Source organism: Streptomyces sp. NPDC054757 (assembly GCF_053612185.1).
Genome location: NZ_JBSHBW010000028.1, coordinates 50,185 through 98,157 on the forward strand (window position 1 = coordinate 50,185; position 47,973 = coordinate 98,157).

At 70.4% G+C, this 47,973-nt stretch carries 33 protein-coding genes and 1 other RNA gene; 12 read left to right on the forward strand and 22 right to left on the reverse strand.

What is annotated here, in order from left to right; translation table 11 throughout:
• Window positions 1-101: 101 nt before the first annotated feature.
• The 5 genes from ssrA to ftsE form a co-directional block, all read right to left on the reverse strand.
• Window positions 102-490, reverse strand: a transfer-messenger RNA (tmRNA) gene (gene ssrA, locus ACWGKJ_RS27680).
• A gap of 130 nt (window positions 491-620) precedes the next feature.
• Window positions 621-1,100 carry an SsrA-binding protein SmpB gene (gene smpB, locus ACWGKJ_RS27685; RefSeq protein ID WP_385031680.1) on the reverse strand — a complete coding sequence of 160 codons (480 nt, stop codon included), beginning with the start codon at window positions 1,098-1,100 and terminating at the stop codon, window positions 621-623.
• Window positions 1,101-1,118: 18 nt separating this feature from the next.
• A complete protein-coding gene (locus ACWGKJ_RS27690) occupies window positions 1,119-2,288 on the reverse strand; it encodes a S41 family peptidase (protein WP_385031677.1) in 1,170 nt (389 codons plus the stop codon).
• A gap of 68 nt (window positions 2,289-2,356) precedes the next feature.
• On the reverse strand, window positions 2,357-3,277 hold the full coding sequence (gene ftsX, locus ACWGKJ_RS27695; RefSeq protein WP_327297304.1) for a permease-like cell division protein FtsX: 921 nt from the start codon (window positions 3,275-3,277) through the stop codon (window positions 2,357-2,359).
• Window positions 3,278-3,286: 9 nt separating this feature from the next.
• Window positions 3,287-3,976, reverse strand: coding sequence for a cell division ATP-binding protein FtsE (ftsE, locus tag ACWGKJ_RS27700; RefSeq protein ID WP_164266073.1), 690 nt, complete (start codon window positions 3,974-3,976; stop codon window positions 3,287-3,289).
• A 246-nt stretch (window positions 3,977-4,222) separates the two neighbouring features.
• Between ftsE and ACWGKJ_RS27705 the strand changes: the two genes are divergently transcribed.
• Window positions 4,223-4,417 carry a hypothetical protein gene (locus ACWGKJ_RS27705; RefSeq protein WP_385031673.1) on the forward strand — a complete coding sequence of 65 codons (195 nt, stop codon included), beginning with the start codon at window positions 4,223-4,225 and terminating at the stop codon, window positions 4,415-4,417.
• Between the two features lie 113 nt (window positions 4,418-4,530).
• Here ACWGKJ_RS27705 and ACWGKJ_RS27710 read toward each other — a convergent pair whose 3' ends face one another.
• The 4 genes from ACWGKJ_RS27710 to ACWGKJ_RS27725 form a co-directional block, all read right to left on the reverse strand.
• A complete protein-coding gene (locus tag ACWGKJ_RS27710) occupies window positions 4,531-5,421 on the reverse strand; it encodes a hypothetical protein (RefSeq protein ID WP_385031670.1) in 891 nt (296 codons plus the stop codon).
• Window positions 5,422-5,725: 304 nt separating this feature from the next.
• The gene (gene prfB / locus ACWGKJ_RS27715; protein ID WP_385031667.1) at window positions 5,726-6,832 is read right to left on the reverse strand and encodes a peptide chain release factor 2; all 1,107 of its coding nucleotides are present in this window, start codon (window positions 6,830-6,832) and stop codon (window positions 5,726-5,728) included.
• A gap of 68 nt (window positions 6,833-6,900) precedes the next feature.
• Window positions 6,901-8,181, reverse strand: coding sequence for a serine/threonine-protein kinase (locus ACWGKJ_RS27720; protein WP_453315844.1), 1,281 nt, complete (start codon window positions 8,179-8,181; stop codon window positions 6,901-6,903).
• A gap of 338 nt (window positions 8,182-8,519) precedes the next feature.
• Entirely contained in the window at window positions 8,520-10,187 is a 1,668-nt protein-coding gene (locus ACWGKJ_RS27725) for a serine/threonine-protein kinase (RefSeq protein WP_385031661.1), read from the reverse strand.
• Window positions 10,188-10,753: 566 nt separating this feature from the next.
• Between ACWGKJ_RS27725 and ACWGKJ_RS27730 the strand changes: the two genes are divergently transcribed.
• The 5 genes from ACWGKJ_RS27730 (at window position 10,754) to ACWGKJ_RS27750 (ending at window position 19,264) form a co-directional block, all read left to right on the forward strand.
• Window positions 10,754-14,437, forward strand: a complete 3,684-nt coding sequence (locus ACWGKJ_RS27730; protein ID WP_385031658.1) for an FtsK/SpoIIIE domain-containing protein — start codon at window positions 10,754-10,756, stop codon at window positions 14,435-14,437.
• A 154-nt stretch (window positions 14,438-14,591) separates the two neighbouring features.
• Window positions 14,592-16,022 (forward strand): ABC transporter substrate-binding protein, encoded by a 1,431-nt coding sequence (locus ACWGKJ_RS27735; protein ID WP_385031656.1) that lies wholly within the window; start codon window positions 14,592-14,594, stop codon window positions 16,020-16,022.
• Window positions 16,023-16,029: 7 nt separating this feature from the next.
• Window positions 16,030-17,379, forward strand: a complete 1,350-nt coding sequence (locus ACWGKJ_RS27740) for a carbohydrate ABC transporter permease (RefSeq protein ID WP_385031653.1) — start codon at window positions 16,030-16,032, stop codon at window positions 17,377-17,379.
• 14 nt (window positions 17,380-17,393) lie between these two features.
• Window positions 17,394-18,302 (forward strand): carbohydrate ABC transporter permease, encoded by a 909-nt coding sequence (locus ACWGKJ_RS27745; protein WP_385031687.1) that lies wholly within the window; start codon window positions 17,394-17,396, stop codon window positions 18,300-18,302.
• 164 nt (window positions 18,303-18,466) lie between these two features.
• Window positions 18,467-19,264 carry a class I SAM-dependent methyltransferase gene (locus ACWGKJ_RS27750; RefSeq protein WP_385031651.1) on the forward strand — a complete coding sequence of 266 codons (798 nt, stop codon included), beginning with the start codon at window positions 18,467-18,469 and terminating at the stop codon, window positions 19,262-19,264.
• 96 nt (window positions 19,265-19,360) lie between these two features.
• Here the strand turns inward: ACWGKJ_RS27750 and ACWGKJ_RS27755 are convergent, their stop codons facing one another.
• A complete protein-coding gene (locus ACWGKJ_RS27755; RefSeq protein WP_453315845.1) occupies window positions 19,361-21,364 on the reverse strand; it encodes a glycosyltransferase family 2 protein in 2,004 nt (667 codons plus the stop codon).
• Between the two features lie 377 nt (window positions 21,365-21,741).
• Window positions 21,742-22,350, reverse strand: a complete 609-nt coding sequence (locus ACWGKJ_RS27760) for a TetR/AcrR family transcriptional regulator (protein ID WP_385031645.1) — start codon at window positions 22,348-22,350, stop codon at window positions 21,742-21,744.
• 322 nt (window positions 22,351-22,672) lie between these two features.
• Here ACWGKJ_RS27760 and ACWGKJ_RS27765 point away from each other — a divergent pair, with 322 nt between their 5' ends.
• A complete protein-coding gene (locus ACWGKJ_RS27765) occupies window positions 22,673-23,611 on the forward strand; it encodes an ABC transporter permease (protein ID WP_385031642.1) in 939 nt (312 codons plus the stop codon).
• Between the two features lie 28 nt (window positions 23,612-23,639).
• Window positions 23,640-24,467: an ABC transporter ATP-binding protein gene (locus ACWGKJ_RS27770; RefSeq protein WP_385031684.1), complete on the forward strand. Its 828-nt coding sequence runs from the start codon at window positions 23,640-23,642 to the stop codon at window positions 24,465-24,467.
• A gap of 376 nt (window positions 24,468-24,843) precedes the next feature.
• On the opposite strand, the gene ACWGKJ_RS27775 is transcribed toward ACWGKJ_RS27770, so the two are convergent.
• The 3 genes from ACWGKJ_RS27775 to ACWGKJ_RS27785 form a co-directional block, all read right to left on the reverse strand.
• Complete coding sequence (locus ACWGKJ_RS27775; protein ID WP_385033760.1) at window positions 24,844-29,826, reverse strand: NAD-glutamate dehydrogenase; 4,983 nt, start codon at window positions 29,824-29,826, stop codon at window positions 24,844-24,846.
• A 343-nt stretch (window positions 29,827-30,169) separates the two neighbouring features.
• Window positions 30,170-30,907 (reverse strand): HAD family hydrolase, encoded by a 738-nt coding sequence (locus ACWGKJ_RS27780; RefSeq protein WP_385033757.1) that lies wholly within the window; start codon window positions 30,905-30,907, stop codon window positions 30,170-30,172.
• 164 nt (window positions 30,908-31,071) lie between these two features.
• Window positions 31,072-31,578, reverse strand: a complete 507-nt coding sequence (locus ACWGKJ_RS27785) for a DUF6912 family protein (RefSeq protein WP_385033754.1) — start codon at window positions 31,576-31,578, stop codon at window positions 31,072-31,074.
• 349 nt (window positions 31,579-31,927) lie between these two features.
• Between ACWGKJ_RS27785 and ACWGKJ_RS27790 the strand changes: the two genes are divergently transcribed.
• Complete coding sequence (locus ACWGKJ_RS27790; RefSeq protein WP_385033751.1) at window positions 31,928-32,326, forward strand: Rv3235 family protein; 399 nt, start codon at window positions 31,928-31,930, stop codon at window positions 32,324-32,326.
• A gap of 183 nt (window positions 32,327-32,509) precedes the next feature.
• Here ACWGKJ_RS27790 and secA read toward each other — a convergent pair whose 3' ends face one another.
• Entirely contained in the window at window positions 32,510-35,329 is a 2,820-nt protein-coding gene (gene secA, locus ACWGKJ_RS27795) for a preprotein translocase subunit SecA (protein WP_385033173.1), read from the reverse strand.
• A 279-nt stretch (window positions 35,330-35,608) separates the two neighbouring features.
• On the opposite strand from secA, the gene ACWGKJ_RS27800 reads away from it, so the two are divergent.
• The gene (locus tag ACWGKJ_RS27800) at window positions 35,609-36,184 is read left to right on the forward strand and encodes a GNAT family N-acetyltransferase (protein WP_385033170.1); all 576 of its coding nucleotides are present in this window, start codon (window positions 35,609-35,611) and stop codon (window positions 36,182-36,184) included.
• Window positions 36,185-36,317: 133 nt separating this feature from the next.
• Window positions 36,318-37,502, forward strand: a complete 1,185-nt coding sequence (locus ACWGKJ_RS27805; protein WP_385033167.1) for a winged helix-turn-helix domain-containing protein — start codon at window positions 36,318-36,320, stop codon at window positions 37,500-37,502.
• A 37-nt stretch (window positions 37,503-37,539) separates the two neighbouring features.
• Here the strand turns inward: ACWGKJ_RS27805 and ACWGKJ_RS27810 are convergent, their stop codons facing one another.
• The 7 genes from ACWGKJ_RS27810 to mtnA form a co-directional block, all read right to left on the reverse strand.
• Window positions 37,540-38,301: a response regulator gene (locus ACWGKJ_RS27810; protein WP_385033164.1), complete on the reverse strand. Its 762-nt coding sequence runs from the start codon at window positions 38,299-38,301 to the stop codon at window positions 37,540-37,542.
• A 192-nt stretch (window positions 38,302-38,493) separates the two neighbouring features.
• Window positions 38,494-39,183, reverse strand: coding sequence for a ribosome hibernation-promoting factor, HPF/YfiA family (hpf, locus tag ACWGKJ_RS27815; protein WP_385033161.1), 690 nt, complete (start codon window positions 39,181-39,183; stop codon window positions 38,494-38,496).
• A gap of 322 nt (window positions 39,184-39,505) precedes the next feature.
• A complete protein-coding gene (locus tag ACWGKJ_RS27820; protein WP_453315846.1) occupies window positions 39,506-40,255 on the reverse strand; it encodes a ComF family protein in 750 nt (249 codons plus the stop codon).
• A gap of 191 nt (window positions 40,256-40,446) precedes the next feature.
• Window positions 40,447-42,312, reverse strand: a complete 1,866-nt coding sequence (locus ACWGKJ_RS27825) for an LpqB family beta-propeller domain-containing protein (RefSeq protein ID WP_385033179.1) — start codon at window positions 42,310-42,312, stop codon at window positions 40,447-40,449.
• Window positions 42,313-42,373: 61 nt separating this feature from the next.
• The gene (gene mtrB, locus ACWGKJ_RS27830) at window positions 42,374-44,431 is read right to left on the reverse strand and encodes an MtrAB system histidine kinase MtrB (RefSeq protein ID WP_453315847.1); all 2,058 of its coding nucleotides are present in this window, start codon (window positions 44,429-44,431) and stop codon (window positions 42,374-42,376) included.
• A 1-nt stretch (window position 44,432) separates the two neighbouring features.
• Window positions 44,433-45,110, reverse strand: a complete 678-nt coding sequence (gene mtrA / locus ACWGKJ_RS27835) for a two-component system response regulator MtrA (RefSeq protein ID WP_005486885.1) — start codon at window positions 45,108-45,110, stop codon at window positions 44,433-44,435.
• Window positions 45,111-45,125: 15 nt separating this feature from the next.
• Window positions 45,126-46,244, reverse strand: coding sequence for an S-methyl-5-thioribose-1-phosphate isomerase (gene mtnA / locus ACWGKJ_RS27840; RefSeq protein WP_385033155.1), 1,119 nt, complete (start codon window positions 46,242-46,244; stop codon window positions 45,126-45,128).
• Window positions 46,245-46,398: 154 nt separating this feature from the next.
• Between mtnA and ACWGKJ_RS27845 the strand changes: the two genes are divergently transcribed.
• The gene (locus ACWGKJ_RS27845) at window positions 46,399-47,673 is read left to right on the forward strand and encodes a hypothetical protein (RefSeq protein ID WP_385033152.1); all 1,275 of its coding nucleotides are present in this window, start codon (window positions 46,399-46,401) and stop codon (window positions 47,671-47,673) included.
• Window positions 47,674-47,973 lie beyond the last annotated feature (300 nt).

Genomic DNA, 47,973 nt, shown 5'->3' on the forward strand with positions numbered 1-47,973 from the left:
CCGCCGGGACGTCCCGGCGGCCACTGCCCGGCCACACGACACACAGAAAAAGGCTCATGCCCCACCGGAACAATCCGGCAGGGCATGAGCCACACATGGGGTGGTGGAGATGGCGGGAATCGAACCCGCGTCCAACGGTGCCGGACCAGGGCTTCTCCGAGCGCAGTTCGCTGCGATTTTCTCGGCCCCGGAGATCTCGCGAACAAGTCTCCGACAGGCCCAGTCACTGTTTGGTTTCCCACTGATCCCCGTGACCGGGACCAGTGGTTTAGTTCCCTAGCTTATGCCAGGATCCGGGTCGGGAACTTCCCCGGGCTGACACCCATTTAGGGTCCTTCAGTCACTGCTTATTAGGCAGCGAGGGCGAAGGACTGGGAATCGCGCTTAGAATTGGCGATTATTTTTTGCGACATATGGTTTACGAGATCATTGCCGCTTCCTCGGCTCGCTTCCCCTGCTTCAACAGCCGCTGTCGAAACCGATCATCCCCATGTTGATTTTTCAAGGTGGTACCGCGCCCCGTGGGGTGCAGTGCCATCGTACGTGACCAACGTACGGCGGTGCCACTGTATTCCCCGCAGGTCGGCGTCCCCGCCAGGTCCACGTCCCCGCGGGGCCGGTCAGGCGCGCTGCTTCCTGCGGGCCGCCGAGATCGCCCGGTCCGTCTCGCGGCGGTCCTGCTTCTCGCGGAGAGTCTGCCGCTTGTCGTACTCCTTCTTGCCCTTCGCCAGCGCGATCTCGACCTTGGCCCGGCCGTCCTTGAAGTACAGCGCCAGGGGCACGATCGTGTGGCCCGACTCCTGGGACTTCGACTCCAGCTTGTCGATCTCCATGCGGTGCATCAGCAGCTTCCGCTTCCGGCGCGCGCTGTGGTTGGTCCAGGTGCCCTGCGTGTACTCCGGTACATGCACGTTGTGCAGCCAGGCCTCGTGGTTGTCGATCTGGACGAAGCCGTCGACCAGCGACGCCCGGCCCATCCGCAGCGACTTCACCTCGGTACCGGTCAGGACCAGCCCGCACTCGTATGTGTCGAGGATCAGGTAGTCGTGCCGTGCCTTCTTGTGCTGGGCGATCATCTTCCGCCCGGTTTCCTTAGCCATAGTGCGTCCATTTTCGCACTACGCCCCTCCCCCGAGGCCACTCAATACTGTCTCCGCCCGCGCCTCGGCCCGGTCGCCCGCTGTCACGTCCGGGGTGATGCCCCGGCCGTCCACGCTGCGGCCCGCCGGTGTGCGGTAGTGGCCGACGGTGAGCTCCGCCACTGAGCCGCCGGGCAGCGCGCTCGGCATCTGGACCGAGCCCTTGCCGAAGGTGCGGGAACCGACCGTGACCGCCCGGCCACGGTCCTGGAGGGCCCCGGTGAGCAGCTCGGCCGCGCTCATCGTGCCGCCGTCGATCAGGACGACCAGCGGCCGGCCCGTGTCGCCGCCCCGCTGTGCGTAGAGGGCGCGCTGTGCGCCGTGCACGTCGTACGTGGCGACCAGACCGCCGTCCAGGAGCGCGGAGGCGGCCGTGGTGGCCTCGGCGACCAGGCCGCCGCTGTTCCCCCGCAGGTCCAGCAGGATGCCGCCACCCGCCGGAGCCGCCCGTACGGCCTCCCGCACCCGGGCTCCGGAGCCCCTGGTGAAGGCGGTGACCTTGATCCGGGTCGCCCGGCCCGGCAGCCGTGTCACGGTGACCGGGTCGGTGGTGAGCCTGGCCCGGTGCAGGGTCCTCGTCACGGTGTCGTCTCCGCGCCGTACGCCGACGACCACCGGCGTACCGGGGACGGACGCGCGGTCGCCGCCGCGCAGCTGCGAGAGCACATCGGTGACCGGCCGGGTGCCGACCTGGCGGCCGTCGATCGTACGGAGCAGGTCGCCGGCGCGCAGTCCGGCCCGCGCGGCCGGGCCGCCGGGCTGGACCCTGGCCACCTCGATGCGGCCGTCCCGGCCGCGCCTGGCCCACAGGCCGACGCCGGTGTACTCGCCGTCGAGGGCGTCCTCGAACTGCTCGTAGCCGCTCCGGTCGTACACGGCGCCCCAGCGGTCGCCGCTGCGGCTGACTATCCCCTCGGCGGCCTTCGTACCGGACTTGCCGTCGGCGACCGCATCCGAAGCGGCCCTGGCGAGTTCGGCGCCGTCGACGGTGGACGCGGCGCTGCCGGTACGGGCCGGGCGCGGCGTATGCCCGTCGCCGGGCAGGGAGTTGGTGGCCGCAGCCGTGGCGAGAACGCTCACGAAGACCAACGTCAGAGCCGCCCCGCGGCGAAGGCTGCGGGGCGGCTCGACGAATTCCGGGCCTGACATGGCGACCACTGTAGACCGACGCCCGTGTGCCGTATGGGGCGTTCACCCCGCGGCACACAGGGCGTGTCTCACACCTTCAGGTACTTGCGCAACGCGAAGAGAGCGGCGAGTGCGGGCATCAGCAGCCCGATCGCGAGCACCAGCGGCAGTTTCGACAGCACGGCGTCCCAGCCGATGAAGTCGATCAGGTTCAGCTTCTCGTGCAGGGCGAGGCCGTGGTCGATCAGGAAGTAGCGGCCGACGAGCAGCATTCCGCAGGCCACGAGTCCGCCCAGCAGACCGGCGAACGCGGCCTCCATGATGAACGGCATCTGGATGTAGAAGCTGGACGCGCCCACCAGGCGCATGATCCCGGTCTCGCGTCTGCGGCTGAACGCCGACACCCGCACGGTGTTGACGATCAGCATCAGCGCGATCACGAGCATCAGGGCCATCACACAGAGCGCGGCCACATTCATGCCGTTGAGGAGCGCGAAGAGGTTCTCCAGGATGCCGCGCTGGTCCTGGACGGTCATGACACCGTCCCGGCCGGCGAACGCGGTGGCGATCACCTTGTACTTGGTGGGGTCCTTGAGCTTGACGCGGAACGACGACTGGAGCTGGTCCGGCGTGATGGAGCCCGTCATCGGGGCGCCCTTGAACTCCTGCTGGTAGTGCTTGTACGCCTCGTCTGTGCTCTCGTAACTGACCTTCTGGACCAGGTCGGTCATCTTGTTGAGATCGGTCTCTATCGACTTCTTCTGCTCCTCGGTCACCGGACCCTTGGCGCACTTCGGGGTGGATTCCACATCACCCTTGGAGCAGAGGAAGATCGAGACGTTGACCTTGTCGTACCAGTAGCCCTTCATCGTGTTCACCTGGTCGCGCATGAGCAGCGAGCCACCGAACAGGGCGAGGGACAGGGCGACGGAGACGATGACCGCGAAGGTCATCGTGAGATTGCGGCGGAGACCCACGCCGATCTCCGACAGGACGAACTGGGCGCGCATGGCGTCCTTTCAGTGCTGGTAGCCGTAGACGCCGCGCGACTGGTCGCGTACGAGACGGCCCTTCTCAAGTTCAATGACGCGCTTGCGCATCTGGTCGACGATCTGCTGGTCGTGAGTGGCCATCACCACGGTGGTACCGGTGCGGTTGATCCGGTCCAGCAGCTTCATGATGCCGACGGAGGTCTGCGGGTCGAGGTTGCCGGTCGGCTCGTCCGCGATCAGCAGCATGGGGCGGTTGACGAAGGCGCGCGCGATGGCCACGCGCTGCTGTTCACCACCGGAGAGTTCACCGGGCATCCGGTCCTCCTTGCCGCCGAGGCCGACGAGGTCGAGGACCTGGGGGACGGCCTTGCGGATCTCTCCGCGCGGCTTGCCGATGACCTCCTGCGCGAACGCGACGTTCTCCGCGACGGTCTTGTTCGGCAGCAGCCGGAAGTCCTGGAAGACCGTGCCGAGCTGGCGGCGCATCTGCGGCACCTTCCAGTTCGACAGGCGCGCGAGGTCCTTGCCGAGGACGTGCACCATGCCGTGGCTGGTGCGCTCCTCGCGCAGGACGAGCCTCAGAAAAGTCGACTTGCCCGAGCCGGATGAACCCACCAGGAAGACGAACTCTCCCTTCTCGATCTCAAGGGAGACATCCCGCAGGGCGGGGCGGTTCTGCTTGGGGTAGGTCTTGGAGACGTTGTCGAATCGGATCACGAGTGCACCACGTCGGCCGGGAATAGGTGAGCGTGACATTACGCGAAGCCGGAGTGCGCCCGCATGCAGCATCCGCCGATGCGTGGTATGTCCGCGTTGGCCCCGGGTACGGACCGGGCGGAATCAGGCGGGGCGCGCCGAAACGCGCGGAAGCTGGCACAGTGGTAAGGGGAACAGTTGCGGTTCGCCGGGCGTTGTCGGGAGTGACAGCGCGTGGAACGGCTCCGCCGCATGGGAGGAGTGCGCATGACCTACGACCGATTGGTGTGCGCCCATTGCGCGTCCCCTGTCAGTGAGGGCCGCTGCCAGGTCTGCCGGGCCAGCAGGGAGCGCCTCCAGCAGCAGGAAGGCCCCTTCGGCGGAGTGCACCCGCTGGTGCTGATCGGTGCGCTGATCGTGCTGATGGCCGCGGTGGCCCTGCTGGCGCATCAGGCCGTCTGAGAGCCGCCGGATCGTCCGAGAGCTTCACCGGGCATCCGAGAGCTTCACCGAGCATGGGGAAGGGCCCCGGGTTCCGTTCGGAATCCGGGGCCCTTCCTCGTACGCGCTGGACGTCAGGCGAGGTTTCCGCCACGGCCGGCGAGACGCGGCAGCATACGGAAGCCGATGCCGCCGGCGATCATCGTGGCCGCACCGATGATCAGGAACGTGGTCTCACCCGCACCGGTCTCGGCGAGTTCCTGCTTGGGCTTGCCCTGCTCGACCGGCTGGGAGCCGATGTTGTCGGGCTGGGTGCCGGTGACGGAACCGCCGGTCGTGGAACCGCCCGTGGAGGAACCGCCGGTCGACGAGGAGCCGTTGCTGGCGGAGCCGGAGGTGCCGCCGTGGTGGCCGCCGCCGGTGGAGCCGGAGTTACCGCCGTTGTCGCCGCCGCCCGTGGTCGAGCCGCTGGTGGACGAGCCACCGGACTGGTCGCCGCCGCTCGTGTCACCGCCCGTGGCGTTGCCACCGGACTGGTCGCCACCGGCAGCGTTGCCACCGGACTCGTCACCACCCGCAGCGTTACCGCCCGACTGGTCACCACCGGCAGCGTTACCGCCGGACTCGTCACCACCGGCAGCGTTACCGCCGGACTCGTCACCACCCGCGGCGTTACCGCCCGACTGGTCACCACCGGCAGCGTTGCCACCGGACTCGTCACCACCCGCAGCGTTACCGCCCGACTGGTCACCACCCGCAGCGTTGCCACCGGACTCGTCACCACCCGCGGCATTACCGCCGGACTGGTCACCGCTGGTGCCACCGGGCGTGCAGGTCGGGTCGAGCGGCGAGCAGTCGCCGCCACCGCCGTTGTCGCCGTCGTCGTCGCCACCGGTGTGGATCGAAAGGCCGGGAAGGTTGATATCCGCGGCCTGTGCCGCGCCCGCGGCGGTCAGCGAAGCGCCTGCGGCGATCACTGCGCCTGCAGCTATGCGCGCTACGCGAATCCGCGTCTTCTTGGTCATCTGGCTGCTACCCCCAGTAGCTTCATTGTCAATGGTGCAGCGCACGGGGCAGGCAGGCCGTAGGGGTCATGTGGTCCGTCCCCCCGATCACACGCGCCCCAGAATTACGCATGCCGCGTGTCACTTTTCCGAGTTTTAAGAAGCGCGTCAAGGCCGTTGCGGGCGCGATGCCTGAAATGCAGTGACTTGCCCGGCGTACGGGAATACGACTGTGACGCAGTAGGGGAACTACCGTCTCCAGGACGGCAGTTCCCCTACTCACCATGTCGATAAAGCGCTGGTTCGACGGCGCCGGAGAGGCGGTCTACTTCTCCTGCTGCTTGCGCCAGCGAATTCCGGCTTCGAGGAAGCCGTCGATCTCACCGTCGAGCACCGACTGCGGGTTGCCGACCTCGTACTCCGTACGCAGGTCCTTGACCATCTGGTACGGGTGCAGGACGTACGAACGCATCTGGTTGCCCCAGGAGTTGCCGCCGTCGCCCTTGAGCGAGTCCATCAGCGCCTGCTCCTCCTGGCGGCGGCGCTCCAGGAGCTTGGCCTGCAGCACGTTCATCGCGCTGGCCTTGTTCTGGATCTGCGAGCGCTCGTTCTGGCAGGAGACGACGATGCCGGTGGGGATGTGGGTCAGCCGGACCGCGGAGTCCGTGGTGTTGACGCCCTGGCCGCCGGGGCCCGAGGCGCGGTAGACGTCCACGCGCAGCTCGGTCTCGTCGATCTCGACGTGGTCGGTCTTCTCCACCACCGGGAGCACCTCGACACCCGCGAAGGACGTCTGGCGGCGCCCCTGGTTGTCGAAGGGCGAGATACGGACCAGCCGGTGGGTGCCCTGCTCGACCGAGAGCGTGCCGTACGCGTACGGCGCCTTCACGACGAAGGTGGTCGACTTGATGCCGGCCTCCTCCGCGTACGACGTCTCGTAGACCTCGGTGCCGTAGCCGTGCCGCTCGGACCAGCGGAGGTACATGCGCTGGAGCTGTTCGGCGAAGTCCGCCGCGTCGACGCCGCCGGCCTCCGCGCGGATGTTGACGAGCGCCTCACGGGCGTCGTACTCGCCGGAGAGGAGGGTGCGGACCTCCATCTCGTCGAGCGCCTTGCGCACGGCCTCCAGCTCCGACTCGGCCTCGGCGAAGGTGTCGGCGTCGTCCTCGGCCTCGGCGAGCTCGAAGAGCACACCCAGGTCGTCGATCCGCCCGCGCAGCGTCGCCGTCTTGCGGACCTCGGCCTGCAGGTGGGAAAGCTTGCTGGTGATCTTCTGGGCCTCTTCCGGGTCGTCCCACAGGGACGGCGCCGCGGCCTGCTCCTCCAGCACGGCGATATCGGCCCTCAGCTTGTCGAGGTCCAGGACGGCCTCGATCGACCCCATGGTCGAGGAGAGGGACTTCAGCTCTTCGGATACATCGACGACTGCCACGCCACCAGCGTAACGGCTTGGAGCGGGGGCGGTCCCCGGCCCTTGCGATCGGGCTGCCTCCCGCGCCGCTACGGGCCGGACGGCGCCGACTGGTGGCTGTCCTGCGGGGCCCGTCCGCCGTCGTCGCCCGACGATGTGGCCAGCCAGCCGCCGACGCCCACCGCGGCGGCGACGACCAGGGCGGCGGCGCCCAGCTTGATACGGCGCTTGCGCACCGCCTCGGCGGTGGAGCGGTGGCGGGCCGAGCCGGGCCTGCTCGGGGAGCGGGGCGCGCGGGCCGTGCCCAGGGGGCCGCCCGCCAGTTCGTCGGGGGCCGGGACACGCATGCTCGTATGGGTGTCCCGGTTGGAGTCGGCCGATGAGCCGGGGACGAGCGGGACCGCGCCGCGGCGGCGGCCCTCGGTGGGCGGGGACGGTTCGTACGCCGTCCCCTCCTGAGGCTGCTCCCCCGGCTCCGCTTCATCGGGCTCGTCCACATCGAGCGGCGGGATGCCCGCGAGGTGCGGGAGCTGCGCGCGCAGCCGCTCGCCCAGCTCGGACGCGCGCAGCCGGGACGCCGGGGCCTTCGCGAGGCACTGGACCAGCAGCTGCCAGAGGTCGTCGGGGATGCCGGGCAGCGGTACGACGGTCTCGGTGACATGGCGGCGCAGGACCGCGCCGGGGTGTCCGCCGCCGAAGGGGGTGAAGCCCGCGAGGAGTTCGTAGAGGACCGTCGCCAGGGCGTAGATGTCGACGGAGGCGCGCGGCGGCAGGCCCTCGATGATCTCGGGGGCGAGGTAGTCGGGGGTACCGATGATCTTCGAAGCCTGGGGGCGGCCCGGTCCGGCCGGGCTCGCGGGCAGCGCCCGGCGCGGGGCGTCGATGAGCTTGGCGACACCGAAGTCGGTGAGCAGGGCCGGGTGCGAACCGCCGGGGCCGAGCGGGCCCTGCATGTCCAGGAGGATGTTCTCCGGCTTGACGTCGCGGTGCACGACGCCCGCGGAGTGCGCGGCGGCGAGACCGTCCGCGATGTCCGCGACGATGGCCACGGCGGCCTCGGGGCTGAGGCGGCGCTCGCGGTCGAGGCGGGTGCGCAGGTCGGTGCCCCGGACCAGGTCCATGACGAGGGCGAGGTCGTTGCCGTCCACGACGAGGTCGCGTACGGAGACGACGTGCGGGTGGTCGAGGCCGAGCAGCGCGGTGCGCTCCTGTACGAAGCGGCCGACCAGCTCCTGGTCGGCCGCGAGGTCCTCACGCAGCAGCTTGACGGCGACCGGGCCCGACGGCCCCTCGCCCAGCCACACCGTGCCCGCGCTCCCGCGCCCCAGGATCTGGTGCGCGGTGTACCGGCTGCCGATCTTCCGTGCCAAGACTGCTCCCTCAGCGGCTGGCGCTGTACCGGGCCCGGGGCTGCGTCCCTGGACGGAAGCAGGGTCTCCGGGCGGTCTCCGGCTCCCAAAATACGCGGGTGCCGGGGTGTTCCGTGCCCCGGATGACAGGAACCCTCACTTCTGCGGGGGTAATTCATTTCGCGGAAGTCGACATGTATACAGACCGGGCCCCGGGGCGGTAATCCGGACCGGGTCCGGTACACGGACCGGGCCGGGCCGGGCCGGGCCGGTAATACCGACCCGGGGCCGGGTACGGCGTGCTGTCCGACCCGGCCGTCCCGTGCGTACTGTCCGACCCGGCCGTCCCGCGCGTGCTGTCAGTTTCCGCCGGAGCTGCCGAGCCCCTGTACGAAGTCCTTGACCGAGTGGTACCCGTCGGAGATCTCCGAGAGGAAGCTCTTGGAGGTGCCGATCCAGTGCTGCAGCGGGGTCAGTTCCCAGATCAGCCAGGAGCCGACGAAGAGGATCACGACCATGAAGAGGCAGCCCTTGAGGCAGCCGAGGCCGGGGATCTTCATCGGGTTGGCGCTGCGCTGCCGCGGCGGCCGGGGCTCGCGCGGGGCACGTGCCTGGGGCTGCTGCGGGGGTTCGTACGGCTGCTGAGGGCGCTGCTGCGGCCGGCGCTGCGGTGCGTACTGCTGTTGCTGGGGCTGCTGTTGCTGCTGCTGCTGCTGCTGGGGTGCGTACCGCTGCTGCTGGGGCGGGTACTGCTGCTGGGGCTGCCGGTACTGCGGCGGCTGCTGGGGCCGCTGCGGCCGGTGGCGCAGCGGGTCCTGCTCCGGCGCCAGATACTGCACCTGGGTCTGCTCGTTGCGGTCGCGGGCCGCGCTGAGCTGGCTCTGCCAGGGGTGCGGCTGCTCGGAGTCCTGGGCCCCGCCGGGCACGGGCGGCAGCACGGCGGTCGGATCCGCGGCGCCGGGCCCCGGGCGTCCGTCCGGGCCGGGCGCGCCGGTGCTGGGCAGCACGCTGGTGCGCGCGTTGGGGTCGTACGCCCCGGCGTTCGCCCCGGCGTTGTTCGGCAGGACCTGGGTGGGGTCGGCGGCGCCGGGCGTCTCGGGCACCTCCGCGGGCGCGGGGTCCGGTGCCAGCAGCGCGCCCACCCCGAGTGCGGCGGCGACCTGCGCGGGCGTGGCGCGGACGCCGATGCCGTCGGCGACCGTACGCAGCCCGCGGGCCAGGTTCTCCGCGCTGGGGCGGCGGTCCGGGTCCTTGCTGAGGCAGCGCTCTATGACCGTCCAGAGCGCCTCGGGGACGGTGGTGGGCCTGCGCGGGTCCTCGTTGAGGTGGCGCTGGAGGACTTCGAGGGCCGTGCCGCCCGCGAACGGGGGCCGTCCGGTGACCAGTTCGTACAGCAGGATGCCCGCGCCGTAGATGTCGACAGCGGAGGTCTGCGGGCGGCCCTCGGCGGACTCCGGTGCGACATAGGCGGGCGTGCCGACGAACTCGTGGGTACGGGTCAGGCCGGGCGAGTCCGCGAGGCGGGCGATGCCGAAGTCGGTGAGCATCGGGTGCATCTGGCCGTCGGCGTCCTGCTTGACCAGGACGTTCGCGGGCTTCAGGTCGCGGTGGACGACACCGTCCGCGTGGCTGGCGGCCAGTGCGTCGGCGATCTGGGCGGTGAGCAGTGCGGCGGCGACCGGGCTGAACGGGCCGTTCTCCCGAAGATAGCGGTGCAGGTCCGGGCCGTCGATCAGGTCCATGACGAGCGCCAGGAGATCGCCCTCGACGACGAGGTCCCTGGTCCGCACGATGTTGGGGTGGGTCAGCCGCAGCAGGACGGAGCGCTCCCGCAGGAAGCGCATCACCACGTCCGGGTCGCTCGCCAGCTCCTCCTTGAGGACCTTGATCGCCACGGTCTCGCCGGGCTGACCGGCGACGGCCGCCTCGGCCCCTGCGGTCTCCCGCTGGCTGGCACGCCAGACGGTGCCCGTGGCGCCGCGTCCCAGCGGCTCCTCGAGCAGGTACTTGCTGCCTACGGGCCGCACGTCATGCGCTCCCTGTGATCGTCGTCCCTTGCCTGGTCCACCGGCCCCCCGCCCGGATGTCCGCCCCACTCTAGTGCCGCTCATGGGGGTACCGGCCGATGATCTTCCGGAGCTGCTTCCGCTCCGTCCGGTGGTTGTGACGGCCGGTGGCCGGGATCGGGTTCCGGGGCCGGTTCCAGCCGGTCGACGGCCGGTTTCCAGCCGTCTTCCAGCCCTTTTCCAGCCGTGTTTCCGCTGGAGTCCAACGCCTCCAGCCGGTTCCCACTGGTTCCAGTTGTGTTCGAAGGCAAGACGCCAGGAGCGTCCCGATGGTTGCCGCGGTGCGCCCGCCTGCGCCTCCTGGCAGGTCAGCCGCGATCCCAACCAGGCACTTTTACGTCCAGAGCCGACCATTCAAGATCACTTGGCCGTGACCGCCGGGCGTGTTGTCAGTGGCAGATGCGAGGATGCCTTCAGCACGGAGTTGTGGGGCCGGGGGCCCGGGAATCCGTGCCGACCTGCCGGGTGGGGGAGATCACAGGGCGGCTCCTGCCAGGCACCCTCCGCAGAAGGGACCGCTGACGGCTATGCAGATCCGGCTGACCGTCCTCGCGCCGCGCAGCGGCCGCTCCGTGTCCGAGGCGCGCTCCTGCGACGTGCTCGTCACCGCCCCGGCCGGGGCGGCGCTGGCCACCGTCGCGTCCGGCCTCGCCACGGCGGCCGCGGGCCCGGAGGGCACGGGTTCGGGAAGCGTCGTGCTGTACGCGGGCGGGCACCGCCTCGACCTGCAGCGCTCCGCCCTCGGTGAGCCCCCGCTCGTGGACGGAGCGGTGCTCTCGCTCCAGGTCCCGGCCGATGGGGACGACCGGGGCGACGGATCGGCCACCCAGCTCCATGTGGTCGCCGGGCCGGACGCGGGCGGTGTCCATCTGCTGCACGGCGGACAGATCCGTATCGGCCGCTCCGCCGATGCGGATGTCCCGCTGGACGACCCGGACGTCTCACGCATGCACTGCGCGGTGACGGTGGAGCAGGACGGCCGGGTGACGGTCGCCGACCTCGGCTCGACCAACGGCACGACGCTGGACGGCTCGGGCGTCGCCGCCGCCCCGGTCCGTATGACACCGGGCTCCCTGCTCCGGATCGGTGAGTCGGCGCTGCGGATCACGACGGCGGACGGCGGAGCGCAGGACGGGATCGCGGCCGTCCCGGACGGCGAAGGCCATCTGCGGGTCGCCCGCGCCGGCACGGCCCCTGCGCCGACGGGCCCGGGAACGGCCGGTACGGCAGCGGGCGGACCGGCGGCGGGCAGTGGACCGGCGGCCGTTGGCGGACCGGCGGCGGGCGGCGGACAGGCGGCGGGTGCAGGTACGCGTACAGGAGCGGATGCGGGCCCCGGTGCCGGTCCCGGTGCGAACGGTTACGGGACGGGTGAGGTCCGGTACGGGACGGTGCCCGCTCAGGCCACCGGCCCCACAGACACCCGTACGGGGCCCGGCCCCGGCGCCCTCCCCCATTCCGGCCCCGGGGCCGGGAGCGACGCCGCCGCTTCCCCCGAGGCCCGGATACCCGAACAGGGCGGCGCTCCTGGCGCCTCCCGTGGCGGCGGGCCGGGCTCGCGGCGCGTCAGCACGGTCGGTGCCCAGCGGCCGCACGACCCCTACAGCAATCTCTACGACGAGGCCGCGGCGGCCTACGCCCAGGACGCCGAATTCGCCTCCCGGGGCCGCCAGGGCACGCCCGCGCGCGGCACCAGGCTGCGGCCCGACCGGAGCGCGGAGACCCACGAACGCGCACAGGACGGCTTCGACACCGGCCGCACCCGCGGCACCGGCCGCTCCGATCCCAGGAGCGCTCCGAACAGCACAAACAGGACGAACGGCACGGGCGGCACGGGTGCCATCGCCCCCGGCCCCACCGCTGCCCCCCATGGCCCAGGCAGCGGCGACACGACCGGCACACACACCACCGGCACCGGCACCGGCACCGGCACCGACCCGACCGGCCCCCGCGGCAGCGGCGCCCCCGCCCCCCAAAGCGCCCCCGGGACGGACGACGGCGCGCGCAGACGGGGCGGTATAGGGGCCTGGGCGAGGCGGCTCACCGGCGGCCGGCCCGACGCCGTACGCGACAGGCCCCTGCCGGGCAGCAGGTCCGCGGACCCGTCCGGCGCACCGCAGGACCCGGCGGCCGGGGTGCCCGGCGCGGACACCTGGCCCGATCCGGCCGCCCTGCTGCTCACCGCGCTGGGCCCGGGACCCCGGCTCTGGGAGCGCGCCCCCGACCACCGTGAGGCGCTCGTCATCCGGCTCGGCACCGCCGACAGGACCGGCCCCGGCGGGGGCGGTGTGGTGCCTGCCGTGCCCGTGACGGTCTCGCTCCGCGAGGCCGGTTCACTCGGGCTGGCCGGGCCCCGTGAGCGGCTGGCCGGTCTGGCCCGTTCGGCGGTCGCCCAGCTCGCCGCGCTGCATCCGCCGACGGACCTGGAGATCGTCCTGGTCAGTACGGACCGGGGGCGCTCCCTCGATGCGCGCACGTCCGACTGGGGCTGGCTCGGCTGGCTGCCGCATGTCCGGCCCGCACACGGCCAGGACTGCCGGCTCCTGCTGGCCTACGACAGGGAACAGGCGACAGCCCGTACCGCCGAGCTGGTGCGCCGGCTGGACGACGGCCCGCTGGGAACGGGCTGGGCGTCCGCCGAGCCGGGCGCGGTCTCGGCGGCGGCCGAGCGGTACGACGGCCCCGCCACCCTGCTGATCGTCGACGGCGACCCCGGCTCGGCCGCCCTGCGCGAGACCACCGCGCGGCTGGCCTCGGCGGGCGCCGCCTGCGGGGTGCATGTCCTCTGTCTCGCGGAGACCGCGGCGGCCTCCCCCGCCTCCCCGCTCGAAACGACCTACGAAGCCGCCTGCGCCGCCTCGCTCGCCTTCCGCGAGTGCGGGGCCGCCGCCCTGCTGAGCGGCGATGTGGCCACCGCGCTGCGGCTGCTGCGTACCGCGCGCGGAATCCATCCGGCGGCGGCCGGGCAGTCCGCGAGCCGTGGCACGTTCGCCGTGGTCGACGCGGTGTCGGCGGCCTGGGCCGAGCGGTTCGGCCGGGCGCTCGCACCTCTGCGGGCCGACGCGTCGGTGGCCGGCACCCCCGCCCGGCAGGCCGCGGCGCTGCCCGCCTCGTCCCGGCTCCTGGACGAGCTGGGGCTGGCCCGCGCCACGCCCGCATCGCTGATGGCCCGCTGGGCCGCCGCGGCCGAGACGACCGCCGTGCTCGGCGCCGGGCCGCGCGGCCCGGTCACCGTGGACCTGGCCACCGAGGGGCCGCATCTGCTCATCGAGGGTCCGCCGGGCAGCGGCCGTACGGAGCTGCTGCGCGCCATCGCGGCCTCGCTGGCGGCAGCCGCCCGGCCGGACCGGCTCGGGCTGATCCTGGTCGACGGGGCGGGCGGCGAGCGCGGCGAGGGCCTGCGGGCCTGTACGGAGCTGCCGCACGCCTCGACCTGTCTGGTGGCGTCCGACCCGGTCCGGATGCGGGAGTTCGCGCAGGCGCTCGGCGGCGAGCTGAAGCGCCGGGCCGAGCTGCTCGGCACGGGCAGCTTCGCCGAGTGGCACCGGACCCGGGCGGTGGCGGAGCGGGTGGTGGGACCGCGCCGGCCCGGCCAGGAAGAGCAGAGCGGCGACATCGAGTCACCGACCAGCGGCACGCTGCGGCTGCGCCCGGCCGGAGCGCGCACCGACCCGATGCCCGGCCCCACACCGCTCCCCCGGCTCGTGGTGATCGTCGACGACTTCGACGCGCTGGTCGCACCGGCGCTCGGCAGCCCCGGGCGCCCCACCGCGGGCTCGGTCGTCCGGGCGCTGGACGCGGTGGCCAGGGAAGGCGAGCGGCTCGGCGTCCACCTGATCGCCGCATCGGCACGGCCGGACCGTACGGCGGACACCGAGCTGGCCCGGGTCAGCGGGCTGCGGGTGGTGCTCGACGCCCCGCCGTCCTCCCCCGCGCCGGACGCCCCGGCGCCGGGCCGGGGCAGGCTGGGCCGCCCCGACCGGGGCGTGACACCGTTCCAGGGCGGCCGGGTGACGGGCCGTATTCCGCGTACGGCGACACTGCGGCCGACCGTCGTCCCGCTGGAGTGGGAGCGGATGGGCGACCCGCCGGCCCGCCGCCCCGTCCGTGAACTCGGCAATGGCCCAACGGACTTGGCACTGCTGGCCAGCGCCCTGGAGCGGGCCGCGCGGTCGGTCGACGCGATGTCCATACCCTCCCTGAATGCCTGACGTAACGTCACAGGCCCATCACGATCGGATACTTGGACCACGGTCCGGTATTGCGGCCCCGGAGTGACCCGGCGTAGGACTGTGCCCACGGGGCGACGGCGTCGCCGATGTCATGGGCGCGTCAGCCGTACGCGCACGGGAGAGGTCGGGGCAGATGCGCACTACAGGCACAGCTCTGCGTTCACGCAGAGCCTTTCCATACTCGGGTCCGCATTCGGGCGGCGCCGTTCTGCGTTCGCGCAGGACCGTTCTGGCGGTGCTGGCCGCGGGTTCGCTCGTCCTGGCCGCGGGATGCGGCAGCGACAGCAAGAAGGACACCGGGAGCGACAAGCCCGCCGGAAAGAGCAGCGCCTCCGCGTCCGGGGTCGAGCTGCCCGCTCTGAAGGGTACGAAGCTCGAAGTGGCCGCCGTCTGGACCGGCCCCGAGCAGGCGAACTTCATCAAGGTGCTCAAGGAGTTCGAGAAGCGGACCGGGGCCTCGGTCACCTTCGTGCCCGCGCAGGACCCGATCGTCAACTTCCTCGGGACGAAGATCGCCGGTGGCGCACCGCCGGACGTGGCGATGATGCCGCAGGTCGGCGCGATCACCCAGGCCGTGGCCAAGAAGTGGGCGAAGCCGGTGGGCCCGGACGCGCAGGCACAGCTGGACAAGAACTACGCGCAGGTCTGGAAGGACCTCGGCGCGGTCGGCGGCAAGCAGTACGGCGTGTACTTCAAGGCCGCCAACAAGTCGCTGGTCTGGTACAACGCCAAGGCGCTGCAGAACGCGGGGGCGAGTGAGCCCAGGACCTGGCCGGACTTCCTCAAGACGGCCGAGACCGTGTCGGCCTCGGGTGTCACCCCGGTCTCGGTGGGCGGAGCGGACGGCTGGACGCTGACCGACTGGTTCGAGAACGTCTATCTCTCCCAGGCGGGCCCGGAGAAGTACGACCAGCTGGCCCAGCACAAGATCAAGTGGACGGACCCCTCGGTGAAGGCGGCGCTGACGACGCTCGCGCAGCTCTTCGGCAAGCCGTCGCTCATCGCGGGCGGTGCGGACGGCGCGCTCCAGACCGAGTTCCCCGCCTCGGTGACCCAGACCTTCACCGGCGGTGACCAGCCCAAGGGTGCGATGGTCTTCGAGGGCGACTTCGCGCAGACCAACATCGCGCAGACCAAGGCGAAGGTGGGGACCGACGCGAAGGTCTTCCCGTTCCCCGCGGTGGGCGCCAAGGCGCCGGTGGTGACCGGCGGCGACGCCGCGGTGATCCTCAAGGACTCCAAGGGGGCGCAGGCGCTGCTGACCTGGCTGGCCTCCACGGACGCGGCGAAGATCGCCGCGGGCTCCGGCGGCTTCGTCTCGCCCAACAAGGGCCTGGATCTGTCGGCGTACCCCAATGACGTCCAGCGCACCATCGCCAAGGCGCTGGTCGCGGCGGGCGACGACATCCGCTTCGACATGTCGGACCAGGCGCCGCAGTCCTTCGGCGGTACGCCGGGCAAGGGCGAGTGGAAGGACCTCCAGGACTTCCTGAAGAACCCGAAGGACATCGCGGGGACCCAGCAGAAGCTGGAGTCCGACGCGGCCAAGGCGTACAAGAACTGACGCGGCGATGACTTCCGCTGTCGCGGGGGACGCCCTCAACGGGGCGCCCCCCGCCGGAAAGCCGCACAAGAGCGTGACAGGCACACGTAAAGTCCTGGCGGCGGTCTTCCTGCTGCCCGCCCTGGTGCTGCTCGGCGCGCTCGTGGTCTACCCGATCGGGTACTCGGTCTACCGGTCCTTCTTCGACCAGGCAGGCTCCCGCTTCATCGGCATCGACAACTACCGGACTCTCTTCACCGACGACGCGATCCGCACCGCGATCAAGAACACCGCGATCTGGGTCGTGGTCGCCCCGACCGTCGCCACCGTGCTCGGGCTGATCTTCGCCGTACTCACCGAACGGGTGCGCTGGGGAACGGCGTTCAAGCTGGTCGTCTTCATGCCGATGGCCATCTCGATGCTCGCCGCCGGCATCATCTTCCGGCTGGTGTACGAGCAGGACCCGGGGCGCGGGGTGGCCAACGCCGTCTGGGTGGGTGTGCATGACACGTTCGCCGAGTCCGCCGGATACCCGGGGGCGCACCCGCTGCCGGTGGCCCCGCTGAAGTCCGGTGGCGGCGGCGCGTTCCTGACCAGGCAGCCGGTACACGCGGGCGCCCCGGTCCGGCTGCCGCTCGTCGGCGTACTGCCCACGAAGATGCCCTCGTCGGCGAAGCCCGCCAGAGCCCCGGAGGCTGCGGCAGGTTCGGTGTCCGGCACCGCCTGGCTGGACTTCACCCTGGGCGGCGGCGGCCGGCCGAACGTCATCGACCCCAAGGAGCGGGGGCTCAAGGGCGTCACGGTCGAGGCGGTCAAGGGCGGCAAGGTGGTGGCGAGCGCCAAGGCGGCGCCCGACGGTACGTTCACCCTGCCCGCGGCGGCGGACGGGGCGCTGCTGCGGCTGCCCGCGTCGAACTTCCGCGAACCGTACAACGGCGTCAACTGGCTCGGGCCGACGCTGGTCACCCCGTCGATCATCGGCAGTTACGTCTGGATGTGGGCCGGGTTCGCCATGGTGCTGATCGCGGCGGGCCTTGCCGGGCTCCCGCGTGAACTCCTCGAACAGGCCCGGGTGGACGGGGCCGGCGAGTGGCAGGTGTTCCGCCGGATCACCATCCCGCTGCTCGCACCGGTCCTCGCGGTGGTGCTCGTCACGCTGATGATCAACGTCCTGAAGATCTTCGACCTGGTCTTCATCGTGGCGCCCGGCTCCTCGCAGGACGACGCCAACGTCCTGGCGCTCCAGCTCTACCGCTCGTCGTTCGGCACGGACGCGGATCTGGGGACCGGCAGCGCCATCGCCGTACTGCTGCTGCTCCTGGTCGTCCCGATCATGCTCGTCAACATCCGCAGAATGCGGAAGGAGGGGCGCCGATGACCACCGAAGCGCAGATGCCCGCGCCACGGGCAGCCGGTGAGCGGTTGCCCGCGCCCGCTCCCGTAAGGGCGAAGGAGCCGCTGGCCGCCCGGATCGCGGCTCGGGCGGGCTCCACGGTGATGCGGGTCTTCCTCGTCCTGGCCGGTCTGTTCTGGCTGATGCCGACGATCGGCCTGCTGCTGTCCTCGCTGCGCGGCTCGTCCGACATCGCGGCTTCCGGCTGGTGGAAGGTCTTCACCGCGCCCTCGCAGCTGACCTTCGACAACTACTCCAGGATCCTCGACAACAAGGTCATCACCGACTCCCTGCTGAGCACGGTCATGATCACCGTCCCGGCGACCGTCCTGGTGGTGGTCATCGGCTCGCTCGCCGCGTACGCCTTCGCCTGGATGGACTTCCCCGGCCGCGACTGGTGGTTCCTGATCGTGGTCGGCCTGCTGGTCGTACCGGTCCAGGTGGCCCTGATCCCGGTCTCGGAACTCTTCGGTGAGATCGGGCTCTTCGAGACGACGGCGGGGGTGGTCCTCTTCCATGTGGCGTTCGGGCTGCCGTTCGCGATCTTCCTGCTGAGGAACTTCTTCGCGGAGATCCCGAGGGAGCTGCTGGAGGCGGCGCGGCTGGACGGGGCCGGGGAGATCCGGCTGTTCACCCGGGTCGTGATGCCGCTCGGCGGCCCGGCCATCGCCTCGCTGGGGATCTTCCAGTTCCTCTGGGTGTGGAACGACATGCTGGTCGCCCTGATCTTCGCGGACTCCAAGCACCCGCCGATCACGGTCGCGCTCCAGCAGCAGGTCCGGCAGTTCGGCAACAACATCGATGTGCTGGCACCCGGCGCGTTCATCTCGATGGTGATCCCGCTGGCGGTGTTCTTCGCCTTCCAGCGGCAGTTCGTCAACGGCGTCATGGCGGGCGCGGTGAAGTAGCCGGCCGGGGTCCGTCCTCTCACCGCCCACCTGGGGCTACTGCCCGAAAGGGTGGTTCGGGCGGGCCGGGACGGGCTCCCGCGCAACCGCGCCTGCCCGCCTTCGTTAACCCCGGCATGGCCTTTTGATCACGATGTGCCATCCCCCCACGTGAGAGAGCCCCCATGCACAGGCACGAATTCCTCCAGCGGCTGCACGCGGTGCTGAAGCCGCGCACCTATCTGGAGATCGGGACCAACGACGGACGGAGCCTCGCCCTCTCGCGGGTCCCCAGCATCGCGGTCGACCCGGCCCCGAAGATCCGGACGCGGCTGCACTGCGACCTCCAGCTGGTGACATCGACCAGCGACACCTTCTTCGCCGGCCGGCAGCCGATGGGGCATCTGATGAGCTGCCGCAACCCGCTGCGCAACATGCGCAAGGGCCGCCCGCTGCTCGGCGCGTACACCGGTGCCAACCAGGTCGACCTGGCGTTCATCGACGGGATGCACCTCTTCGAGTACGCCCTGCGCGACTTCATCAACACCGAGCGGTTCACCGGCTGGTCGAGCGTCGTGGTCCTCGACGACATGCTGCCGCGCAACAACGCGGAAGCCGTCCGCGAGCGCACGAAGCCGTCCGGGCCGTGGACCGGGGACGTGTACAAGTTCATCCCGGTGGTCGCCAAGCACCGGCCGGACCTGATCACCGTCCAGGTCGACACCCAGCCGACCGGTGTCTTCCTGGTGTTCGGCACCGACCGGTCGAACACGGTGCTCAAGGACGGTTACGACGCGATCGCCGCCGAGTGGCTGACGCCGGACCCGCAGAAGGTCCCGGAGGCACTGCTCGAACGGGTGGAGGCCGTCGAACCCGAGGCCCTGCTCGGCTCACGGATCTGGCCGACGCTCGCCCGCAGGCGCGGCCGGACCGCGAGCCTGCGCACGGTCCGGGCGGAACTGGCGGCGCTGCGGGGGTACTGAAACCGCGGGGTATCGAAACCGCCGGGCACTGAAACCGCTGAGTACTCAAACCACTGGGTACTCAAACCGCTGAGTACTGAAGCGCCGCCGCCCGTCCTACCGCGTCGCGGCCATCCGCCGGGCCCTGCGCACCGCCCGCCCCACAACGCCGCGCCGGAGGGTCCGCATCAGGCGGGCCCGCCGCTGCGCCAGGCTCCGGCGCGGGCGGCGGACCGTCAGCGCGCCGGATGCCTCCGACGCGACGAGCACCAGGGGCAGCGGGGTGCGCTCCGCCTCCTCGCTGCCCACGCTCACCGCCATCTTCCAGGTGCCCGGGGGCAGTTGGCCTTCGGGCCGGTCGGCGCACAGCACCGTCCCGGCCCGTCCCGTGGACCTGGTCAGCGTCGCGGCCACCCGTACGGCGTCGTGGGCACCCTTGCGGTCGGTGAGGTGGAGCGCGGCGGGTACTGCGCCGGCGGACTCGGTGCGCAGCGGCAGCAGCATCTCCAGGAGCAGCGGCCCGTCCATCAGCCGGACCTCACGGACGCTGAGCTTCCGGTACTCCCCGCCGAGTACACCGGTCGTCGCACCGACATCGAGCGAGAGATTGCCGTGCGCCGCGGTCCAGTACGGTGCGACGAGCTGTGCGGGCTCGCCCACCAGCGCCGCCTGCCGGCCGGCCGTGACCGCGTCGGACCGTACCGAGCCGAGCCTGACGTTCTTGTTCCACCCGCTCTGGTGGACGCGCACCAGCACATCCCAGATGCCGGTGCCCAGGGGCGCGCCGCCGGCCGCCGTGCCGGGGGTGACGGTCGCGGTCCCCCGCAGCACCAGCCGGAAATCCCCGGCCCGGGGGCCGTCCACCCGCTCCCTGGTGAACTCGACGGGCTGGTAGAACTCGGCGGCGCTCGACCGTTCCCTCACCACCAGTTCGACCTTGGCCCGGTCGGCAGCGTCCAGGGGTTTCACTCCGAGCTGCGCGAGCATCTCGGGGCTGTCGAGACCGTCGGGCAGGCCGATCAGCTCGTCGCCGCCCTCCCTGACGTAGTGGACCGGCTCGTCGCCCGCCCGCAGCCCGGCCGTGAACGCCAGCTTCAGCGCGTCGCCTTCCCAGGCGAGCCCAGTGAGTTCGGTGTGCGCGGCGATGCCGCTCTCCCAGCGGGCGAAGCGCTCGACGTCCGGGTAGCGGTCGGCCTTGATGAGCGCGCCGACGAGTTGCTGCGTGGGCAGCAGGGATGCGGTGACCCCCGGCCCGAACCGCTCCACGGCGATCTTGTGCATCTCCTGGAACATGTCCTGCCGGTAGCCGTCGTCCGGCGTGGCCAGCAGCCGGGCGCCGCGCATCCGCTCGATCATCTCGTTGCGGAACCACCGCCGGTACAGCTTGTCGCGCAGCGGCCCCGGTTCGGTGTACTTCTCCACGACGTCGAGTGCCTCGCCGAGGTTGTGGAAGTAGCCCACCGGCTCGATACGCCGGAAGCCCGCGTTGGAGGCGTCGTCGCGCTTGACGTGGTAGTAGCAGACGTAGTCGCTGAGGACGGCGACGCTCTTCGCCCGCAGATACGCCTCGGTGACGAAGACATGGTCCTCAAGACGGCGGCGCCCTTCGAGGAAGCGCAGCCCCGTCTCCTCCAGGAAGGATCGGCGGAACATCTTGTGCGGCGTGAGGCTGTCGATCAGCGGGGCGTTCTTCACGGTGGCGCGCGGCCGGTTGACGCGGAAGAGTTCGCGCGGCACGGGCCGCCCCTTGCCGGCCATCTTGCCCACGACGACATCGGCGCCGTGCTTGACGCCGTAGTCGTACATCCGCTCCAGCGCCTCGTCGCCCAGCCAGTCGTCATTGTCGACGAACATCACGAACTCGCCCTGCGCTGCGGCGATCCCGACATTGCGCGGCTTGCCCGACCAGCCGGAGTTCTCCTGGTGGACGACGTGGATCAGCGGGTGCTCGGCAGCGAGCCGGTCCAGGCGCTCGGCGGTGCCGTCCGTGGAACCGTCGTCCACGAAGACCGCTTCGTACGCGTCGTCGGGAAGGGACTGTCTCAGCAGCGAAGCGATGCAGTCCTCGATGTAGGGCCCCGGATTGTAGACCGGGATGATCACGCTGACTCGGATGGTCATGCTGTGCACTCGTTTCCCACTGCTCTGCGCCGGCGATCTCTCGTTGCGGGTGCACAGTACTATCGCCACGATCATTCGCCCCAGCGGGCCGACCTGTCGTGTCCCGGGCAGATTTACCCGGATTCGGCCCTGCTCAGCGGTTGTGCGGCACTTGTCGGTGCCGGTTACGGCGCGGTGGAAGCCACGATTCCAGGGCGTCGGCCTCGCACAGGCGCGCGCAAAGGGAGAGTCACGGCTCCGTTCCGGGCGGGCAATGAGAGGTTCCGGGCGGGCGGCCCGTAGCCCGGACGGCTCCGGCCTCGATCCCGGGCGGTCCGTCCTCGACCCCCGGCGTCCGCCCCCGCCGCCCCGCCCGGGTCCGGGCGTCCGCCCCCGCCCTACGCCTTGAGCGCCGCCACCGCGGCCGAGGCGAGTCCGTCCAGATAGCCCTTGGGCAGGTCGTCCCTGACCACCGCGAGCCGCCAGTAGAGCGGGCCCACGATCAGTTCGAGCGCCCGTGCGGGGTCGGCACCGGCCGGCAGGTCACCGCGGGCCACCGCGTCGCGGACGACCGCGGCCGCGACGCCCTTCTGGCTGTCGAGAAGCGCCGCCTTGATCGCGTCGGCGATCTCCGGCTGGCGGGCGGCCTCGACCAGCAGATCGGGGATGACCTGCGAGGCGACGGGGTGGCGCAGCGCGGTCGACGCCACGGCGAGCAGGGCGCGTACATCGCCGTACAGCGAGCCGGTCGCGGGCGCGGGCAGGCCCTGCACCGCGAACGCCGTGACCAGATCGAGGACCAGATACAGCTTCGACTTCCAGCGGCGGTAGACCGCGGTCTTGCCGACACCGGCCCGGCGGGCGATGGCCTCGATGGACATCCGCGCGTATCCGACAGCCGCCAGCTCCTCGAAGACGGCGGCGCGGATCGCCTCCGTCACATCCTCCCGGAGCACTGCGGCTCCAGCGGGGGCCCGGCGGGTCGTACGAGGGTCAGGGGATGCCATGGGGAGAAGTTTACCTATTCGTCGCGACGATACGGTTGCGTTTCGACGTCAATCCGTCCTAACCTCGGCGTTACGACGATACGTATCCGTTGCGACGTGTGCCACGGGGTGTTCACACCCGTGCTTCCCTTTCTTCCGTGTGGAGCCGGTCGACTTCTTCCGTGTGGAGCCGGTCGACCCGGCCCCCTCCGGTGAAACCCCGCCGGACTCCATCGCCCCGACGAACGTCCCCGAACGCCCCGAAAACCCAGAACACCCAGAACACCCGCGAAGACCATCGGATCTCGTCGAACCCTGTCGAACTCTGTCGAAAGCGAATGCTGTGATCCCCACGACAGCCCGGACCGCGCCCGCCACGGAGGCGGCCGTTCCGAGGGTCTCCCCGCAGCCCCCGCAGGATCTGGCCGCGCTGGCCGCCGCACACGGCCTGACCATCAGCGGCGCCCGCCCTCCGCTGTTCACGTACATCCGCAGGACCTGGGGGCGCCGGCACTTCATCACCGCCTTCGCCACCGCCCGGCTGACCGCGCAGTACAGCCAGGCGAAGCTGGGGCAGATCTGGCAGATCATGACACCGCTGCTGAACGCGGCGGTCTACTACTTCATCTTCGGTGTCCTGCTCGGCACCAGCCACGGAGTCCCCGACTTCATCCCGTTCCTGGTGACCGGCGTCTTCATCTGGACGTTCACCAGCAACTCGATCCAGACGGGCACCCGGGCGATCAGCGGCAGCCTCGGCCTGGTGCGCGCGCTGCACTTCCCCCGGGCCTCGCTGCCCATCGCGTACGCCGTCCAGCAGCTCCAGCAGCTGCTCTTCTCGATGGGCGCGCTGGTCGTCATCCTGGTCTGCTTCGGCAAGTACCCGACGGTCAGCTGGGTGCTCGCGGTCCCGGCGCTGGTGCTTCAGGCGCTGTTCAACACGGGCGTCTCGATGGTCATGGCCAGGCTCGCGGCCAAGACCCCGGACGTCTCCCAGCTGATGCCGTTCATCCTGCGCACCTGGATGTACGTCTCGGGCGTGATGTGGAGCATCAAGAAGGTGCTGGCCCACGACCACCTCCCGCACCTCGTACTGCTGTCGCTGCAGGCCAATCCGGCCGCCGTCTACATCGATCTCATGCGTTACGCGCTCATCGACAGCTACCACGCGAACCAGCTCCCGCCGCACGTCTGGGCGCTGGCGGTCTTCTGGGCGGTCCTCGCAGGGGCGGGCGGCTTTATCTACTTCTGGAAGGCAGAGGAGCAGTACGGACGTGGCTGAGTACGAGAGGGGCGCGCTGCCTCCGACCATGACGCCGATCTCCGCCGCGCCCCAGGGCGCCGGGGCTGCGGCGGGCCCGGCAACCCCGGCGGGCCCGGCGATTCCGACCGTCATCGCGGACGACCTGCACATCGTCTACAAGATCCAGGGCACCGGATCCGGCAAGGGCAGCGCCACATCGGCGCTGAACCGGATCATCTCCCGCAAGCCCCGGCCGGGCACCCGCGAGGTGCACGCGGTCCGGGGGGTGACCTTCGTCGCGCACAAGGGCGAGGCCATCGGTCTGATCGGCTCCAACGGCTCGGGGAAGTCGACCCTGCTGAAGGCCGTGGCCGGGCTGCTGCCCGCCGCGTCCGGCCGGGTCTACACCCAGGGCCAGCCCTCACTGCTCGGCGTCAACGCCGCCCTGATGAGCGATCTGACCGGCGAGCGCAATGTGGTGCTCGGCGGCCTGGCCATGGGGATGACCCGGGAGGAGGTCCGCGAGCGCTACCAGGACATCGTCGACTTCTCCGGTATCAACGAGAAGGGCGACTTCATCTCGCTGCCGATGCGGACGTACTCGTCAGGCATGGGCGCCCGGCTGCGGTTCTCCATCGCCGCCGCCAAGAGCCACGACGTCCTGATGATCGACGAGGCGCTCTCCACCGGCGACGCGAGGTTCCAGCGCCGCAGCCAGGACCGGATCGCCGAACTGCGTGAGTCGGCGGGCACCGTCTTCCTGGTCAGCCACAGCAACAAGTCGATCCTGGAGACCTGCGAGCGGGCCATCTGGCTGGAGTCGGGGACGATGCGGATGGACGGCCCGGCGGAGGAAGTCGTGGCCGCCTACGAGGAGTTCACCTCGAAGAAGTAGCCGCCCAGCACCACACCGGCCCGCGGGGGCGAGTTCCGCCAGTGTGCGGCGCAGCTCCGGGGTGAGTGCGAGCCGGTCGGCGACCTGCTGGGCCAAGCCGCGGCCCCGGCCCACCTGTACTGACGCCAGGTGGGCCGGGGCCGCGGTGGGTGGGGGGCACGCACACAGCGTGCCCCCCCCACCCCTCTTCTCTGCCTTCGCACCGATTTCGCACCGGTCCCGAGCCGACTCACGCACCGGTCTCCCGAGCCGACTCGACTCGCGTACGGGCTCACGCTCCGGCTCACGCAGCGGTCAGGTGCCTACGCCCCCGGCACGCCCCGACACGTGAGCCGAGCACGCGTCGGTCACGCGCCGGACGCGTGACCGATGTGCCTCAGACGTGCGTGCGCAGCAGCGAGCGCATCGTCCGCATCGCGACCGACAGGTTCGCCAGGTCGAAGGCGTCCGAGGACTGGATCTCGTCGAGCGTGGTGCGCGCCCGGCCGAGGATCGAGGCGTTCTTCTCCTCCCAGGCCTCGAAGCGCTCCGCCGGCTTCGACACGCCGTTCCCCGCCGAGAGCACGTCGAGGGTGAGCCCGGCGTGCGCCGCGTACAGGTCCGCACGGATGGAGGCGCGGGCCATGGACTGCCAGCGGTCGGCCCGCGGCAGCTCGATGATCCGGTCCATCAGCTGGGAGATCGCCAGCCGGTCACCGAGGTCGTAGTACACCTCGGCCACGGCCATCGGGTCCTTGCCCGTACGCTCGGCGATCGCCACGATGTCCAGCGCGGGGAAGGCCGCCGAGAATCCGGCGACCTGCCGGGCCAGCTCCTCCGGCACACCCGCGGCGGCCAGCTCGTCCAGGATGCCCTGGTACCACTCCAGGTCGTCACCCTTGAGCATGTTCGGCAGCTCGCTCCAGACCTTCGCCACGCCCTCGGTGAAGAAGGCGATGGTCTCGCTCAGGTCGAGCGGCTGCGGGCGGTTGCCGAGCAGCCAGCGCGCACCGCGCTCCACGAGCCGCCGCGAGTGCAGCCTGATACGGGTCTGGACATCGGCCGCGACCTTGTTGTCCAGTTCCTCGACGGCGTCCCACACCTCTGCGAGGCCGAAGATCTCCCGGGCCGCCGCCTGCGCCCGCACGATCTCCTCGATCGAGGCGCCCGTCTCCTCCCGGAGCCGGTGCAGGAAGGTCGAACCACCGGTGTTCACCGTGTCGTTGACCAGGACCGTCGTGATGATCTCGCGACGCAGCGCGTGCCCCTCGATCGCTTCCGGGTAGCGCTCACGCAGCGGCTTGGGGAAGTACGCGTGCACCAGCTTCTGCAGATACGGGTCGTCCGGCAGACCGGTGGTGATCAGCTCCGCGGCAGCGGTGATCTTGGTGTACGCGAGGAGCACGGCCAGCTCGGGCTGGCTCAGCCCCTTGCCCGCGCTGAGCAGTTCACGCACCTGACGGTCGGTCGGCAGGAACTCCAGGGCCCGGTCCAGATGCCCGTCACGGACCAGCCTGCGCATGAAGCGCTGGTGGGCGTGGAGCAGGGACGGAGCCTGGGACTCGGCATTGGCGAGCGCGGTGTTCTGCGCGTAGTTGTTGCGCAGGACCAGCTCGCCGACCTCCTCGGTCATCGACGCCAGGATCTTGTTGCGCTGCTTGACGGTCAGATCGCCCTCGGTGACCATCCCGTTGAGCAGGATCTTGATGTTCACCTCGTGGTCGGAGGTGTCGACGCCGGCGCTGTTGTCGATCGCGTCGGTGTTGATCTTGCCGCCCGAGCCGTCACCGCCCGACCTGGCGTACTCGATACGGCCGAGCTGCGTCAGGCCCAGGTTGCCGCCCTCGCCGACGACCTTGGCGCGCAGGTCCTCACCGTTGACCCGGATGGCGTCGTTGGCCTTGTCGCCGACGTCTGCGTTGGATTCGACGGAGGACTTGACGTACGTCCCGATGCCGCCGTTCCACACCAGGTCGACCGGGGCCTTGAGGATCGCCCGCATCAGATCGGCCGGGGTCATCTTGGCGACGCCCGGCTCGATACCGAGCGCATCGCGCACATGGGCGTTGAGCGGGATCGACTTGGCGCTGCGGGGGTGGATGCCGCCGCCCGCCGAGAGCAGGGCGGTGTTGTACTCGGCCCACGAGGAGCGCGGCATCTCGAACAGCCTGCGCCGCTCGGCGTACGAGGTGGCCGCGTCCGGGGTCGGGTCGATGAAGATGTGGCGGTGGTCGAAGGCGGCGACCAGGCGGATGTGCTCGGAGAGCAGCATGCCGTTGCCGAAGACGTCGCCCGACATGTCACCGACACCGACCGTGGTGAAGTCCTCGGTCTGGGTGTCGTGGCCCAGCTCCCGGAAGTGCCGCTTGACGGACTCCCAGGCGCCGCGGGCCGTGATGCCCATGCCCTTGTGGTCGTAGCCGGCCGAACCGCCGGACGCGAAGGCGTCCCCGAGCCAGAAGTCGTACGACTCGGCGACCTCGTTGGCGATGTCGGAGAAGGTGGCGGTGCCCTTGTCGGCGGCGACGACGAGATAGGTGTCGTCCTCGTCGTGCCGTACGACCCCGGTGGGCGGCACGACTTCACCGGCCACCAGGTTGTCGGTGATGTCGAGCAGCGCGGAGATGAAGGTCTTGTAGGCCGCGACGCCCTCGGCCATCCAGGCGTCCCGGTCCACGGACGGGTCGGGGAGCTGCTTGGCGACGAAGCCGCCCTTGGCGCCGACCGGCACGATCACGGTGTTCTTGACCATCTGCGCCTTGACCAGGCCGAGCACCTCCGTACGGAAGTCCTCACGCCGGTCGGACCAGCGCAGCCCGCCGCGGGCGACCTTGCCGAACCGCAGGTGCACACCCTCGACACGGGGCGAGTACACCCAGATCTCGTACGCCGGGCGCGGCGCCGGGAGGTCGGGGATGGCCTGCGGGTCGAACTTCATGGAGACGTACGGGTGGTAGGCACCCGGCTCGGTCCCCCGGTCCCTGCGGTCGCCGCTCTCGTCGGCGCTCTGGAAGAAGTTGGTCCTGAGCGTCGCCTTGATGACGGTGAGGAAGGAGCGCAGGATGCGGTCCTCGTCCAGGCTCGCCACCTGGTCGAGCGCCCCGTCGAGCTCTTCGAGCAGCCCGTCGATCAGCTCGGTGCCGGCCCGCTGACGGCCCGGCGACATCCGGGCCTCGAAGAGCGAGACGAGCAGCCGGGTGGTGTGGACGTTGTTCCGGAGGGTGTCCTCCATGTAGTCCTGGCTGAAGGTCGATCCGGCCTGGCGCAGGTACTTGGCGTAGGCGCGCAGCACCATCGCCTGCCGCCAGGTCAGTCCGGCGCCGAGCACCAGGGCGTTGAAGCCGTCGTTCTCCGCCTGGCCGGTCCAGGCTGCGGCGAACGCCTCCTGGACACGCTCCCTGGCGTCGTCGGCGAGGTGGTCGCCGCCCGCGCCCTCGATCTGCGGCATCCGCAGCCCGAAGTCGTAGATCCAGGCGTGCGTACGGTCCGCGCAACGCAGCTCGTACGGGCGCTCGTCGGTGACCTCGACGCCCAGCTTCTGGAGCACCGGCAGCACGGCGGAGAGGGAGACCTGCGAGCCGATCCGGTAGATCTTGAAGCGGCGTTCGCCGGGACCGGCGCCCACCGGTTCGTAGAGCGAGAGCGCGAAGTCCTTCTCGCCCGGCTGGAGGTGTTCGAGGCGGCCGAGGTCGGCGACGGCGGCCCGCGGCGAGTGGTCCGCCTTGTAGCCCTCGGGGAAGGACTGGCCGTAGCGGCGCAGCAGCTCGGCGGCGCGCTCCTCACCGCACTCGGCGGTCAGCGCCTCGGCGAACCCGTCGGCCCAGGAACGGGCGGCCTCGACGAGCCTGGCCTCGATCCGGTCCGCGTCGGCGTCGGTGAGTTCGGTCAGCTCGGTGCCGGCCGGGACCCGCACGACGAAGTGCAGCCGGGAGAGGATGGACTCGGTGTTGCGCGCGGTGAAGTCGACGCTGGTGCCGCCGAGTTCCTCCTTGAGGATGTCGATGAGGCGCAGCCGGACCGTGGTCGTATAGCGGTCGCGCGGCAGGTAGATGAGCGCCGAGTAATAGCGCCCGTACTCGTCCTGGCGGAGGTAGAGCCGGAGCCGGCGCCGCTCCTGGAGGTAGAGCACGCTGGTGACGATGGAACGCAGCTGGTCGACGGGCGTCTGGAACAGCTCGTCGCGCGGGTACGTCTCCAGGATCTGCATCAGGTCGCGGCCGTCGTGGCTGTTGGACGTGAAGCCCGCGCCTTCGAGGACCTCGGCGACCTTGCGGCGGATGACGGGCACCCGGCGTACGGACTCGGTGTACGCGGCGGAGGAGAAGAGCCCGAGGAAGCGGCGCTCGCCGACGACATTGCCCTCGGCGTCGAACTTCTTCACTCCGACGTAGTCGAGGTAGCTCGGGCGGTGCACCGTGGAGCGGCTGTTGGCCTTGGTGAGTACGAGGACCTTGTGCTCACGGGCCTTGGCGCGGGCGTCGGCGGGCAGCCTGCCGAACGACGGCGAGACGGGGTGCTCCTCGTCGACACTGTGGTGCGGGTCCGAGCGGAGGATACCGAGGCCGGTGCCGGGCACCGCGGTCAGCGAGTCGTCCTCGGTGAGGCGGTACTCGCGGTAGCCGAGGAAGGTGAAGTGGTCGGCGGCGAGCCAGCGGAGCAGCTCGCGGGACTCCTCCACCTCACGGGGCGGCAGATCGCCCGCGGTCGGCTCGGTGGGCAGCTCGTCGGCGATGCGCACCGCGGCGTCGCGCATCTTGTCCCAGTCCTCGACGGTCTCCCGTACGTCGGAGAGCACGCGGAGGAGGTCGGTGCTGATCTGCTTCAGATCGGCGCGCTCGGTCTCGCGGTCGATCTCCACATGGATCCAGGACTCGACCAGGGCGTCGTGGACACCCTCGCCTGTCTCGTCCTTGCCGAGGACCTCGATGAGCTTGCCGGTCACGTCACGGCGTACCAGGAGCTGCGGGTGGATCACGACGTGGATGCCGCGGCCCTGGCGGGTCAGCTCGTTGGTGACCGAGTCGACCAGGAAGGGCATGTCGTCGGTGACGACCTCGACGACCGTGTGGCTGCAGGTCCAGCCGTTCTCCTCGACGCTCGGGGTGTGCACCCGGACGTTCGCGGTGCCCTGCGGGCGCTTCTCGGCCAGCCGGTAGTGCGAGACCGCCGCCCCGAAGACATCCTCGGGGTCGCGGTTCTCGACGTCCTCCGGAGCGGTGTGCAGGTAGTAGCGCTGGAGATACGCAAGAACGGTGTCCCGGTCCGGACTCCCCCCGCTCGGGGACCCGCCCGGAAGTTGTCCTCCGGCCGGGCCGTTCTCAGCCACCTGGGCCGCGCGTGCGAGCAGTTCGGCCTTGGGTTCGTCCAGCTTGGTCTGCATGTCCTCTGGCTCCTGTCGCGCGCCGTTGCGTGACGTAGGTGAAAGAAGCGGTGTGACGCCACGACCACGACGCGAGGTATCCGGTCGAAGTCGACGTTATGCCGCAATGAGAGACACCCGTGACGTTATTGGCCAATTCCGAAGGCCTGTCCGGGTGAGGGGTGCCAGCGATGACCCGGACACCGTAGTGCTCCGGGCGCAGGGCAGGGGCGTCAATGCCCCCGCGAGATATCGCGCTGGTCACGGGACCAGGCTATCTCCCCCGGACAGGTGGACGTCACCGGCCGCATCTGTACAAGTCGGCAGGCCGCACTTCGCCACTTCGGCCAGGTGCGGAACGGGGTCAGTGCGCCCACTCCCGGGCGGTCCTGACAGCCTCCGCCAGCGAGTCCACCACCGGCACCCCGGCGGTCTCCAGGCTGGTCCGGCTGTGCGATCCGCCGGTGTACAGCACGGCCCGTGCCCCGGCGTGGGCGGCAGCCACCGCGTCGTCGACCGCGTCACCAATCACCACGACGCGCTCGGGAGCGACACCGTCGAGCCCGGCCAGATGGCGCACCATGTGCTCCGCCTTCCCGCCGTCCGACGGGCCGGTCCTGCCGTCCACCCGCAGGAAGCGCCGTTCGATGCCGTGCGTCCGCACGATCGGTATCAGGTGGTCGTGCGGCGCCAGCGAACAGAGCGACTGGGTGAGCCCGGAGGCCTGCCACTCCCTGAGCAGCCGCTCGGCCCCCGGAGCGAGCGCCGCCCCCGCGGCCAGCGCCCAGTAGTGCCGGTGGAAGGCCTCGTCCATGACGGCCCACTCGGCATCCGTCGGCAGCCGGCCCATCAGCCGCTCGTAGAACCGCGGAACCGGTACGCAGTACAGATCCCGGTACCGCTCCAGCGTGATCGGCTCCAGACCGATCTCGCCGAACGAGGCGTTCGTCGCCTCGATCACGGCGTCGATGTCGTGGAACAGCGTCCCGTTCCAGTCCCAGACGATGTGCGTCCCGGCCGGCCCGGCCGCCCCTGCTTCCGCCCGTGCTCCCGGGCCCGTTCCCACGCCCACGCCGATGCCCGCATTCGTGTCCGTACTCATGCCCAGCCCCCCGTTCGAACCTCTCCCCGGTGATACGAGGCACCGCTCGTCCCTCGGATCCCCACTTCGACAACCGTACGCGGGGGGTCTGACAACGGACCGTACGGGCGAGCATCCGGACGGTGACGAGGCGGCTGACCAGGCGGGCCCGACCGGGCGGGCGATCAGGCGATCAGGTGCGGGATCTCCTGCACACCGAACCAGAGCAGCTCGTGGTCCTCCGCACCGTCCACCGTGAACTGCGCGTCGTCGTCACCGTGATCGGCCGCCCCCAGCGCGGCCGCCGCTTCCGCGACGTCCGCCTCCGCGTCGTCGGCGTCGGCGTGGACGGCCGCGGCCTTCGACAGCGGCACCGCGGAAGCGATCCGCACCTCACCGAGCGAGCTCGCGTCGAGACCGCGGTCCGGGTCGGCCACGGCGGCCTGGTCCGGCACGTCCACGGCGACGACCACCCGGCGGCGGGCGATGTCCGGCGCCCCGGCCAGCAGCCGCAGCGAGGCCGAAGCCGCCCGGTTGAGAGCCGCGTACTCCAGCTCCTCGATGTCGTCCGAGACATACCACTCCCGCAGGCCGGGCGTGACGGCATAGGCGGTCAGCGGGCCGGGTCCGATTTCGCCCGCCGCGTGCGCCGCTGCGAGACCGGGGAGGGTCAGTGGGACGTACACACGCATGGCCGGGCCGCTTTCGTCGTCGGATGGGCGCGCCGGGAGCCGTCCGGAGGACCCGGAAGGCGGCCCGGCAGAGCCCGGTGATACCAGGTGAAGAAGGTCCCAGGATACGTACCGAGTCCCCCTTCGTGGTGCCGGGAGCGGACCGCCCTGGCGTCCACCCCGAGCCACCGCGGAACGCACGGTATCCGGCCGCGGCACCGGCCCGTCACCCGGATAGGTGATCCTGGAGGGCCCCGCCCGCACCGCGGCCGCCGCCTTGCCACGGCTCCGCGGGCCCCCGTAGAAGAGGCTCAGCAGAAGCTACCGCCCGGTATCGCACCGGGCCCGGCAGAGCGGGGGCTCACACTTCATGCAGCGGACCAGGCCTGCGGGCCGGAACGACCGGACCAGGCCAGGCATCACCCCGATCCAGCGCAGGCGGCTCAAGCCGCACTACTGGTTCGCCGAGCGGCTCCTCGCCGTACTCAGCGGCCAGCGGCCCGTCCACTGGATGCTCGGACACACCATCGGCGCGGCCTACGAACAGCTGGTGCTGCTGGCGCCCGGCACGCCGCTGCGGGCGGGAGGCGTACGGCCCGTCGTACGCCACTGCGGCGAGTTCGTCCCGGCGCCCGGCGTGATCGAGGCCTTCGCCCGGATCGGCTCGGGCGAACATGTGCAGGCCATGGCCTTCCGGCTCGAACAGGGCACCGATCTGCGCTGGCGGTGCGCGGCGGTGGAACTGGGCGGCGAACGCGTCGGCGTATGAGCCGGACACGACGCTGAGCACCACCCGAAGCCCGAACTGGACCGGACAGAAACCAGACAGGACCAGAAAGGACCGGAAAAGGCCGAACAGGGCGGGAATGGACCAGAAAAGGCCGGGCCCGGTACCGCAGCGACGCGGTACCGGGCCCGGCCCCTGGAGCAAGCGGCTGGCGCCGCGCGGCCCCTACTTCTTGCGGCGCCGGCCGCCGCCCTTCTGTGCCTTACGGCGCTCCGCGCGCGTCAGCCCGTCCGCCTCGGAGCGGGACGGCCCGTCCTCGTTCTCGAAGTCGCCCTCGACGACACCGCCCTCACCGTCCACGGTCGGAGCCGAGAAATGCAGCCGGTCGGGCCGCTGGGGGGCCTCCAGGCCCTTGGCGCGGATCTCCGGGCGCGCAGCCGCACCCGCCGGTACCGCGTCCTTCTCCAGCGAGGTCCGCTCCGCCGTCTCCTCGACCGGAACCTCCTCGACCTGCTGCTCGACCTGGACCTCCAGGTTGAACAGATAGCCGACGGACTCCTCCTTGATGCCCTCCATCATGGCGTTGAACATGTCGAAGCCCTCGCGCTGGTACTCGACCAGCGGGTCCTTCTGCGCCATGGCACGGAGGCCGATGCCCTCCTGGAGATAGTCCATCTCGTAGAGGTGCTCACGCCACTTGCGGTCCAGCACCGACAGGACCACGCGCCGCTCCAGCTCACGCATGATCTCGGAGCCGAGCTGCTCCTCGCGGCCCGCGTACTGCTCGTGGATGTCGTCCTTGATCGACTCACCGATGAACTCGGCGGTGATCCCGGCCCGGTCGCCCGCCGCGTCCTCCAGCTCCTCCACGGTGACCTTCACCGGGTAGAGCTGCTTGAACGCGTTCCACAGACGGTCCAGGTCCCACTCCTCGGCGAACCCTTCGACCGTCTCCGCCTGGATGTACGCGTCGATGGTGTCGTCCATGAAGTGCTGCACCTGCTCGTGCAGGTCCTCGCCCTCCAGGACCCGGCGTCGTTCGCCGTAGATGACCTCGCGCTGGCGGTTCAGCACCTCGTCGTACTTCAGGACGTTCTTACGCGTCTCGAAGTTCTGCTGCTCGACCTGCGACTGCGCCGATGCGATGGCCCGGGTCACCATCTTGTTCTCGATGGGCACGTCGTCGGGCACATTGGCCATCGCCATGACGCGCTCGACCATCTGCGCCTTGAACAGCCGCATCAGGTCGTCACCGAGCGAGAGGTAGAAGCGGGACTCGCCCGGGTCGCCCTGACGTCCGGAACGGCCGCGCAGCTGGTTGTCGATACGGCGCGACTCATGGCGCTCGGTGCCCAGCACATACAGCCCGCCGAGGTCCTTGACCTCGTCGTGCTCGGCCTTGACCGCGCGCTCGGCCTTCTCCAGTGCGGCGGGCAGGGCGGCGGCCCACTCCTCGACGTTCTCGTCGGGGTCCAGACCGCGCTGGCGCAGCTCCGCCTCGGCGAGGTCGTCCGGGTTCCCGCCGAGCTTGATGTCGGTACCGCGGCCCGCCATGTTCGTCGCAACGGTGACGGCGCCCTTGCGGCCGGCCTGCGCGATGATCGGCGCCTCCCGGTCGTGCTGCTTCGCGTTGAGCACCTCGTGCTGCACCCCGCGCTTGGAGAGCTGCTGCGAGAGGTACTCGGACTTCTCGACCGATGTGGTGCCGACCAGGATCGGCTGGCCCTTCTCGTGCTTCTCCGCGATGTCCTCGACGACCGCGTCGAACTTGGCGACCTCGGTGCGGTAGATCAGGTCGGACTGGTCCATGCGGACCATCGGCCGGTTCGTCGGGATCGGCACGACACCGAGCTTGTAGATCTGGTGGAACTCGGCGGCCTCGGTCATGGCCGTACCGGTCATGCCGGAGAGCTTGCCGTAGAGCCGGAAGAAGTTCTGCAGGGTGATCGTGGCGAGCGTCTGGTTCTCGTCCTTGATGTCCACCCCTTCCTTCGCCTCGATGGCCTGGTGCATGCCCTCGTTGTAACGGCGGCCGGCGAGGATTCGGCCGGTGTGCTCGTCAACGATCATGACTTCGCCGTCGATGACGACGTAGTCCTTGTCGTTCTTGAAGAGCTCCTTGGCCTTGATCGCGTTGTTGAGGTAGCCGACGAGCGGCGTGTTCACCGACTCGTAGAGGTTCTCGATACCGAGCCAGTCCTCGACCTTGGCGACACCGGGCTCATGAATGGCGACCGTGCGCTTCTTCTCGTCGACCTCGTAGTCGCCGGTCTCCTCGATGCCCTTGAGCTGGTTGCCCGCCTCGCCCTTGGTCAGCCGGGTGACGAGCTTCGCGAAGTCGCCGTACCACTTGGTGGCCTGGTCGGCGGGGCCGGAGATGATCAGCGGCGTACGGGCCTCGTCGACCAGGATCGAGTCGACCTCGTCGACGATGGCGTAGTTGTGGCCCCGCTGGACGAGCTCGTCCTGGGACCACGCCATGTTGTCGCGGAGGTAGTCGAAGCCGAACTCGTTGTTCGTGCCGTACGTGATGTCGCAGCCGTACTGCTCACGGCGCTGCGCCGGGGTCATGTTGGCGATGATGCAGCCGACTTCGAGCCCCAGGAACCTGTGGACCCGGCCCATCATCTCGGAGTCACGCTCGGCCAGGTAGTCGTTCACCGTGATCAGGTGAACGCCCTTGCCGGACAGCGCGTTCAGATAGGCGGGCAGCGTGCCGACCAGGGTTTTGCCCTCGCCGGTCTTCATCTCGGCCACATAACCGAGGTGCAGGGCGGCGCCGCCCAGCAGCTGTACGTCGTAGTGACGCTGGCCGAGGACGCGCTTGGCGGCCTCACGGACCGTCGCGAAGGCCTCGGGCAGCAGGTCGTCGAGGCTTTCGCCGTCGGCGAACCGCTCCTTGTACTCGTCGGTGAGGGCCCGCAGCTCGGCGTCGGAGAGGTTGATGAAATCCTCTTCGATGGAGTTGACCTGGTCCGCGATGCGGTGCAGCTTGCGCAGGATCTTTCCTTCGCCTGCACGCATGAGCTTGTTGAAGACGGACACGGGGGTTGGTCTCCTTGCCGGTCGGGCCTGGCGCGGTCGAGTTCACTGGCTGAACCTCCCGGGGTGCTACCCCAGGACCCGGGCCGGAGAAACTGACCGACCAGGGAGCCCGGCTTACTTTCACGCGGCAAACCGGGGTAGAGCAACGGCCATCGTAAGCGAGGACCCCGCCGCGCCGGGAGGCCCGCCGCTCAGGACAACGGTCGGGGCGTCCGGAAGGTGCCGGGAGAACCCGAAAAAGCCATGGCACCTGCCCGGAACGGGCAGCAGAATCGCCCGATGGAACCCGTCACGCTGACATCAGAGCGGCTGTTGCTGCGCCCCTTCGCCCCCGCGGACACCGAGGCCGTGTTCCGGGCCTGCCAGGACCCGGACATCCAGCGCTGGACGGTCGTCCCCTCCCCGTACCGGCGCGAGGACGCGGAGAGCTTCACCGGGCAGATCGTCCCGGACGGCTGGCGGACGGGCACCAGCCTGGCCTTCGCCGTGCTGGACCGCACGAACGCCGGGCTGATCGGTGCGATCTCCGTGTTCGAGCGCGGCAGGGCCGCCACCTGGGAGATCGGCTACTGGATGGCGAAGGAGCACCGGGGAAACGGCTACATGGCCGAGGCCGTGACGGTGCTCACGCACTGGTCGCTGACGACGCTGGGCGTGGAGCGTCTGGAGTGGCGGGCCGAGGTCGGCAACACGGGGTCACGGGCGGTGGCCGAGAAGGCCGGCTTCCGTGTCGAGGGCACACTGCGCGCCGACCTCCTGAACAAGGGCACCCGCAGAGATGCCTGGCTGGGCGCGATACTCCCCTCCGACCTGGCTCTGCCGGCGGAGCACGCCTACCTGCCGGCGGGTCCGTGAACGGCGTGCCCGCGCGCCCCGGTGTGCCCGCAGCCCCGCATGGAGATCCGGCAGCCTCCGGTCGATCTGCCGATCCGCTTCCGTTTTCCCCGGCCGGGCCCGGTTGTCAGTGGGGCGGCCTATCGTTCGGGGCATGACTCCCGTACCGCCCCCAGCCGTCGAACTCTCCGCCGACGAAGCCCGCCGTACAGCGCTGCGCGCCCAGGGTTTTCTGGGCGCGCCCGACCGGCGCGGCGGTGTGCGCGGGGTGCTGCGGCATCTCGGGGCGGTGCAGCTGGACACCATCTCCGTCCTGGCCCGCTCGCACGAGCTGATCCCGTACGCCAGGCTGGGCGCAGTCGGACGCAGGACCGTCGAGGAGGCGTACTGGTCGGGGGGCCGCTCCTTCGAGTACTGGTCGCACGCGGCCTGCATCCTGCCCATCGAGGAGTGGCCGCACTTCGCCTTCCGCCGCCGCGCCTACCGCGACCGCCCGCACTGGAACCACGAGCTGCCCGATGCGGCGTACGAGACCGTGATCAAGCAGCTGCGCGCCGAGGGCCCGCTGACCGCCACCGAGCTGGGCGGCGCGAAGAACGGCGGGGAGTGGTGGGACTGGTCGGCGTCGAAGGTCGCAGTCGAGCGCGCCCTGATGTACGGGGAGGTGGTGTGCACGGAGCGGCGCGGCTGGAAGCGGGTGTACGACCTGGCCGAGCGCGCGATCCCCGGCCCCCTGCTCCATGACGAGCTGGACGACCTGGAGTGTGTCCGCCGGCTGGTGGCGCTCGCCGGGAAGTCCCTGGGGGTCGGGACCCGTACGGACATCGCGGACTACCACCGGCTCAAGGGCGAGCAGTTCGACGCGGTCGTCGCGGATTCCGGGCTGGTCCCGGTCAGTGTCGAAGGCTGGTCCAAACCGGCCTGGGCTGACCCGGCCGCGCTCTCCGCGCCGCTACGCGGCCGCCACCGTACGACGCTGCTCTCACCGTTCGACTCCCTCATCTGGGAGCGCGCTCGTACGGACCGGATCTTCGGCTTCACCCACCGGCTGGAGGCGTACGTTCCCAAGCCCAAGCGGATCCATGGGTACTTCTCCATGCCTCTGCTCGCGGGCGGGAAGCTGGTGGGGAGGGTCGACCCCGCACGGGAGGGCAGCACCCTGGTGGCCCGGCAGATCTCCCTGGACAGCAGGAAGGCGGTGCGGCCGATGGCCGAGGCGCTGGCCGAGGCGGCGGCCTGGGTGGGATGCACCGACGTACGGGTGGAGCGCATCAACGAGGCAGCTCTGCGGGCCCCGTTGGCAGCGGCCCTGGCCGGAGCGCTGGACGCGACCGGGTAGCGGGCCGGGCCTTCGTCCGCCGCTCCGCGGCGGGGTCTCAGCGGATTTCGAGGATCTTCTCGCGCATCGCGTAGACCACGGCCTCCATCCTGGAGTGCAGCTGCAGCTTCTCCAGGATGTTGCGGACGTGGTTCTTCACGGTGTTCTCGGAAATGAACAACTCCTTGGCAATGTCCCGGTTGTTCATCCCCGTGGCCACCAGTTTCAGCACCTCCAGCTCACGCTCGGTGAGCCGCGGGGCCGGTACGAGCCTGCGCTCGTCGGTGCGCTGGATCATCGACTTGAACTCGGTGAGCAGCTTCGATGCCATGGAGGGGCTGATCTGCGACTGCCCGTCGGCCACCGCCCGGATCGCCGTGGCCACTTCGTCGGTCGAGATCTCCTTCAGGAGGTAGCCAGTGGCCCCGGCCTTGATCGCGTCGTAGAGGTCGGCCTCCTCGTCGCTGATCGTCAGCATGATGATCTTCGCGCTGGGTGCCACCTCTTTGATGGACGTGCAGGCCTCGATGCCGCCACGCTTGGGCATCCGTACATCCATCAGCACGATGTCGGGCAGCAGATCGGCGGCCTTGTCGACCGCCTCCGCGCCGTCGCCCGCCTCGCCGATAACCTGGATGTCCTCCTCCGCGGCGAGAACGATCTCCAGGCCGCGCCGGAAGAGCGCGTGGTCGTCCACCACCAGGACCCTGATCGGCTCCTTGAACGGAGCCACGCGGTGGTCAGGGCCGCCGTGGTCCGCCGCACCATGGTCCATGGGGTCCTCGTCCCGGTCGTGCGCGGGACCGAAGTGGTCCGCCATCGTTCCTCCCCCTGCAGCATGGGCCCGAAGTTCATGTACGACGCCAACCGCAGCTCACAGAAGCCCGGTTGACGCGCACCGCCATGATTTCATGCCGGGACGACGGAACGGTGATCCCCAACCCGATCTGCACCGCACGGCGGCGCCCCTGGTGCGTACGGACGGCCAGGGGCACCGCGACGGTTTATGACGTCATCCGCCGAGCGCACCGCCGGCGCCGGCCGCCTCCATGTCGGCGAGCGGGTCGGTCGTCAGATGGATGACACCGTAGTCGTAGGCGTGCCGCCGGTAGACGACACTGGGCTCCTTTGTCTCCGCGTCGACGAACAGATAGAAGTCGTGCCCCACCAGCTCCATCTCGTAGAGCGCCTGGTCGAGCGACATCGCTGCTCCGACATGGGTCTTCTCGCGTACCACCAGCGGTCCCTCGCCCTGGACTTCGAGCGAACCCATCCTCGTGGTCGGAATGGTCTGGGGCGTCACGTCGGCGATGAACTCACCGTCGCCGTTGACCTCCGCCGTTTCCGGCACCGCGTCGACGACTTCGGCTGCCGAAATACGGCCGGCGCCCCTCCTGTTGTAGCGCTTCTCGTGCTGCTTCCGCAGCCGCGCCTCCAACTTGCCCGTGGCCAGATCCAGCGCTGCGTACGGGTCGCCTGCCGCTGCCTCCGCCCGGATCACCGGGCCTCGGGAGTGCAGCGTGATTTCCACACGGTCCGAACGGTCGGCCTGCCTCGGATTGGGCTCCTTGGACACCTCGACGTCCAGGCTGATCACCTTGGCGTCCAGCTTCTGGATCTTCTCAATCTTCAGCTTCTCGGCGACGTGCTTGCGGAACCGCTCGGGTACTTCGGTTTTGCGGCCCTTGACGACGATGTCCACGCAGAACTCCGTTCCCGGATCGCTCCGCTCAGCGGCGGAGCAGCTCCCTCTTGCACCAGACCCCGGTGAGTACCGGAGTCTCGGACTTGGTGACTTTCACCTCCTCCTCCCCCGTCGGGAAGATCCCCACCCGCACCAGCCTCCGGCGTCGCAAGCCCCGGCTTTCCACGGAGCCGACGGAAACCGGAAAGTGCCGTGCACGTCCGTGTATTCAAGTGAGCCACAGCTTCCGCCATTCCTCACAACCGAACATAGCTCGCTGGGAGGGGTCTCGGCACCCGCTACTCACGCGTACCCCCGTTCAGGTGGTTTTTATCCCTCGCTACCTGCAACGACGCAAGTCAGCTATCAGTTCCGGTTTATTTTCGAAAGACAGCGGTGGCGCGGCGACGACCGCGGCCACCGGCTCCCCGGTTCCGGGGAATTCCAGGCCTGCCACTGCCCGTACGGCACGAGATGCCTCCACCAGTGATGCTCCGGTCGTCATGAGATCGTCCACCAACACCACCCTGCCCCCGTCCAGCAGCCCTACGCCCCCCGGTACCACTTCCAGTGCACCCGAGAGATTCGCCAGCCGCTGCGAGGCGTCCAGGCCCGTCTGATCGGCCACCGCACGCCGCTGCCGCAGCGCGCCCAGCATCCGCGCCGGCGTCCCGCTCCTGCGCAGCTCGGCCGAGGCGGCGCGGGCGATCCGCCGGCCCGCGTCATGGCCCCGGGCCCGCACCGCACCGCGGGACGAGGGCACCGGGACGAGCAGCAGCGTCCCCTCACCCGCGCTCCGCCCTGCCGCCGCCCGCACCGCGGCAGCGAGCGCGCGACCGAGCACCCCCGCCAGCCCCAGCGCACCCCGCTCCTTGTGCGCGAGCAGCACGGCCCGCACCGCGTCCTCGTACCCCGCGGCGCCCCATACCGCCGGCAGCCCGGCCGGCTCCGGGTCCGGTCTGGCCCTGCGCACAGGACCGCCGCAGAGCGCCTCGGCGCATTCCGCGCAGAGCGCCGTACGAACTCTGCCGCAGCCTCCGCATGCGCTCGGCAGCACCACTTCCGAGATTTCCTGCCACCACCCCCGCATGACATCCACTCTGCCGAGCGACGGGGTATCCGGCCACCCCTGTGGATAACCGACGACGACCGCGGAGGACTGTTCCGTACTGTTGCCCCGGGCAGCGGTTCCCCTGCCTTCCGCGTCCCTTTCACAACAATCGCGAGCACCCGCCGGCCGCCCGCGCCACCACAATCCGGACGCTGTCCCCGGACAGACAGCTATCCGGGATAAACCGGCGACTTCCCTTCCTCCACCACGGTTTTCCAATTCGCACGCGGCGGCAGACGCACAATTCCGTCCTCGTCCGAGAGCGCCATCAGCGGCAGCCTGTCGTCGTCCGAGGCGGCCACAGCCGTGATCCGGTTGGCACCCGGCAGCGGATTCACCCCGGAAACCGAACCGTCCGCCTGCATATAGCGCACCTGCTGCACCCCGCCCGCCTCCTTGCCGACCACCACAAGGCGACTGCGCCCCGCCCAGGACACCGCCGTCACATCCGCCATCTGCGGTGCGGCCGGGCGCAGTTCGTCCACGGCGTAGACCGTCGGGTTCTCGGTGGTCCCCTGCCGGATCACCCGGCCCACCTTGAGCGTCGTATGCCCGTCCTTCGTCAGCAGCAGCGCGATCCGCACCCCGTCGGACGACATCCGAAGCCCGGCGATGCGCGCACCGTCCAGCCCGAGGACCGGGACCGACTGGGGCGCGCCCGAACCGCCGGCGAACCGCAGCAGCCGCGGATCCGCGGGGTTCCGGTCGGCCACCCAGAGATCTCCCCGGCCGTCCCAACTCGGCGCCGACAGACGGTCCTTCTCCTGCTTCGCATGGCTGGTGTAAAGCTGATCAGCCGCTTCCCCGCCGGAGACGATCGACGAGGTGGACAGCGTGCCGCCGTCCTTCGACACCCCCGCCGCCCGGCGTTCGTCGCGCGCCACCGCGACCGTCGACAGCGGCTTCGCGCCCGCTCCGAGCGGTCCCGGGACCGGCTCGGGCTCCGTCTTCTCCGAGGTGTCACCGCCGATGGCCTGCATCCGCACCAGCCGCCCCTTGGCGTCGACGAAGTACTCTCCGGCCGGGCTGCCCGATGTGCGGTCGGGTGCGTACTCCTGCGCCTGGTCGGCGCTGAGGACGCACAGCTGCGAGCCGTCCGCGCGCTCCAGCTCCACCTGCTCGACCCTCATGGACGTCACATCGCGCAGGGTGAAGAGGAGTTGGGCCGCCATCTGCCTGCACTGCCCCTGCCCGACACGGGCCGCCTTCTCGTTGAGCGGCACCTTCAGGCCATTGCGGTCGTCGAGCGTCAGCGTCTTGACGCCCTTCTTGAGCGCTGTCCCGGCCGGAAAGCGTGAAGACACCACAGGACTCAGCCAGTTGGTCGGCCCGTCCAGCAGCGAGGCGACCGTCTGCGTCAGCGGATCCCGCCGGGTCTCGGGGTCGATGCCCTGGCGGAGATAGACCGGATCCGCGACGAGCCAGTTCCCGCCCGACGTGTCGTCGGACGCGGTGGATGCGGAGGTGCGGGAGACCCCGGATGTTCCGGACGCCCCCGGCGTACCGGAAGTGGAACCGGCCGCGAAGTAGTACTTGTTGACGGAGTGATAGTTGCGCTGGAAGTCGGAGAGGCTGAGCAGCAGACCGGCGGGCAGATCGTCGATACGCCACTCCTTGCCGTTCTGGTGCACGAGGTGGATCGAGTTGCGGTACGTGCCCTTGTCGGGCTGGTACGCGTGCTGCTTGTCCACCACGGCCACTTCCGTGCCGCTCAGTTCGAAGGTGGAGGAGACCTGCGGCGCGTCCCGGTCATTGGCCGGATTCGCCCGGCGGGTGGGCCCGTCGGCGAGCACCGTGGTCCGCGCACCCGGATCCCACTTGCGCGACGCTTCCTTCGTCAGATACTTCCTGGCCGTGGCGAACTGCAGATCGTCGCTGGTCATCGCCTCCAGGAAACCGTCCACGACCTCGGCGGGCGCGGCCCCCTCGCGCGGCGGCACCGCGTACACCTTGACCTGTGAGTCACTGCGCTGCGAAGGGTCGACGGCCTCGATGTCCCCGGTGTTCGGCATCGAGGCGCAGCCGGCCAGCAGCATGCCCCCGCAGCCGAGCCACGCGTAAGTCCGCAGCCCCCTCAGGCCACGGCTGCCCCCACGATCATCGCCCACGGGCGGTGTCCTCCTGGTCCGAAGCTCGATCCGAAGCCCTGTCCGAAGCCTGATCCGATCCTTGCGCCGCACAGTCACCGGCCCTCGGCACCACCCGGGCACCACTGCCCGGCAGCGCCGTCGGGTCGGCCGGTACCGCACGCGGCTGCGGCGGCAGCGGCGAGCGGTCCGCGCCGGGCTGGGCCGGCACCACGGCAGGCCGCCCCGCCTCGGCCCGCACCGCGCGCCCACGCCGCGAGTCCTCGGGCTCCAGCGGTATCGGAGAGCCGCGCAGCGGTTCGTCCGCCGTACGCGGCAGGGTCAGCCGGAACTGTGACCCGCCACCCGGCTCGCCCCAGGCCTGGAGCCAGCCACCGTGCAGCCGCGCGTCCTCGACGGCGATCGACAGACCGAGCCCGGTCCCGCCGGTCGTACGGGCCCGCGCCGGATCAGCGCGCCAGAAACGGCTGAAGACCCGGGTCGCCTCGCCCGGCTTGAGCCCCACCCCGTAGTCCCGCACGACGATCGCGACGGCGCCCCCCGCCACCCCGAACCGCACCACCACGTCATTGCCCTCACCGTGCTCCACGGCGTTGACGACGAGATTGCGCAGCACCCGCTCGATCCGCCGCGCGTCGACCTCCGCGACCACGGGCTGCTCGTCACCGACCACCCTGATCCGGCTGCCCTTGCGCTCGGCGAGCGGCTCGGCACCGGATATCACCCGGCGCACCGTCTCCCGCAGATCGATCGGCTCCGCCTCCAGCGCAGCGGCGCCCGCGTCGAACCGGCTGATCTCAAGGAGATCCGCGAGCAGCGACTCGAAGCGGTCGAGCTGATCGCCGAGCAGCTCGGCCGAGCGCGCGGTCACCGGGTCGAAGTCGCTGCGCGCGTCATGGATGACGTCGGCGGCCATCCGTACGGTCGTCAACGGAGTGCGCAGCTCGTGCGACACATCGGAGACGAAGCGCCGCTGCATCCGGGAGAGGTCCTCCAGCTGCTGGATCTTCGACTGGAGGCTCTGCGCCATCTTGTTGAAGGCTTCACCGAGCCGTGCGATGTCGTCCTCGCCGGTGACCTTCATCCGCTCCTGCAGACGGCCGGCCGAGAGCCGCTCGGCGATCCCCGCGGCCATCCGTACGGGCGTGACCACCTGCCGCACCAGGAACCAGGCGATCGCCCCGAGCAGCACCACCACGAACAGTCCGGCGGTGGCCAGGGTCCGTTTGACCAGGCTGAGGGTCTTCTCCTCCTGCGAGAGCGGGAAGAGGTAGTACAGCTGGTACGGCTTGTGGTCGATGTCCTCAAGCCGCTGGCCCACCACCAGACCCGGCTCGGGCGCCCGCCCGTCGGCGTATCTGATGTCCGTGTACGTCTTGTACGGCGCCGTGCCCTGGTCGACGTTCTTCCGCAGCTCCTCGGAGACGCTGTCGGGGCTCACCTGCCCGGACGTACGCTCCCCGCCGTTGCCCGCTCCGGTCTCCTCGGACGCCGGAGCGAGGGTGACCACGCTGTACGCGCCCTGGCCCCCGCTGGCGAGCTGGGCGACCAGGTCGGTGCGCCACTGGCGGGAGTTGCTGGCGGCCCCGGGGTCGCCGGAGTCACTGTCGGACACCGTCGTCGCGTTGGCCTTGTCCTTGGCGACCGTGAAACCGCCCGCGGCCTGACTGACCGCGGCCTTCTCCTTGGCGTCCAGCAGCCCGTTCCTGACCTGGCCGATGACGACGAACCCGAGCACCAGAACCACGGCCAGCGACATCAGCAGCGTGCCCGCGACCACCCTGAGCTGGATGTTCCGCCGCCACAGACGCACCGCGGGAAGCAGCGGGCGGCGCACCCAGCGCGCGAAGAGCCGCAGTACGGGACCGCCGGGCGCCCCGTCCTGGAGCAGCCGGCCGCCCTCCAGGACCCGGTCGCCGAACTTGGCCAGCGCGAAACGCTCCGCGGACCCTCCGCCCGACGCACCGGGCGGCGCGGTGGGCCGGGACGCGCCCACCGCGGGTCCGGCAGGCCGCTCCGGCCGTACTCCCGGCTCCCCGGGCGCCGGAGCGGCGCTGCTCGGAGCCATGTCAGCTCGGTCCGGCCTTGTATCCGACACCACGGACGGTCACCACGATCTCCGGCCGCTCGGGATCCTTCTCGACCTTCGAGCGCAGCCGCTGGACATGCACATTGACCAGCCGGGTGTCCGCGGCATGGCGATACCCCCACACCTGCTCCAGCAGCACCTCACGGGTGAACACCTGCCAGGGCTTCCGGGCCAGGGCGACCAGCAGATCGAACTCCAGCGGGGTCAGCGCGATCGACTGCCCCTCCCGCTTCACGGAGTGACCGGCCACATCGATGACCAGATCACCGATGGCCAGCTGCTCGGGCGCGGGCTCCTCCGACCTCCTCAGCCGCGCCCTGATACGGGCGACGAGCTCCTTGGGCTTGAACGGCTTGACGATGTAGTCGTCGGCTCCCGATTCGAGCCCCACCACCACATCGACGGTGTCGCTCTTCGCCGTGAGCATCACGATCGGCACACCCGACTCGGCCCTGATCAGCCTGCAGACCTCGATGCCGTCCCGTCCGGGCAGCATGAGATCGAGCAGCACCAGGTCCGGCTTGGCCTCACGGAATGCAGCCAGTGCCTTGTCGCCGTCCGCTACAAATGACGGCTCAAAACCTTCACCACGCAGCACAATGCCGAGCATCTCGGCCAGTGCGGTGTCGTCATCGACGACAAGGACGCGTCCCTTCATACCGCCATCATCCCATTAGCTCATCGTTACCCGGCGTGACCTGCCACACAATGCGGTGAGTGCGTCCCTGGTGACAGGGGACACGACTCCCGCCTCCGTGACGACGGCCGTCACGAGCTCGGGAGGCGTGACATCGAACGCGGGGTTGTACGCCTGCGCCCCCGGCGGCGCCACCGGCACCCCACCGAACTCCGTCACTTCGCTGCCCGCCCGCTGCTCCACCTCGATGCCCGCACCGTCCGGTGTGGACAGATCGACCGTGGTCGTCGGAGCGACGACGACGAATGGCACATGGTGGTACTTGGCCAGCACAGCCAGCGGATAACTGCCCACCTTGTTGGCCACCGAGCCGTCCGCAGCGATCCGGTCGGCACCGATCAGTACGGCGTCCACCTCACCCGCCGCGAAGAGCGAACCGGCCGCGTTGTCGGTGAGCACCGTGTACGCCATCCCGTTCCGGGCCGCCTCGTACGCCGTCAGCCGCGCCCCCTGCAACAGCGGACGTGTCTCGTCCACCCACAGACGCCGCAGACTGCCCGCACGGTGCGCCGCCAGGGCCACGGCGAAAGCGGTGCCCTCACCGGCAGACACCAGCGCCCCGGTGTTGCAGTGCGTCAGTATCCGGTGGCCGCCGCCCGGCAGCAGCTCGTCGAGGAGCGCGAGGCCATGGGCCGCCATCTGCCGGCTGGCCCCGACATCCTCCTGGTCCAGCGCCCTGGCCTCCCTGAGCGCCACCGCCGCTGCCGCACCGCTGTCCGCACCACCGCGGACAGCTGCCCGGTACGCCTCGGCCACCCGGTGCACCCCGTACCCCAGGTTCACCGCCGTGGGCCGCGCCCCGGCGAGGAGCGCCGCGGCCTCCTCCACGTCATATCCCCGTACGGCGGCCAGCGCGACCCCGTAAGCTCCGGCGACCCCGAGCAGCGGAGCTCCCCGGACAGCGAGGGTCTGGATCGCACGGACCAGCGCGGGAACGTCCGTGCACACCAACTCGACCTCCTCGCCGGGCAATCGAGTCTGGTCGAGCAGGACGACAACCGCGCCTTCCGGCCCCTCCGGCGGCTCGTCCCAGCGAAGTGAGGGAAGCATGGGCGGCCCCGCGCCCGGCGGGGTTTGTGCGTCCTGATCAGCCATCCGCACAGTCTGCCCCGTGGGGCACCGACAATTGAAGGTGCGAGGGAGATACAGCAGCGGCTCCGCTGCCGCACCCCGCATGACACGATGGCTGCCGACCTGCTGCCTCGACGCGCGACAGGCTTGCGGGGGCCAGGCATGTGAAGGAGCGACAATGAACGACTCTCCGGGCTGGGCCTCGCCCGGATCCGCCCCGTCGGACGGCCGGCAGCCGGACGTCCCACCGCCCGCCGGACCGGCCGACGAGGGGGAAACCCCTTCGAAGTGGTCCAGCGACCAGCCCCCGGCCGCCGAGTGGACCGCGCCGAACCCGCCCGTACCACCGCAGCAGAAGCCCGGCCGGGGCCCGCGCGCACATGCCGACAGCGCGGGTCGGCAGCCGGCCGGCGGCTGGGGGCCGCAGCAGGGCGGCCACACCGGCTGGGGCGGACCACAGCAGGGCGGCTGGGGAAACCAGCAGCCCGACGTGGCCAAACCGGGCATCATCCCGCTCCGGCCCCTCGGCGTGGGAGAGATCCTCGACGGCGCGGTGGCCACGATGCGCGCCCACTGGCGGACGGCGTTCGGCCTCACCATCGGCGTGGCAGCCGTCGTCCAGCTCTGCTCGGTCCTCATCCAGCACTACGCACTCCCCGAGCCCGCCTCGATCGACAGCGGAGCCAGTCCCTCCGAGCAGCTGCACCAGAGCCTGGACTCGCTGCGGACGAGTCTGCTGAGCCTGGGTCCGGTGTACGCGATCACGCTGATCGGCACGATCTTCACGACAGCCGTACTCACCATGGTCGTCAGCCGCTCCGTGCTGGGCCGCCCGGTGACGCTCGCCGACGCCTGGCACGAGGCCAGGCCTCAGCTCGGGCGGCTGACGGGGCTCAGCCTGCTGCTGCCCGTCGGCTACGCCGCGGTGATGACCGTCGGACTCCTCCCCGGCCTCCTGGTCGGCGGCTCCGAGGGCGCCGGACTGGCCGCACTCGGCGGGCTCGCCGCGATGCTCGTGGTCGTCTGGCTGTGGGTCTGCTTCAGCCTGGCCGGTCCGGCGCTGATGCTGGAGCGGCAGGGCATCGCGTCAGCGCTGCGCCGCTCGGCGAAGCTGGTCAAGGGCGTCTGGTGGCGCATCTTCGGGATCACCCTGCTGACCCTGGTCCTGACCGCCCTCGTGTCGGGGCTCATCGATCTGCCGTTCAACGCGGCCGCGATGGTCGCCGACGGCAAGGGCATCGGCGATCTCGTCTCCGACAAGACCCCGGACTTCGGCTGGCCGTATCTGATCGTCAGCGGCATCGGCGCCATGCTCACCACAGCACTCACCTACCCGTTCACGGCCGGTGTGACGGTGCTCCTCTACGTCGACCAGCGCATCCGCCGCGAGGCGCTGGACATCGACCTCGCGCGTTCCGCCGGCGTACCCGGCTACGAGAACGCCAGCAGCTGATCCGCTCCGCCGCCGGCAACGGCGGCCCGGCTGTGTGGCTGTGTGGCTGTGTACGCGGATGTGTCGCCGCGTACACAGCCCCGCACAGCCTGGCGCCACTGGGCCCCACAGTTCCCGACGCACCACCCACCCACGGCATCGGAGACGGGAGCCGGCTGTCGGCGCAGAAGCAAGCGAACTACGGAACCCGGTGTATGAACTGCACGTGGACGCAGAAATGCCTCAGCCCCGGACCATAACGGTCCGGGGCTGAGGCCAAAAATTGTTCGGCGGCGTCCTACTCTCCCACAGGGTCCCCCC

Excerpts from the sequence above, each read along its gene's own strand:
- smpB (WP_385031680.1), bottom strand. The coding sequence starts at position 1,100 with ATGGCTAAGGAAACCGGGCGGAAGATGATCGCCCAGCACAAGAAGGCA.
- ACWGKJ_RS27690 (WP_385031677.1), bottom strand. The coding sequence starts at position 2,288 with ATGTCAGGCCCGGAATTCGTCGAGCCGCCCCGCAGCCTTCGCCGCGGG.
- ftsX (WP_327297304.1), bottom strand. The coding sequence starts at position 3,277 with ATGCGCGCCCAGTTCGTCCTGTCGGAGATCGGCGTGGGTCTCCGCCGC.
- ACWGKJ_RS27705 (WP_385031673.1), top strand. The coding sequence starts at position 4,223 with ATGACCTACGACCGATTGGTGTGCGCCCATTGCGCGTCCCCTGTCAGT.
- ACWGKJ_RS27710 (WP_385031670.1), bottom strand. The coding sequence starts at position 5,421 with ATGACCAAGAAGACGCGGATTCGCGTAGCGCGCATAGCTGCAGGCGCA.
- ACWGKJ_RS27730 (WP_385031658.1), top strand. The coding sequence starts at position 10,754 with ATGCAGATCCGGCTGACCGTCCTCGCGCCGCGCAGCGGCCGCTCCGTG.
- ACWGKJ_RS27735 (WP_385031656.1), top strand. The coding sequence starts at position 14,592 with ATGCGCACTACAGGCACAGCTCTGCGTTCACGCAGAGCCTTTCCATAC.
- ACWGKJ_RS27740 (WP_385031653.1), top strand. The coding sequence starts at position 16,030 with ATGACTTCCGCTGTCGCGGGGGACGCCCTCAACGGGGCGCCCCCCGCC.
- ACWGKJ_RS27745 (WP_385031687.1), top strand. The coding sequence starts at position 17,394 with ATGCCCGCGCCACGGGCAGCCGGTGAGCGGTTGCCCGCGCCCGCTCCC.
- ACWGKJ_RS27750 (WP_385031651.1), top strand. The coding sequence starts at position 18,467 with ATGCACAGGCACGAATTCCTCCAGCGGCTGCACGCGGTGCTGAAGCCG.
- ACWGKJ_RS27755 (WP_453315845.1), bottom strand. The coding sequence starts at position 21,364 with ATGACCATCCGAGTCAGCGTGATCATCCCGGTCTACAATCCGGGGCCC.
- ACWGKJ_RS27760 (WP_385031645.1), bottom strand. The coding sequence starts at position 22,350 with ATGGCATCCCCTGACCCTCGTACGACCCGCCGGGCCCCCGCTGGAGCC.
- ACWGKJ_RS27770 (WP_385031684.1), top strand. The coding sequence starts at position 23,640 with ATGACGCCGATCTCCGCCGCGCCCCAGGGCGCCGGGGCTGCGGCGGGC.
- ACWGKJ_RS27775 (WP_385033760.1), bottom strand. The coding sequence starts at position 29,826 with ATGCAGACCAAGCTGGACGAACCCAAGGCCGAACTGCTCGCACGCGCG.
- ACWGKJ_RS27780 (WP_385033757.1), bottom strand. The coding sequence starts at position 30,907 with ATGAGTACGGACACGAATGCGGGCATCGGCGTGGGCGTGGGAACGGGC.
- ACWGKJ_RS27785 (WP_385033754.1), bottom strand. The coding sequence starts at position 31,578 with ATGCGTGTGTACGTCCCACTGACCCTCCCCGGTCTCGCAGCGGCGCAC.
- ACWGKJ_RS27790 (WP_385033751.1), top strand. The coding sequence starts at position 31,928 with ATGCAGCGGACCAGGCCTGCGGGCCGGAACGACCGGACCAGGCCAGGC.
- ACWGKJ_RS27800 (WP_385033170.1), top strand. The coding sequence starts at position 35,609 with ATGGAACCCGTCACGCTGACATCAGAGCGGCTGTTGCTGCGCCCCTTC.
- ACWGKJ_RS27805 (WP_385033167.1), top strand. The coding sequence starts at position 36,318 with ATGACTCCCGTACCGCCCCCAGCCGTCGAACTCTCCGCCGACGAAGCC.
- ACWGKJ_RS27810 (WP_385033164.1), bottom strand. The coding sequence starts at position 38,301 with ATGGCGGACCACTTCGGTCCCGCGCACGACCGGGACGAGGACCCCATG.
- ACWGKJ_RS27820 (WP_453315846.1), bottom strand. The coding sequence starts at position 40,255 with ATGCGGGGGTGGTGGCAGGAAATCTCGGAAGTGGTGCTGCCGAGCGCA.
- ACWGKJ_RS27825 (WP_385033179.1), bottom strand. The coding sequence starts at position 42,312 with ATGCTGCTGGCCGGCTGCGCCTCGATGCCGAACACCGGGGACATCGAG.
- mtrB (WP_453315847.1), bottom strand. The coding sequence starts at position 44,431 with ATGGCTCCGAGCAGCGCCGCTCCGGCGCCCGGGGAGCCGGGAGTACGG.
- mtrA (WP_005486885.1), bottom strand. The coding sequence starts at position 45,110 with ATGAAGGGACGCGTCCTTGTCGTCGATGACGACACCGCACTGGCCGAG.
- mtnA (WP_385033155.1), bottom strand. The coding sequence starts at position 46,244 with ATGGCTGATCAGGACGCACAAACCCCGCCGGGCGCGGGGCCGCCCATG.
- ACWGKJ_RS27845 (WP_385033152.1), top strand. The coding sequence starts at position 46,399 with ATGAACGACTCTCCGGGCTGGGCCTCGCCCGGATCCGCCCCGTCGGAC.